Raw genomic sequence first — 56,758 nt, 5'->3', positions numbered from 1 at the left:
CGCGGTCGCCGACCGAGATCGAGTCCTGCAGAGCGGTCACCTTGGCCGCCTCCTTCTTCTGTCGGCGGATCCCCAGGAACATGGGGACGAGCAGCGCCAGAATCAGGAGCGGGAAGAGAAAATCCATCTGAAAGTCAACCTCGAGGTATGTCGCACGGTCCGAAGCACTGGTCCCGGTTGGACCGATGCAATACACCAGTGTGCCATCACCGGCCCGGACACCGGTTCGCTCGGCACGAGGCGGGCGTTTCTCCGGGGGTCGATCAGGGGTCTTGCGGATCGAACAGGGAGGCCTGCGGTTCGTTGACGCGGACCTCGATTCCGCCGGTCACAGCGTCCGGCGGCGGGGTCAGGCCCAGTTGCGTCCACGCGGCGGCCGTGGCGACACGGCCGCGGGGTGTCCGGGCGATCATTCCGGCACGGACGAGGAAGGGCTCACACACCTCCTCGACGGTGGCGGGTTCCTCACCCACCGCGACGGCCAGGGTGGACACTCCGACCGGGCCGCCGCCGAAGCTGCGCACGAGGGCGCTGAGGACGGACCGGTCGAGGCGGTCGAGTCCCAGCTGGTCGACGTCGTAGACGGCGAGAGCGGCGTGGGCGATGTCGCGGGTGACGACACCGTCAGCCCGGACCTCGGCGTAATCGCGGACACGGCGCAGGAGACGGTTCGCGATGCGGGGCGTGCCCCGGGACCTGCTCGCGATCTCGGCGCCGGCCTCCTCGCCGAGTTGCACGCCGAGAATGCCCGCCGACCGCATGAGGATCTGCTGCAGTTCCGCGGGTTCGTAGAAGTCCATGTGGGCGGTGAACCCGAACCGGTCGCGCAGCGGCCCGGTGAGCGCCCCCGAGCGAGTGGTGGCCCCTACCAGGGTGAACGGTGCGACCTCCAGGGGAATGGACGTGGCGCCGGGACCCTTGCCGACCACGACGTCGACCCGGAAGTCCTCCATCGCGAGATAGAGCATCTCTTCGGCCGGCCGGGCGATGCGGTGGATCTCGTCGATGAACAGCACGTCGCCCTCGACGAGGTTGCTCAGCATGGCGGCCAGGTCGCCGGCCCGTTCCAGCGCCGGACCCGACGTCAGCCTCAGCGAGGAGCCCAGTTCGCCGGCGATGATCATCGCCATGCTGGTCTTCCCCAGCCCGGGCGGGCCCGAGAGGAGGATGTGGTCGGGGGTGCCGCCGCGCATCTTCGCGCCGGTCAGGACGAGCTGCAACTGCTCCCGGACCCGCGGTTGCCCGATGAAGTCGTGGAGGTTCTTCGGGCGCAGGCTGGCCTCGATGTCGCCGTCGCCGGCGACGAGATCGGCCGAGACCGGGGACTCCTCGTCGTAGTCGCCCCCGGGTTCGGGATTCATCTGGTCTTCCCGAGCAGGGAGAGGGCGGAGCGCAGCGCCGTAGAGGTGGTCGACTCGGGCGCCTCGGCGAGGACGGAGTCGGTGGCCTGCTCGGCCTGCTTGGCCGGGAATCCGAGGCCGACGAGGGCTTCGACGATCTGGTCGCGGACCGATCCGCCGCCGCCCGCACCGATCGGCACCGCCCCGGACGTGGACGCGACGGCGTCGACCTTGTCGCGCAGTTCGACGACCATCCGCTCCGCCCCGCGCTTGCCGATGCCCGGCACCCGCGTGAGTGCCGTGACGTTGCCCTCGGCCAGGGCCGCCCGCAGCGCGTCGGGTTCGAGGACGGCGAGGGTGGCCATCGCCAGCCGGGGGCCGACTCCCGACACCGTCTGGAGCAGCCCGAACAACTCCTTGGACTCCGAGTCGGGGAACCCGTACAGCGTCATCGAGTCCTCGCGGACGATCATCGCCGTGACCAGCCGGGCCTCGGATCCCCGTTGCAGTCCGCCGAGGGTGGCCGGCGTCGCGTTCACGCGGTAGCCCACTCCGGCGGATTCGATCACCGCATGGTCGAGGGCGATCTCGAGCACCTCGCCGCGGACGGACGCGATCATCGTGTACCTGCCTTCTTCACTTCGGCCAGTCGGGCCTGGTAGCGACGTTTCTGTTCGGCGGCCGCGGCTTCGGCGCGGGCCATGCGTTCGATCATCGGCGCCCGCCAGCAATGGCAGATCGCCAGTGCCAGCGCGTCCGCCGCGTCGGCCGGTTTGGGTGCGGCCGCAAGTTTGAGGATGCGCGTCACCATTGCCGTCACCTGAGCTTTGTCTGCCGAGCCACTCCCGGTGACGGCGGCCTTGACCTCACTGGGGGTATGGAAACACACGGGGATGCCGCGGCGCGCGGCGGCGAGGGCGACGACGCCACCCGCCTGCGCGGTGCCCATCGCGGTGCGCACGTTGTGCTGGGAGAACACCCGCTCGATCGCCACGACCTCGGGCCTGTGCAGATCGATCCACGATTCGGCCGCTTCGGAGATCCGCAGCAGCCTGGACGACAACTCGAGGTCTGCCGGGGTCCGGACCACGTCGACGGCGATCGGGGTGACGGTGCGGCCGCTGCCGCCGTCCACCACTCCGAATCCGCACCGGGTCAGACCGGGATCCACACCCAGCACACGCACGCAAAGCCACCTCTCCCACGCCGAACAGCTGTTCGATAGCTTAGCCGTGGGGTCGGACGAGTCGGCGCATCAACACGCAGGACGAGCCGGGGCGGGCGAGCACCGCTCCCCCGCCCCGTGCCGTGCGTCGTGCGATCAGTCGTCGAGCTCCGCCAGTACCTCGTCGGACAGGTCGACGTTGGTGTAGACGTTCTGCACGTCGTCGGACTCCTCGAGCGCGTCGACGAGCTTGAACACCTTGCGGGCTCCGTCGGCGTCGACCGGAACCTCGACGGACGCACGGAAGTCGGCCTCGGCGGAGTCGTAGTCGATTCCCGCCTCCTGCAGTGCGCTGCGGACGGCGACGAGGTCGGTGGGCTCGCTCACGATCTCGAAGGTGTCGCCGAGGTCGGTGACCTCTTCGGCACCCGCATCGAGGACCGCCATCAGCACGTCGTCCTCGCTCTGGTCACCCTTCTCGAGGGTGACGACACCCTTGCGCGTGAACAGGTAGGACACGGAACCCGGGTCGGCCATGTTGCCGCCGTTGCGGGTCATCGCGGTGCGCACCTCGCCGGCCGCACGGTTGCGGTTGTCGGTCAGGCACTCGATGAGGACGGCGACACCGTTGGGTCCGTAACCCTCGTACATGATGGTCTGCCAGTCGGCGCCACCCGCTTCTTCACCGGCGCCGCGCTTGCGGGCGCGCTCGATGTTGTCGTTGGGGACCGACGTCTTCTTGGCCTTCTGGATGGCGTCGTACAGGGTGGGGTTTCCCGCAGGATCGCCACCGCCGGTACGGGCCGCCACCTCGATGTTCTTGATCAGCTTCGCGAAGGCTTTGCCACGCTTGGCATCGATCACAGCCTTCTTGTGCTTGGTGGTGGCCCATTTGGAGTGGCCGCTCATGCGATTCAAGCCCCTTTCCTGCTGCCTTTGGCACGCCGAATGCGCGGTTTCAGCTTTGACGATGTTACCCGCAGCCCGGCCGCCCCTGCGCGTTCCCGGGGTAACAACTCGCATAAGTCGCCATTGTTTGCATAGAATGCAAACATGTTGATGCGGGTCGACCACAGCTCCACCACCCCACTGGGTGAACAGATCGCGGCCAACGTGCGCGGCGCGTTCCTGCGCGGCGAGATCGGCGCGGGCGATCGGCTCCCCTCCGCCCGGGCGCTGGCCGAATCCATCGACGTCAACCTCCACACCGTGCTGCGCGCGTACGCCGCGCTGCGCGACGAGGGCCTGATCGACCTCCGCCGGGGCCGGGGCGCGGTCATCCGCGCCGACACGGACCCGGTACACACCGGATTGACCGAAGCCGCAAAGGCTTTCGTGTCCGAGGCACGACGCCTCGGACTCGACACCGAACAGATGCTCGACGTGATCAAGGAGACCACCAGACAATGACGACCTCCCGAACGCGCCTCCTCGCCGCGACCTCCGCTGTGCCCCTCCTCGCGGTCGTGATCGCGAGACTCGCCTGGAGCGGGCAACTGCCGCCGGTGGTGGCCAGCCACTGGTCCGGCACCGAACCCGACCGATTCAGCGACACGACCACCTACTTCTGGATCGCTCTGGCCGTCTGCGCGGCCGCCGCCGTGAGCGCGGGCGTCGTGGCGGCGCCGGTCCGCACCGACGCCGCGCTCTGGCTTCCCGCCACCGTTCTCGTCGGGTGGACGGTGGCCACGGCCTGGATCGTCAGCGTCGCCGCCACGATCGAGGCGGGCTCGCCGGAAGCGGCGACGCTGGGGTGGTGGATCGTCGTTCCCCTCTTGGGAATCGTGTGGGCCATCGCCACGTTCGCCCTGCTCCCCCGGACGCCGCACTCCCCGGAGAACGGTGCGGCGCCGACGCTGCCCGTCCCCCTGGCGCCCGGCGAGCGCGCATCGTGGACCGGTTGTGCCCGCGGGCGGTGGGCGGGCGTGCTCGCTCTCGCCATGACCCTGGCCGCCGTCGTCTCCGCGCTGGTGGGAGCGCTCTGGCTGGCCGTCCTCTTCGTCGTCCTGGCGGTCGCCGGCGGCGGCTTCGCCTCCGTGACCGTGCAGATCGACCGCACAGGACTGACCCTGTCGTCGTGGAACATCCGCTGGCGGAAGATCCCGCTCGACTCCATCGACGAGGCTCGGGTCACCGAGATCCGGCCCACGGAATGGGGCGGCTGGGGCTACCGCTTCACGCCGCGCGGGACCGCGGTCGTGATCCGCGCCGGCGAGGGCATCGTGCTGAACCGCACCGGCGGCCGCCCGTTCGCGGTCACCGTGGACGGCGCCGCACAGGGTGCGGCGCTCCTCAACACACTCGCCGCGCCCCGTCCGGCGAGCTAGACCCCGCGGACGATGTCGACGAACAGCTCGTGCACCCGCCGGTCGCCCGTCACCTCCGGGTGGAACGACGTCGCCACCACGGCGCCCTGCCGGACGGCCACGATCCGTCCGGCGGCCGCGCCACCCGACTCGGGCACGCGGGCAAGGACCTGGACGTCGTCGCCGACGCGCTCCACCCACGGAGCCCGGATGAACACGGCCCGCATCGGGTCGCCGACGATGCCCTCGAATTCGAGGTCGGACTCGAAGGAGTCGACCTGACGACCGAAGGCGTTGCGGCGCACCGTCATGTCGATCGCACCGAGGTGCTGCGCGTCAGGTCTCGTGTCGAGGATCTCGCTCGCGAGGAGGATCATCCCGGCGCAGGACCCGTAGGCGGGCAACCCGTCGCGCAGGCGCGCCTTCAGGGGTTCGAGCAGTTCGAAGATCTGCAGCAGCTTGCTCATCGTCGTCGACTCGCCGCCCGGGATGACGAGGCCGTCGATCTTCTCGAGCTCCTCCGGGCGACGGATGCCGACGGCGTCCGCACCCGAATCGTTCAGTGCGGCGAGGTGTTCACGGACGTCGCCCTGCAGGGCGAGTACTCCGACGAGGGGACGGGTCATGCCATGTTTCCTGTCTCGATGTCGCGCTTGTCCTGATCGCGCTGGATACGGGTCAACCCCTCCTGGACGACGGCGGCGACCATGGTGCCGTTCCGGTCGAACATGCGGCCCTGGGTGAGGGCGCGGCCGAAGCCGGCGGAGGGTGAGGTCTGGTCGTAGAGCAGCCACTCGTCGGCGCGGAACGGGCGCATGAACCACATGGCGTGATCGAGCGACGCCGTCTGCGTGACCACTCCGGGGTGCGGGACCTTCGACGCACCGAGGAGCGTCATGTCACTGAGGTAGGCGAGGGTGCAGATGTGGAAGACCTGATCGTCCGGCAGCTTGCTGCGGTACCGCATCCACACCCGTTGCTGCGCGGCGATTCCGGGAGTCTTCCCGGTGGAGCCGGCCGGAACGATACGGACGTCCCATTCCTTCCACTCCCGGTAGAGATCGGTGGCGGCGAACTCCTCGAGGGTCTGTGCGTCGACCAGTTCCTCGGGCGCGGGGACGGACGGCATCGTGTCCTGATGCTCGATGCCCTCGTCCTCGGTGTGGAACGACGCCGACATGGTGAAGATCGCCTTGCCGTCCTGGATTCCGGTGACGCGCCTCGTGCAGAAGGATCTGCCGTCCCGGATCCGGTCGACCAGGTAGACGGTGGGTTTCGCCGGATTTCCGGGGCGCAGGAAGTACCCGTGCAGGGAGTGGACCTTGAACGCCTCGTCGACGGTACGGACCGCGGACACCAGTGACTGACCCGCGACCTGCCCGCCGAACGTCCTCTTCAGAACAGACGGATGAACCGCGCCGCGGAAGATGTCCTTCTCCAGCGCTTCGAGTTCGAGAACGTCCTCGATGCTCGCCATGAGCCCTCCTTCTGTGCCTGGTCAAGGTTATCCGCCCGGTTCGGGCTCGAGGCACCATGGGTGCCATGACGATGTTCACACCGACGAGCCCTGACGGTCTCGTCGCCCTCGTCTCCGAACGCTGCCTCGCCGTTCACGGCACCGCCGTCGTCGCGATCGACGCTCCCGACGGCGCGCACCCCCTGCCCCTCGCGGACGCGGTGTGCGCCTCGCTGCGGGAGCGGGGCCGCCCGTGTGACGTCGTGTCGCTCCACGACTACGTCCGGCCCGCCTCCCTGCGGTTCGAGCACGGGCGCGACGACGAACTCAGCTACCGCACCCTCTGGTTCGACTACGACGCCCTGAACCGGGAGGTGGTGCGGTCGGTCCGCACCGACCGCCGGTGGTTGCCGCGCCTGTGGGACGAGGCCGAGGATCGCTCCGCCCGCTGCGCCCGCGTTCCCGCGGCCGACGGTCAGGTGCTTCTCGTCGCGGGCCCGATGCTGCTGGGCCGGGATCTCGACTTCGACGTCACCGTGCAACTCCATCTGGGCGAAGGCGCCCTGATTCGCCGAACCCCGGCCGATCAACAATGGACCGTCCCCGCACTGCTGCGCCGTGCTGCCGACGTCACGGACGAACCCGACCTGCTGGTGCGGTACGACCATCCGCCGAGGCCCGCAGTCCGGGCGGGCCGCTGAGGCCGCTCACGTCGTGCGCAGGAACCGGGTCAGCCCTTCCTGCACGACGGCCGCGACCAGGTTTCCCTTCCGGTCGAAGATCCGGCCCTGCGCGAGCGCCCGTCCGAATCCGGCGGACGGTGACGTCTGGTCGTACAGCAGCCACTCGTCGGCCCGGAACGGGCGCAGGAACCACAGCGCGTGATCGAGTGAGGCACCGTTGATCTCGATACCGGGGTGCGGGGTCATGGCGGAACCGATCAGCGTCATGTCGCTCATGTAGGCCAGTGCGCAGACGTGGAAGACCGGGTCGTCGGGCAGCGTCTTGCGGGACCGGAACCACGCCTGCTGCTGAGCGGCCGCACCGCGCCGACGGTCGACCTCGCCGTGGCCGACCATCCGGATGTCCCAGTCGGACCACTCCTGGGCGAGCCAGGCGATCTCCGGGTCGTCGGAGTCACTGGCGAACGGCAGCGTATCGGGCGGCGGGACCACGGGCATCTCGTCCTGGTGCTCGATGCCCTCGTCCTCGACCTGGAACGACGCCGACATCGTGAAGATCGCCTGACCGTCCTGGACGGCACTGACCCGCCGGGTGACGAACGACCGACCGTCCCGGATGCGGTCCACCAGGTACACGATCGGCATCGTGGGGTTTCCGGGACGCAGGAAGTAGCCGTGCAGCGAATGCACCATGAAGCGGGGGTCTACGGTGCGGACCGCCGCCACCAGCGCCTGACCGGCCACCTGCCCACCGAACGTCCGGGGAAGCATGGTTTCGGTCGCTATGCCTCGGAAGATGTTCTCCTCGAGGCGTTCCACTTCCAGGATCTCTTCGATCGTCGCCATCCACGGCCCCTTCCGATGCTCGTCCGCTGACACTCTCACACGGGTCCCGGGCACCGGGCACCGCACCGCACGAGGCCCGGGTCGGGGCCTCGTGCGGTGCGAACGGAAGTAGTGCGGCGCCGGGAGCGCCGCGATCGATCACCGATCGATCGCGGAGATCACCAGCCGCGTTCGGCGAGCCGGTGCGGGACGGGGATGTCGTCGACGTTGATCCCGACCATCGCCTCACCCAGCCCACGGGAGACCTTCGCCAGCACGTCCGGGTCGTCGAAGAACGTGGTCGCCTTCACGATCGCCGCGGCCCGCTCCGCCGGGTTGCCCGACTTGAAGATCCCCGACCCGACGAACACACCCTCCGCACCGAGCTGCATCATCATCGCCGCATCCGCCGGGGTGGCGATACCACCGGCGGTGAACATCGTGACCGGCAACTTCCCGGCCTTGGCGACCTCGACGACCAGATCGTACGGGGCCTGCAACTCCTTCGCCGCCACATACAGCTCGTCCTCACTCAGCGAGGTCAGCCGGCGGATCTCCCCACCGATCGTCCGCATGTGCGTGGTCGCGTTCGACACGTCACCGGTACCGGCCTCACCCTTGGACCGGATCATCGCCGCACCCTCGGTGATCCGCCGCAGCGCCTCACCCAGATTGGTGGCACCACACACGAACGGGACGGTGAACTGCCACTTGTCGATGTGATTGGCGTAGTCGGCCGGGGTCAGCACCTCCGACTCGTCGACGTAGTCGACCCCCAGGGACTGCAGGATCTGCGCCTCCACGAAGTGCCCGATCCGGGCCTTGGCCATCACCGGGATCGACACCGCGGAGATGATGCCGTCGATCATGTCCGGATCACTCATCCGGGACACCCCACCCTGCGCCCGGATGTCCGCGGGCACCCGCTCGAGCGCCATCACCGCGACCGCACCGGCGTCCTCGGCGATCTTCGCCTGATCGGGGGTGACGACGTCCATGATGACCCCGCCCTTCAACATCTCGGCCATGCCACGCTTGACGCGTGCCGTACCGGTGGTGGGGGTGGTGTCGGGGGTGCTCACAGCGAACTCCTGGGTTGTGGCGTGGATTGACTTCGATAGCGGCATGCGTGAGCGACGACGTTCACGCTGCAGTACCCGATTCTAGGACGAGGGGCGGTCCACTTCCGTAGCCAGTCCGCGATTGCTGGCTTTCTCCGGACGCCCGGCGCGGCTCAGGTGATCGCGCGCACCTCGGGTTCGTCCGGGGCCGAGGCCACCGCGCCTGCCTCGTCGAGGAGATCCGCGAGGTCGTGCGGGTACACGGCTTCGCCTGCTGCCGCCAGTTCACGAACCGTGTCCGCGGTGCACCACCGGTGGCCGGTGATGGTGCGGTTCTCGAGTTCGGTGAAGCCCCCGTGGTGCGGCTCGAATCCGTCGGTGCGCAGCGCGAAGAACAGTTCCTCGGAGCGGATCAGCTGCCCGTTCCAGGAGAAGATGGCAACCCGCCGCCACATGGGTCCGCGCAGCGATTCGGGCGACGCGGTGTGCCCCGTCTCCTCGGCGATCTCCCGGACCGCGGCGGCCCGCAGGTTCTCCCCCTTCTCGACGGCGCCACCGATCGTGAACCAGTAGTAGATGTCGGGGACGGTGGGGTCGTGACCCCGGAGCAGCAGGACCCGGCCCTCACCGTCGAGCAGCACCACCCGGGCGGATGTCCGGACGGAGTCGAGGGACAGACCCTCGGTGAACGCAGCGGCGGACGAGCGTTCGGTGATCTCGAAGTACGTCGGCAGCGAGGCCGTGCCCCCGAGGTGCAGCCATCGGACCGGACGCCGGGTGCGGAGTGCGAGGGTGTCGCGGACGGCGTCGTTGTGGAATCGGCGGGCGATCAGCACCCGCGCCTCGGCATCGGCGAGTTCCGCCACCAACTGGGGGCGCAGGGTCTCCGGGTCGAGGGCCGAGAGCGCACTGGACAGCGCGTTCTCGGCGATCTCCCGGTCGGCCCGGTCCGACCGTTCGGCCCGGGCCGCCAGCGCGGCCAGCGACCTGCCTTCGGGTGGGTCCATCGCCGCGGCCGCCGCCCGCACGACCACCGCCCGGCGGGCGAGGGCCGCGTCGAGGGCCTGCCAGGACAGGTCGGAGCGGACGTGCAGGCGGTCGAGGCGGTTGGCCGTTCCGTACGCCCACAGGCCGATCGCCAGGACAACGGCTGCGACCAGGGCGAGGACCAGGATCGTGAGGGCGGAGAATGTCATGATCCGACCTCCCGGACGCCGTCGCGGCCGACGGTGACCGTCTCGTAGACCCGCAGGATCTGTTCGGCCACCACCGGCCAGTCGTATTCGGTGACCACCGTTCGGCCGACATCGGTGAGTGCGGCGCTGCGCTCGGGGTCGCCGAGCACCGAGTCGATCCCGGCGGCGAGCGCCGCCGCATCCCCGACCGGCACCAGCACGCCTGCCTGCCCGTCCCGCAGGACCCGGCGGAACGCGTCCAGTTCGCTCGCCACGACGGCGGCTCCCGCGGCCATCGCCTCCACCAGCACGATGCCGAAGCTCTCACCACCGAGGTTGGGTGCGCAGTACACGTCGGCGCTCCGCAGTGCCGACGCCTTGTCGGCATCGTCGACCTGGCCGAGCAGACGCAGGTGCCCGAAGACCGGGCCGGCCTCGCGGCGCAGTTTGTCCTCGTCGCCGCGGCCGACCACCAGCACCTCGAGGCCGGGATACTTCTCCACCAGGGCGGGAAGCGCCTTGAGAAGCACCGCCATGCCCTTGCGGGGCTCGTCGTAGCGGCCGAGGAAGAGGATGGTCTTTCCGGGACGCGGGTAGCCGGGCAGCGGCTCGGCGTTCGCGAACGCCTGGACGTCGACCCCGTTGGGGATCTCGACCGCATCGGAGCCCAGTGATTCCACCTGCCAGCGTCGCGCGAGTTCCGACACCGCGATGCGGCCGCTGATCTTCTCCAGGTAGGGCTGGAGTACACCCTGAAATGTGCTCAGCACCAACGACTTCGTGGTCGACGTGTGGAAGGTGGCCACGATGGGCCCCTCGGCCACGCGCATGGCGAGCATCGACAGGCTCGGCGCGTTCGGCTCGTGGATGTGCAGGACGTCGAAGTTGTTGTCCGAGATCCAGCGCCGCACGCGGGCGCTCGCGGCGGGGCCGAAACTCAGCCGGGCCACCGAGCCGTTGTAGGGAATGGCGAGGGCGCGTCCCGCGGAGACGACGAAGTCGGGCAGGTCGACGTCGTCGGACGCCGGCGCGAGGACGCTCACCTTGTGCCCGCGCTCGATCAGAACCTCCGCGAGGTCGACGACGTGAGCCTGCACTCCGCCCGGGACGTCGAACGAGTACGGGCAGACCATTCCGATCTTCACGAGTTCTCCATGCGGGAGAGCCTCGACTGGGACAGGTCGGAGAGCCACAGCGGCTGAAGCATGTGCCAGTCCTCGGGATGTGCCGCGATGTTGGCTTCGAACCGGTCCGCCAGGGCCTGAGTCGCCGCGGCAACCCCCGCGGTGGTGTCGATCGGCGGGTCGATGCGGAAACCCCACCCGCCGTCTGTGAACCAGCAGTGCACCGGCAGGAGCGGCGCGCCGGTGTCGATCGCCAGCTTCGCGGGGCCGGCGGGCATGCGCGTCGGTTCCCCGAAGAACGTCACCGGGACGCCCTTCTTCGCCAGGTCGCGTTCACCGAGGAGGCACACGATTCCGTTGCCGCGCAGTCGCGCCGACAGTTCCACGAACGGGGGGTTCTCTCCCCCGCTGAGCGGGAAGATCTCGAAGCCGAGCCCTTCGCGGTAGCCGACGAACCGCCGGTACAGCGACTCCGGCTTCAATCGCTCGGCGACCGTGGACAGCCCGCCCCAGTGCTGGGCGCACCACACACCCGCCATGTCCCAGTTGCCGCTGTGCGGCAGTGCCATGACCGCGCCCCGGCCGGCTTCTTTCGCGGCGTCGAGGTGCTTCTGGCCTTCGATCAGCTCGTCGAGGGCGGCGCCCGTCTTCACGAGGTCCATCGACGGCAGCCGGAAAGCCTCCCGCCAGTAGCGCGCGTAGGACCGCATCGACGCCTGCATCAGGATGTCCGGCACCTCGGCCGCGGGTACACCGAGCACGCGGGCGAGATTGCGGCGCAACTGTTCCGGGCCGCCGTTCCGGACGGCGAAATCGGCTCCCCTGTCGAACAGGGCGACCGCGGCCTTCTCCGGCAGCGCACGGACCAGCCGCCAGCCGGTCGCGTACCCCAGGTCGCTGATGCGTTCCGACAGGCCGCTCACTGCGCGCTCGCCTGTCCGTCTTCCGGCGTCGTGTCCGCAGGCGGGAGGGGCAGCACGTCCCGGGCGCCCGGCGACCGGCGAACGGCCAGCACCCGCTGGAACACCGTGATGACGCTGCCCGCCGACAGCAACCACATCGCGACGTGAATGGCCCATGGAACTCCGAGCCCGGTCACGCCGGCACCGACCAGCACGATGACCAGCCGATCGGGTCGTTCGATGAGTCCACCGTCGGCGGACAGTCCACTGGCCTCGGCGCGCGCCTTGGCGTACGAGATCACCTGCGAGGTGACGAGGCACAGCAGAGTCGCGATCAGCAGCGGCTTGCTGTTCTCGTGATAGACCGCCCACCAGGCGAGACCGGCGAAGATCGCACCGTCGGCCACCCGGTCGCAGGTGGCGTCGAGAACGGCACCGTACCGGGTTCCGCCGCCGCGGGCGCGGGCCATGGCACCGTCGAGCATGTCGAACATGACGAACAGCCAGATGAACATCGCTCCCCAGAACAGATGTCCGCTGGGAAACAGTGTGACCGCGCCGGCCACGGTCGCCACGGTGCCGATGACGGTGACGGAATCGGGGGTGAGCCCGGTCTTGACCAGAGCCTTCCCCAATGGTGCCGTCACCTTGGACACGGATGCCCGTCCCAAGAAGCTCAGCACCTCTCCACCCCGTTCTTCACTTCCTGCCAGGAACCCCGCACGCGTGAGCCAGCGACTCCCGCGTCATTCATCTATCGCGTCATTCATTCCAGGCCTTCGCCAGCAGCCCCCGGGTCTCGCGCAGCAACTGCGGCATGACCTTGACCCCGGCGAGGACCGTGATGAAGTTCGCGTCCCCGCCCCAGCGCGGAACGATGTGCTGATGCAGGTGCTCGGCGAGCGAACCGCCTGCCGCCGCACCGAGATTGAGACCGACGTTGAAACCGTCCGGCCGCGACACCCGCTTGATCACGCGCAGAGCCTGCTGCGTGAACGACATCAACTCGGCGCTTTCCTCCTCCGTCAGGTCTTCGAGCGCCGCGACCTTGCGGTAGGGAACGACCATCAGGTGCCCCGGGTTGTACGGGTACAGGTTGAGCACCGCGTAGACGTGCTCACCCCGGGCGACGATCAACCCGTCCTCGTCGTCCATCTTCGGGATGTCGATGAACGGCTCGTTCGGGGTGTCCCGCGACTTCGGCGCCTCGGCGATGTACGACATGCGGTGCGGCGACCAGATCCGCTGGAGGTGATCGGGTTCGCCGGGGCCGCGGTCCACGAGGCGGCCGGGGCCGCCGAGCATCTCGTCGGCCGTCACGTCGTCACCTCCGGTCATGTGCGTCACCCTTCCTTACCGGGTTGCAGCAGTTCCGCCGTCGGCGAGGCATTCTCGCGGCGACCGATCCACTCGGTGACGATGCGCACGGCGTCGTCCACGGGCACCCCGTTGACCTGGGTGCCGTCCCGGAATCGGAAGCTGACGGCGCCCGCCTCGACGTCGCGCGCACCCGCCAGCAACATGAACGGCACCTTCTGTGCCGTGTTGTTGAAGATCTTCTTCTGCATGCGGTCGTCGCTCGCGTCGACCTCGGCGCGGACACCGGCCGCCTTCAGCCGCTTCACCACGTCGAAGAGGTGGTCGGCGAACGTCTCGGCGACCGGGATGCCGACCACCTGGACGGGCGCCAGCCACGCCGGGAACGCACCCGCGTAGTGCTCGGTGAGCACACCGAAGAACCGTTCGATGGAACCGAACAGGGCCCGGTGGATCATGACCGGACGCTGCTTGGTGCCGTCGTTGGCCGTGTACTCGAGGTCGAAACGCTCCGGCAGGTTGAAGTCGAGCTGAATGGTCGACATCTGCCAGGTGCGGCCCAGGGCGTCCTGCACCTGCACCGAGATCTTCGGTCCGTAGAACGCGGCGCCGCCCGGATCGGGAACGAGGTTCAGCCCCGACGACTCCGCGACCTCGGCGAGAGTCGCCGTCGCTTCGTCCCACACGGCGTCGTCGCCGACGAACTTGTCCGGGTTCTTGGTGGACAGCTCGAGGTAGAAGTCGTCGAGTCCGTAGTCCTTCAGCAGGCCGAGCACGAACTGCAGGGTGGTCGCCAGTTCGTCACGCATCTGCTCACGGGTGCAGTAGATGTGCGCGTCGTCCTGGGTCATGCCGCGCACGCGGGTGAGTCCGTGGACGACACCCGACTTCTCGTACCGGTACACGGAACCGAACTCGAAGAGCCGCAACGGCAGCTCGCGGTACGACCGGCCGCGGGAGCGGAAGATCAGGTTGTGCATCGGGCAGTTCATCGGCTTGAGGTAGTAGTCCTGGCCCGGCTTGCGCACGGTGCCGTCCTCGTTCAGCTCCTCGTCGATGTGCATCGCCGGGAACATGCCGTCGCGGTACCAGTCCAGGTGACCCGACACCTCGTAGAGGTGCCCCTTGGTGATGTGGGGGGTGTTGACGAACTCGTACCCCTCCTCGACGTGCCGCTTGCGGGAGTAGTCCTCCATCTCGGTGCGGATGATTCCGCCCCGCGGATGGAACACGGGCAGTCCGGAGCCGAGTTCGTCGGGGAAGCTGAACAGGTCGAGTTCGGACCCCAGCTTGCGGTGGTCGCGACGTTCCGCCTCGGCGAGCAGTTCCAGGTGGTGGTCCTGCGCCTCCGCCGACTCCCACGCGGTGCCGTAGATGCGCTGGAGATCGGCGTTGTCCTGATTACCGCGCCAGTACGCCGCCGAGCTGCGGGTGAGCTTGAACGCCGGGATGTGCTTGGTGGTGGGGATGTGCGGGCCGCGGCACAGGTCTCCCCACACCTTCTCGCCGGTCCGCGGGTCCAGGTTGTCGTAGATGGTCAGCTCGTTGCCGCCCACCTCCATGATCTCCGGATCGTCGATTCCCGACTTGTCGTCGATGAGTTCGAGCTTGAAGGGCTCCTTCGCCAGCTCGGCGCGCGCGTCCTCGAGCGACTCGACGACGCGGCGGGAGAACCGCTGCGACCCCTTGATGATCTTCTTCATCCGCTTCTCGAGGCTCGCGAGGTCCTCGGGGGTGAACGGGCGATCGACGGCGAAGTCGTAGTAGAAGCCGTCCTTGATCGGCGGGCCGATGCCCAGCTTCGCCTCGGGGAATTCCTGCTGGACGGCCTGCGCGAGCACGTGGGCGGCGGAGTGACGGATGACGCTGCGCCCGTCGTCGGTGTTCGACGCGACCGGCTCGACCTCGACGTCGGTGTCGGGCACCCAGGACAGGTCCTTGAGCTGGCCCTCGGCGTCACGGACCACGACGACGACGTCCGGACCCTTGCTCGGGTAGCCGGCCTCCCGAACCGCTGTACCGGCCGTAGTCCCCGCGGGTACCCGGACGAGGGCGGCTGGGGCGGCGGATGCGGGGGTGCTCACGGCGATGTTCTCCTAGGTGAGGTGTGCGGTGCAGACATGGTGAATGTGCCAGCCCATGTTATCGGCCCAGCAGTCACACCCAACCATGCGTCCGGCTAGAGCGGGCTCTCCAGCCACGGGTAGTCGAGGCCGATCCACGTTCCGACGAGACCGAACGTCCCGAGCAACCACAGCGTGGCGAGGACGACGACACATGTCAGCAGCGCGCCCGCCCCCTTGACCACCAGCGACTGCCGCGAGAACCAGTGCATGAACTTGTCGTAGCGCTGCCGCGCGTAGTGCAGCAGCCGGTGGGCCCACGCGAACTCGGATGCGAGGATCCCGAGTCCCGCGAACACGATCAGCCAGCCGGGGCCCGGATAGGGAATCGCGACGATGCCGGCGGCCAGCACCAGAGCGCCGATCACCCCCACCGCGATGCGGTACGCCAGGTTGAGGCTCGGCCGCGCGGCGATGTGCGCGCGCCACCGATGCCACCGGCTCTCCGCTTCCTGGAACGGGGACAGATCCGAGTCGTCCACGTCCACGCTCTCGGGCGCGGGTCCCGGCCGAGCTTCTCCGCTAGTCACCGCTCCAGCCTACCGACCGCGACCTGCGGCGGCGCGTCGTCGCACCGCCGCACCGCCCGCGGGTCATCCCTTCACACAGACGACCTGCCGCAGGTGGGCAACGACCTCGACGAGGTCGGCCTGCGCTTCGATCACCTGCTCGATGTCCTTGTAGGCGCCGGGGATCTCGTCGATCACGCCCGCGTCCTTACGCGATTCGACTCCGGACGTCTGCCGCACGAGGTCGTCGACGGTGAAGCGCTTCTTCGCCTTCGTGCGGCTCATCGTCCGTCCCGCCCCGTGCGATGCCGAATTGAAGGACAACTCGGAGCCCAGGCCACGCACCACGTAGGAACCGGTGCCCATGGATCCGGGGATGAGTCCGAGATCACCCCGGCCGGCCCGGATCGCGCCCTTGCGGGTGACGAGCATCGGCTCGCCGTCGATGATCTCCTCCGACACATAGTTGTGGTGGCAGGAGATCGGCTCGTCGAATCGGACCGGCCTGCCGGGCAGGGCCTGCCGGAATGCCTGCATCACCAACGTGAGCATGACGGCACGGTTACGGGCCGCGTACTCCTGCGCCCACGTCAGGTCGTGGCGGTACGCGTCCATCTCCTCGCTGCCTGCGAGGAACACCGCGAGATCGCGATCGACCAGCCGCTGGTTGTGCGGCAACGCCCGCGCCACCGCGATGTGCCGCTCCGCCAGCTCCTTGCCGATGTTGCGCGACCCGGAGTGGAGCATCAGCCAGACCTCGTCGGCGTCCGACAGGCACACCTCGATGAAGTGGTTGCCGCCGCCGAGCGTCCCGATCTGCTTCATCGCCTTGGATTCGCGGGACTGGACACCCGAATGCAGGTCACCGAATTCCTGCCAGAAGCGGTGCCAACCCTCCTTCACTCCCCCGGCGTCCGTGACGTCCAGTGCGCCGACGTTCACCGAACGCTCGTGCATGGCGAACCCGACCGGCACCGCACGCTCGATGCGCGAGCGCATCGAGCGCAGGCTGTCGGGCAGATCGCTCGCGGTCACATCCGTCCGGACCGCCGTCATCCCGCACCCGATGTCGACGCCGACCGCCGCCGGGGCGACCGCCGCCCGCATCGCGATGACGGAACCGACCGTCGCCCCCTTGCCGACATGGACGTCGGGCATGACCCGCACACCGTGCACCCACTGCAGGTCGGCCATGTTCCGCAGCTGCTGCAACGCTGCCTGCTCGATGGTCCACTCTTCCGCCCACATCAAGGTGGGCGCGGTGGTGCCTTCCAGCCTCACGGGGAACATGGGACTCAGTCCTTCGATCGCGGATCACCCGGGGAATTTCGGCCGCCTGAGTTCATTGTCCGCCGCGCCGCAGGGCCGGAACAAACGTTATTCGGGTGCGCACACGAAAAAGAAGAGGGCGTTTCCGATTTCGGAAACGCCCTCTTCTTCTCTGTGGTCCCGGCTGGGATCGAACCAGCGACCTCCCCGGTGTGAACGGGACGCTCTTCCACTGAGCCACGGGACCGAAGCGCGCCAAACACTCGCGCTCGAACGAGTTGGAACATTAACACGACCGAGCGGCCGAACGAAAATCACGTCGTTGGGATTCGTGTCGACCCCTGCCCGCGGCACGTCCGCGACCCGGCGTCGTTCATGCGTAGTTCGCCGTCTGACGCCTTGACCTGCAGATTTGTAACTATCGCGGATGGTCGGCTAATGTTCTCAACCGCACCACGGAGAACATTCTCCGCGAGTTACACGGTGCATGCGGACGTGGCGCAGCTGGTAGCGCACAACCTTGCCAAGGTTGGGGTCGCGGGTTCGAATCCCGTCGTCCGCTCGAGAGGTTGGACTCAACCTTCACGGTGGAGTGGCCGAGTGGTGAGGCAACGGCCTGCAAAGCCGTGCACACGGGTTCGATTCCCGTCTCCACCTCGCGCGATTAGCTCAGCGGGAGAGCGCTTCCCTGACACGGAAGAGGTCACTGGTTCAATCCCAGTATCGCGCACCGAGATAGATGATAGATGCACGACTGTTTTACTTGCTCGACCAGTGACGGCCCCCAGCCCGGGGGCTTTCACGAATGCGGACGTGGCGCAGCTGGTAGCGCACAACCTTGCCAAGGTTGGGGTCGCGGGTTCGAATCCCGTCGTCCGCTCTCTTTTCTCCATCCCGCGCGATTAGCTCAGCGGGAGAGCGCTTCCCTGACACGGAAGAGGTCACTGGTTCAATCCCAGTATCGCGCACCAGTTCACTTTCAACCGAACAGTTCACGACACTTCAGCCCCGGTCCCTCGACCGGGGCTGAACTGTTGTCCGGGTGTCAGGCGGGCTGGAGCCGGTTGGCGCCGGAGATCATCGCGCGCAGAGTCGATTCCGTGTGGGATTCACCGATTCCCATCGCCCAGCGCCGGATGCCGTCGCGCTCGCAGAGCAGAAATGTCGCGGTGCGGTGCCCGATCTCGTGCTGATGAAAAGACAGGATCTCCATCGCACACCCCGCGTCGTACAGCATCGAGGTCATGGCGGCCACCGGGCCGGGCGCGCTCGCAGCGGTCTTGCAGATCGATTCGCCGATACCGAGTGTCGCTTCGAAATCCCACATCCCGGGGCCGGTCTTCGTTTCCGACCAACTGCCCAGACGGAACGGTCCGGTGGACGGCGCGTAGACGGCCTCGAACGCGGACCACGCCATTCCGGCGGATTCGGTGCGGAGTTCCCGTGGCAGCGACTTTCCGTGGCGCGCGGCGAACGGATCGGCGGCCGGTGTCGACGAGGGGAAGGATGAAGCGAAAGAAGTGTTGGTACTCATTCTCGTGGTCTTCCTGAAAGAAGGGAGGACCAACGCGTAGCTCAACGACCCGCAGCGAGGGGTCGGTCCGTATCAGACCCCGCTACGGCGGAGAACTACGAGAATGCGCTGCATGATGACACTGTAAGCGACAACCGTCCGCAGAGGCAACAGGCCGCGTTGACTCATCCAAAATGCCCGCGTAAGCCCCTTCGTTGCCTCACGTGAGAACGCCCGCGTAGCGGCGTGTCGATCACGTCGGTGTGGTGGTCGAGGGTAGGGCCGGAGGATGGGACTGACCATGGCTGAACGCAGAGCCGTCACCACGGCGATCGCGACCCGCTACAAGCGCGCCGACAAGCCGGGCAAAGCGAAGATCCTAGACGAACTGTGCGCCACGACCGGCTGGCATCGCGACCACGCCCGCAAGGCATTGCGGGCAGCGTTGATTCCGAAGGTGGTCCGTCCCCGAACCGGGCGCCCACCGACGTACGGGCCGAACGTTGTTGCAGCGTTGATCTTCTGCTGGGCGGTGCTGGGGATGCCTGCCGGGAAGCGGCTTGCGCCGGCACTGCCAGACCTCGTGCCCATTCTGCGTGCGTTCGGTGAACTCGACATCGACGACGCTACCGCACTGTTGCTGGTCGGCATGTCTGCAGCCACCATCGACCGACGGCTGGCGCCCGAACGCAAGAACCATGAACTCAAGGGCCGATCACATACCAAGCCCGGTTCCCTGCTCAAGTCCCAGATCCCGATCCGCACCTGGGCGCAGTGGGATGATGCGGCGCCGGGGTTCGTCGAGATCGACCTGGTCGGCCACGAGGGCGGCAACGCCGTCGGTGAGCACGCTTACACGCTGACGGTCACCGACATCGCCACCGGTTGGACCGAGAACCGCAGTGTGCGCAACAAGGCCCGCAAATGGGTCATCGCCGCACTCGACGAGATCGCTGCCATCATGCCGTTCCCACTCCTCGGCGTCGACTCCGACAACGGCAGCGAGTTCATCAACCACCACCTGCTCGACTGGTGCAACAGACAGCAGATCACCTTCACCCGCTCGCGTCCCGGAAACTCCAACGACGGGGCACACGTCGAGCAGAAGAACTGGGCCGTAGTACGCACCATCGTCGGCTATCTCCGCTATGACACCTCTGCAGAGTTGTTGCTGCTCAATCAGATCTGGGTTCTGCAGTCGCAGCTAACGAACTACTTCTACCCACAGCAGAAATTGGTGTCGAAAGAACGTGACGGCGCGAAGGTGACCAAGAAGTACGACATCGCCACCACTCCGCATCGGCGTGCAGACCAGCACGAGGCCGTCACCGGAGAGGACAAGGCCATCCTCGCCGACACGTACTCGACCATCAACCCCGCCGCCGTCCAGCGTCAGATCCAGGCATTGACCACCGAGCTCATCGCCCTCGCCACCGCCAAGAACACACCCACGAGGAGAGCCCCTCTCACGCGGGCACTTCTCGATGAGTCAACGAATCAGACTTCGCGGGCATCTTGACATGAGGCAACAGGCAGGCCCCGGTTCACGGTGTCGCGCCGACCACCGGTGACGGGCGGGTGACGAAATCGTTACCACTGCATCTGGAACGTGAGGAATTCCTCATGTATCGTCGAACTTGCCATCCACCCCCCCGATGGCAATGAGCCCCAGCCATGACCCCCCATCCAAGGCTGGGGCTCAGTCTTGTTCCGGGCCCCTCACGCACCCCCACTTTCGGACATTTCGCCCGCCGCCTCGGAGAACGCTGCACATCCCCGCAAAGTATTGGACACTCGCCCAATCGATCGGATGTCCTCTACCGAAGGCCGACTCCCATGACGGATTCACCACGCGCAGACGTGCCCGCGGACCACCGCCCGGCACGGATCGCCGCGGCGGGCGCATTCGGCCTGCAGGGTTTTCTCCTCGCGGCCGTCCTCACACAACTGCCGCAGTACCAGGACCGATTCGGGTTCGACGACACGGTCATCGTGGTCGCGGTCGTGACGGTGTCCCTCATCGCCGGGGCGGGAAGCGTCCTCGCCGAGCACCTGGCCCGCCGATTCTCCAGCAGATCGGCGCTGCAGCTCGGGCTCGCGACCATCGCGGTCGCCGGTGGCGCCCTCGGTTTCAGCCCGAACACCGCGGCGTTCTTCGTCTGCCTGTCCGTGTACGGCGCCGGGCTGGGCATCGTCGACGCCGCCGCCAACATGCAGGCGGTGTCGATCCAGCACGCGTACGGCCGTTTCATCCTGTCGTCGTTCCATGCGGTGTGGAGCGTCGGCGCGATTGCGGGTGCACTCTTCGTCGCCGCCACCTCCGCCCTCGACGTCAGCGTGGCCGGCGCGCAACTGGTGGCGGCGCTCGTCGTGGCCGTCGGTCTCGCCGTCTGCGGCCCCCGGCTCCTCGCCCGTCAGGAGCCGGTGAGCAGCGCCCCGCCTGCGACCGGCCCTGTGTCCGTGCCGGTTCCGATTCGGCCGCTGCTCGCGCTCGGCACCGCGATGGCGTTGTTCTACGCCATCGATTTCGGTGTCGGCAACTGGTCCGCCCTGTACGTCCGGAACGTTCTGCTCGCGGACGCCGGCACGGCCGCCCTGGCGCTGGCCGCATACCAGTGCGCGGCTCTGGTGTCGCGTCTGACCGGCGACTTCTGGGTGGCGAAGTACGGCGAGATCGCCGTCGTCCGTGCGGGTTCGGCGGTCGGTGTCGCCGGATTGACGGTCGTCGTGCTGGCCCCGTCCCCGGCCGTCGCGATCGCCGGATTCCTCGTCGTTGGCCTCGGCGTGCCGGTCGTCGCTCCCCTGTGTTTCAGCGCCGCCGGCCGGCTGGCACCCACCGGCCAGGTGGACGACGTCGTGGCGCGGATCAACCTGTTCAATTACGTGGGCACGCTCGTGGGCGGGGCGATCGTCGGCGGCGTCGCCGCCGCGACCAGCCTGCGGATCGGGTTCGTGGTCCCGCTCCTGTTCGCGGTGGGGCTCGTCCTGCTCGCCCCCGCATTCGCCCCGGACCGGGACCGCGACAGGCAATCCGCGTGGACCCCGGATCGCGACTGACGGCAGATGTTCTACTTAGGACATGCCGACTCGGGGATGGTTCGTGATCACCGCGGCGATCGTCTACGTCGCGGTTCCGGTCTCGGCACGGTCCGCTCGTGGCGGCTCGCACACCCCAGGACGAACGAGTCGATCAAGACCGTTGCGGCAATCACCCTGCTGCGGGACAGTACGGGAATGACACTTCGGGAAGCGAAGGACGCGGTGGATCAGCTGTGACTGTCGAGATAGACCCGGCGGGGATCTGGGATTCCGAGGCGATCGCCGACGTCGCCGCGGCAACGTTCCCTCTTGCGTGCCCGCCCGGCGCGACGCAGGACGACATCGCCGCCTTCATCGACGACGTGCTGTCGGCCGAACGGTTCTCGGAGTACCTCACCGACCCGAACCGCACCGTCCTGAAGGTCACCCACGGCGGGGCGATCGTCGGCTACGCGATGCTGATCGACGGTGAACCCGCAGACCCGGATGTCGGCAGGGCCGTGACGCTTCGGCCGACCACCGAGATCAGCAAGCTGTACGTGCTACCCGGTAATCACGGGACCGGGGTCGCGTCCGCGCTGATGGACGCCATCGTCGAACGCGCCGTCGCCGCCGGGTGCGCCGGGCTGTGGCTCGGCGTCAACCAGGAGAATGTGCGCGCCCAGCGCTTCTACGCGAAGCACGGATTCACGCAGGTCGGAACGAAAACCTTTCTCGTCGGCACCCAACTGCACCACGATTTCGTGATGCAGCGGGCGCTGTGACGAGCTGGGTCAGCTCGCGGCGACCTCGAAGCGCGACAGCGCGAGCAGGCGCGACGTGGCACGCAGGTACTTCTTCCGGTACCCACCGGCCAGCATCTCCGGAGTGAAGATCGCGTCGAGCTTGGCCCCGGCCACGGTGACCGGGATGCTCGCGTCGTACAGGCGGTCGGCGAGGACCACCAGGCGCAGCGCGACCGACTGGTCCTCGGCAGGGTGCACGCCGTCCAGGAAGACGGCCGGGATGCCCTCGACCAGCTTGTTGTAGCGGGACGGGTGCAGCGTGCTGAGGTGCTTGCACAGCGCGTCGAAGTCGTCGAGCGTGGCGCCGGGGATGCTGTCGGCGCGCTCGGCGAGCTCCGCCGAGGAGATCGGGTCCGGGGCCGGCGGCAGGTCGCGGTGCCGGTAGTCGGGGCCGTCGACGCGGATCGTCTCGAAGATCGAGCCGAGCTTCTTGATCTCGCGCAGGAAGTCCTGTGCAGCGAATCGTCCTTCACCGAGCTGGCCGGGCAGGGTGTTCGACGTCGCCACGATGGACACGCCGCGCGCCGACAGTTCCGACAGCAGGCGGGACACCAGCATGGTGTCGCCCGGGTCGTCGAGTTCGAATTCGTCGATGCAGAGAACGCTGTGGTCGGACAGCTGCTCGACGGCCTTGTTGAAACCGAGGGCACCGACGACGTGCGTCAGCTCCACGAACGTGCCGAACGCCTTGGGCGACGGGACGCTGTGGAAGATCGAGGCCAGAAGGTGGGTCTTGCCGACGCCGAAGCCGCCGTCGAGGTAGAGACCGGCGCCGGTGGCCTGCGTCTTCTTCCCGAACAGGCCGCGTCGTCCGCCGCTGCGGATCTTTACGACCTTCTTCGCGAACTCCTCGGCCGTCCGGACCGCGGCGGCCTGGCTGGGTTCTGCGGGATCGGGGATGTACGACGCGAAGCTCACCTCGTCGAACATGGCCGGGGGCACCATCTGAGCTACCAACTGATCAGCCGGTACCACGGGGCTGCGATCGACAAGACGTGCATGCATACAAGCAGGGTATCCACGTGTTGTGATCACCAACATGCACCGTGTACATATTGCGACATTTTTCACACCGGACAGCCCGCCTGCCCGCGAGGAGTCCAGTGAATCGACCGCGAACGCGCTGCGCGACCTGTACGCGTACCCGGCGGAGACCCCGCGGCCGTGGGTCCGGGTCAACTTCGTGAGCAGCATCGACGGCGCCGTCTCCGTCGACGGGGTCAGCGGGGCGCTCGGCACACCTGCGGACAGGCTGGTCTTCGAGACCCTGCGGGAGTTGGCCGACGTCGTGCTGGTCGGGGCCGGAACCGTCCGGGCGGAGAACTACGGCGGGGCGCGCATCGACACCGAGGGCAGGCGACGGCGGGTGGCGTCGGGGATGCCGGAGGTCCCGCCGATCGCCGTCGTGTCGGCGCGCGCCCACCTCGACCCGCGGTCACGCCTGTTCACCGACACGGAGGTGGCCCCGATCGTCGTCACGTGCACAGACGCCGACCCGGCGCGGGTCCGTGCTCTCACGGACGCGGGTGCGCGAATCGTGACGGCCGGCGACGGGCAGGTCACCGGCGACGGGCTGATCGCCGCCCTCGAGCATCTCGGACTGCGCCGTGTGCTCTGCGAGGGTGGCCCGAGCCTGTTCGGGCAGCTGACCGCGGACGACGCCGTCGACGAGGTGTGCCTGACCACGGCACCCGTCCTCGTCGGCGGAACCGCGGGTCGCGTCGCCACCGCGCCTGGGGCCCGGATCACCGCGATGACTCCCGCGCACATCCTCACCGACACCGACGGCACCGTCCTCACCAGATGGGTGCGGCTGCCCCGGCCGTAGGGGAACCTGGCAGGGTGGTCGCCATGCGCAGATCGGTGTTGCTCGCAATGGTTCTCGTGGTGTGCAGCGCGTGCGGAGCCGGACCGTCCAACCGGCCGCACGTGGCGGTCGAACGCGAGGGCGGCGGCAGCGAACCCACCGCGACCGAGACCGAGAACGCCGACGCTCCCCCACCCGTGTTGCAGACCCCGAAGAACGATCTGGCGTGGACCGACTGCACGCAGAGCACCCTCGGCGCCCTGGGCCCGGGAACGACGCCGCCCGCCGGGTTGATCTTCGAATGCGGCTCGTACGAGTCAGCCGTCGACGAGAGCGGCACCCTGCCCGGCTCCTTCACGATGGGTGCGATGCGGGCACGCCTCGCCGACACCCCCGAGAACGCGGCCCCGCTGGTGCTCACGTCGGGATCGGACCGGTCGTCGACCGCAACGCTCGCCGCGCTGAGCACCGGCGGTCTCACGTCCCTGCTGTCGACGCGACCGGTGGTCGCGGTGGACCGCCGCGGCATCGCCTCCTCGCAGGAGATCGAATGCCTCACCCCGGAGCTCCGCAGCAGCCTCGCGAATCTCGGGCAGTTCGATCCGGGGACGGGCGACCAGGTCGACAAGGTCACCGCGCTGGGCCGCGACGCCACCATCGCGTGCACCGACTACCTGCAGCCACAGGAACTCGCGTTCGACAGCACCCACGCCGCCGACGACATCGAGGAGCTGCGCCGCACCTGGGACGTCGATGCACTCGGGATCCTCGCCACCGGCAACGGCAGTGCGGTCGCGCTCAGCTACGCCGCCAAGTACCCCGATCGGGTCGGCCGGCTCGTCCTCGACTCCCCCGCCGTCACCACGGTGGATGCCGCGACCGCCACCGAACAGCAGGTCGCGGGTCAGGAGGCGGCGTTCGACGCGTTCGCCCGCCAGTGCACCGCCCTGAACTGCTCCCTCGGCGCCGATCCCCGCGCCGCGATGACCGACGCCGTCACCCGCGCCGCGAACGGCCAGATCCCGCGGGTCTCCGCGAACGCCCTCCTCACCGCGGTGTCCGGGTCGCTCGCCGCGGCGGGCGGCGACCAGCAGGGCCGCGTCCGCGCCCTGTCCGATGCGGTGTCCGCCGCCCTCGCCGGAAACACGGCGCCGATCCTGGCGGCGATCGCGCAGGCCGAGGCGGCCTACGAGGGCGACGGCCAGTTCATCACCCGCTGCACCGACGGCCAGCAGTGGCCCGCACCCGACCGCGTTCGCGAACTGCAGGAGCTGTGGGGCGAGCGGTTCCCGCTGTTCGGACCGAACGCCGCCGTCGGACTGCTGGCGTGCACCTCCTGGCCCGCGACCGCGCCGCCCGCCCTGCCCGGCGAGCTGACACTCCCGGTCCTGGTGCTGAGCGGCACCGCCGACCCGGTCGTCGGGAACGCCGGGGTGGGGACGGTGACGGGTGCCGTGTCGAGCGCAGGCGCCGCGACGGCGACCCTGACGTGGCACGGCAGCGGCCACCCCGCCACCCATTCGGACTGCGCGCAGAAGTCGATCGTCACCTACGTCACGGACGGCGCGCTGCCCCCGGACGGCAGCGCCTGCCCCGCCTAGCCGACGTGTTCCGCCCGACACCCACAGGGGGTGCGTGACCGCACGTCAGAGCTTCTCGGTGTACCGTGCCGTGGTGTTCCTTCGACAACTCGAACCGCGCACCGGGCGGACTGCCAACGAGGTAATCAACTTCGCGCTGTGGCCGATCGCCGTCATGACAGTGCTGCATCGAGTGGTCGTCAAGGCGGTCAACGGGTACATCACCGACGACTTCCGGCCGGTCTACAACGCGGCGCTGGCCTTCCTCAACGGCCGCCCCGTCTACGCCGCCAACTTCAACTGGGTCGATCCGCATTACCTGTATCCGCCGTCCGGCACCCTGCTGATGGCGCCGATCGCGGTGATCGACCCCGAGAAGTCCCGGTGGTTGTTCATCATCGCCAACGCGATCGCCATCGTGATCGCGTTGTACCTGCTCCTGCGGCTGTTCGGTCTGGGATTGAACTCCATCGCGGCCCCGATCCTGCTGCTCGCCACGTTCTCCTCCGAGACCGTCACCAACACCCTCGTCTTCACCAACATCAACGGTCTGGTCCTGCTCGGCGAGATCGCGTTCCTCGTGTTGCTGATGAAGCGCAAGGACATGTGGTCCGGTGTCGCCATCGGGCTGACGTTCGCGGTCAAACCGATCCTCGCCCCACTCCTGCTGCTGCCTCTGGTGCGCGGACAGTGGAAGGTGTTCGTCACCGCGATCGGCATTCCCCTGATCCTCACCGCCGTGGCGTGGCCGCTGTCCGCGGACCCGATGGACTTCGTGCGCCACACGGTGCCGTACCTGATGGAATCGCGCGACTACTTCAACAGCGCGATCGTCGGCAACGGCAAGTACTACGGCCTCCCCACCGCCCTGATCTGGGCCCTGCGCGGCGTCTTCACCGCCATCGTGCTCAGCTCCCTGTGGCTGCTCTACCGCTACTACCGCCACGACGAGCTGTTCTTCGTCGTCACCACGTCCGGGGTTCTGCTGACGGCGTCGTGGCTGCTCGGCTCGCTGGGCCAGATGTACTACTCGATGATGCTGTTCCCGCTCCTGATGTCCGTGGTACTGAAGAATTCGGTGATGCGGAACTGGCCGGCGTGGCTGGCCGTGTACGGGTTCATGAGTTACGACAGCTGGCTGTCGAGCCGGTTCATCGAGGCCGGCCGGACCGCCGAGTACATGAAGACCACGCTGGGATGGAGCCTGATGCTGCTCGTGGTCTTCGGCGTGCTGACCGTCCGCTACGTCTCGGCGCGGCGCGAGGGGCGACTCGACCGGGGCATCGACCCGGCGTTCCTCCTCGAACCGCACGAGAAGGCCCCCGACATCTCGCCGCGGGAACCGGAACCGGACGAGCAGCCGCAGGTCGAGTCGGCCACCGCCAAGACCTAGGCCCCCGTCCCGCGCGGGCGTCGCGGCCGGAATCGGCGAAACGTATTAGCGTGGAGCCATGAGTTCGCAGCAGCAGGATCCCACGCAATCCGCCCCGAAGGTTGCTCTCTCCGACAGCGAGTGGCGCGAGAAACTGACTCCCGAGGAGTACGCCGTGCTGCGCCAGGCCGGTACCGAACGCCCCTTCGTCGGCGAGTACACCGACACGAAGACCGAAGGCGTCTACCACTGCCGGGCCTGTGGCGCCGAGCTGTTCCGCAGCACGGAGAAGTTCGAATCGCACTGCGGGTGGCCGTCGTTCTTCGATCCAGCCGACTCGGACGCCGTCATCCTCCGCGAGGACACGTCGCTGGGGATGCGCCGCGTCGAGGTGGTGTGCGGGACGTGCCACAGCCACCTGGGCCACGTCTTCGAGGGCGAGGGCTACCCCACCCCCACCGATCAGCGGTACTGCATCAATTCGATCTCGCTGACCCTGGAACCGACCGGCGAATGATCGTCGGTGGATCGAACGCCCGGATAGGCGGAAGCGCACCCTCGTAGCGTTCGATCTCGACGAGCACGTGCTGGCCCGTGCAGCCGTGGGCCAGTGAGGACGTGCCCACGTCCGGGGTCAGCACGTTGGGGTTCCCGTGCACGCAGAGGGAATCCGGGTCGGTCGCGTCGAGCGGGTCGTACCAGGCTCCCGTCGACAGCTGGACCACACCGCGCCGGACGCCCTCGTCCACCACCACACCGGCGAGGCAGGCGCCGCGGTCGTTGAACACGCGGACGACGTCGCCGGCGGTGAGTCCGCGGTCGGCGGCGTCGTCCGGATGGATTCGGAGCGGTTCGCGGCCCCGGATCTTCGATTTCTGGCTGGTGCCGCCGTGGTCGAGTTGGCTGTGCAGGCGGGTGCGCGGCTGGTTGGCGATCAGGTGCAGCGGGAACTGCCGTGCCCGCCGGCCGCCCAGCCATTCCTCGGGCTCGTACCAGCGGGGGTGTCCGGCACAGTCGTCGTAGCCGAATCCGTCGATGTCGGCGGAGAAGATCTCGATCCGCCCGCTCGGGGTGGCGAGGGGGAATTTCACCGGATCGGTCCGGAAGTCGCCGAACAGGATCAGGTCGTCCTCGGTCCGCATCCGCACGTGGCCCTGCGTCCAGAAGTCGTCGAAACTCGGGGCGGGACCGCCGTCCGCGCGGACGAAGTCTCGCCACTGCCCGTACAGGTGCTCGAGCCACTGCCCGGACGAGCGGCCCTCGGTGAACTTCTCCCCGACACCCAGTTTCCGGGCGACGGCGGCGAACGTGTCGTAGTCGTCCCGCGCGTCGGCGTAGGGCCCGACGGCGGCGTGCATGGCGACGAGCAGCGGGTCGTTGCGGGTGCAGCTGAGGTCGGCCCGCTCGAGCGACGTGGTGGATGGGACGACGATGTCCGCGTGCCGGGCCATCGGCGTCCAGTAGGGGTCGTGGACGACGATCGTGTCGGGCCGGGCCAGCGCCCGGCGCAGACGGGGAATGTCCTGATGGTGGTGGAACGGGTTGCCGCCCGCCCAATACAGCATCTTGATGTCCGGGTACGTCAGCCGCTGACCGTCGTAGTCGAACGGTGCGCCCGGGTTCAGGAGCATGTCCGAGATCGCGGCCACGGGGATGAAGTCGCGGACGGGGTTCAGCCCCTGGGGAAGCGTGGGCAGCGGGTACGGGACGGGGGCCAGCCCGGGTTCGTTCATGGAACCGTAGCCGTGGCCGAAACCGCCACCGGGTAGGCCGATCTGGCCCAGCATCGCGGCGAGAGTGACCCCCATCCACGGGGCCTGCTCACCGTGCCGCACCCTCTGCAGCGACCAGGTGACGGTCACCATCGTCCTGCCCGCCGCCATCCGCCGGGCGAGGGCGACGAGGTCCGCTGCGGCGATACCCGAGATCTGCTCGGCCCACGAGGGCGACTTCGGGACGCCGTCGGAGCGGCCGAGGAGGTAGTCCTCGAAGCGGTCGTAGCCGACGCAGTGGCTGCCCAGGAATGCCGTGTCGTGCAGGTCTTCCGTCGCGAGGACGTATGCCAGGGCGAGCATGATCGCGACATCGGTGCCGGGCACCGGGGCGTGTCGTTCGGCGGCGCCGTGCACGTCGTCGTGCAGCGGACTGAACGACACGATGGATCCGCCGCGGCGCCGGAAGGCGTCGAGTGCGTCGCGGGTGGGGTGGTCGCTGGTCCCGCCGTGATTGACGCCGGTGTTCTTGAGGGGGACGCCGCCGAAGCACACCATGAGATCGGTGTGCTCGGCGATGATCTTCCAGGACGTGGAGCGGGCGAACATCTTCCAGTGTGTGCCCACCACCCGGGGCATGATGACGCCCGTCGCGCCGAGCGAGTAGCTGTGCACCGAACGGGTATAGCCACCGAGCGTGTTCAGGAACCGGTGGACCTGGCTCTGGGCGTGATGGAACCGTCCGGCGCTGGCCCAGCCGTACGAACCGCCGTAGATCGCGCTGTTGCCGTGCGTGTCGACGACCCTGCGCAGTTCGTTCGCCAGCCGCTGGGTCAGCTCCTCCCAGTCGACCGACACGAACTCGTCGGACCCTCGGGAACTGCTGGGTCCCGGGCCGTTCTCGAGCCACCCGCGGCGCACCACCGGGCCGGTGATCCGCGCCTTGCTGCGGACCGACCCGGCGATGTTGCCCAGCACCGGTGACGGATTCGCGTCACCGGTGTACGGGTGGGCGGCGACGACGTCGCCGTCGGCGACCTCGGCCTCGAACATGCCCCAGTGCGACATGTGCTGGTAGCGGGGCGCGGTGCGCGCTCCGTCGGCGTCATTCATCGGTGCTGTGTCAGATCACGGCAGAGCGGTGATGAGCTTCTCCACATCCACCCGCGGGCCGGTGAAGAAGGGCACCTCCTCGCGGACGTGCAGACGGGCCTCGGTGGCGCGCAGATCGCGCATCAGGTCGACGATGCGGTACAGCTCGGGCGCCTCGAACGCGAGAATCCACTCGTAGTCGCCGAGCGCGAACGAGGGCACGGTGTTGGCGCGGACGTCCTTGTACGTGCGGGCCGCCATACCGTGGTCGGCGAGCATCTTGCGCCGCTCCTCGTCGGGCAGCAGGTACCACTCGTAGGAGCGGACGAACGGGTACACGCAGATGTAGTTGCCCGGGTCCTCACCGGCCAGGAACGCCGGAATGTGGCTCTTGTTGAATTCGGCGGGACGGTGGCACGCGACGTTGCTCCACACAGGCTTGCTCGCGCGGCCCAGTGCGGTGGTGCGGCGGAAGTCGGCGTAGGTGGCCTGGAGGGCTTCGATGCTCGCCGAGTGCGTCCAGATCATGAAGTCGGCGTCGGCTCGCAGACCGGCCACGTCGTAGAGCCCGCGCACCACGACGCCCTTGTCGGCCTGACCTTCGAAGAAGATCCGCGCCTCCTTGATCACAGCTTCCCGGTCGTCCCCGAGTACACCGGGTTCCACCTGGAACACCGAGAACATGAGGTAGCGGATTTCAGAGTTCAATGCGTCGAAGTCGAGGCGTGCCATGGGTCTATCGTGCCACTCGCCCGGCGAGCCGTGCAGCCGCCGTCGTCGCAGCGGCCACACACGCGGGAACACCGACCCCGTGGAGGAGTGCCCCGGACACCTCGAGACCGTCCAGACCTGCGACTTCCTGCTCGATCACCGCCACCCGGTCGAGATGGCCGGGACCGTACTGCGGCAGGCCGCCGTGCCAGCGCTGGACGTGTACCGCGACGGGCTCCGCGGTCACCGCCGTGACGGTCGCGAGATCCTGCCGGGCGGCGGCGATCAACTCGTCGTCGGGTGCGTCGACGACGGCGGCGTCGCCGAACCGTCCGAACGAGGCCCGGACGAGAGTCACCTCCCGCTCGGCGAGGTGCGGCCACTTGCGGCTCGACAGGGTGAACGCTTTCGCGCCGAGCGCGGCGTCGGTGGCGACGAGGATCCCGGAGTTCTGCGGGAGGTCGACCCGGATCGGCAGCGCCAGCGCGACGACCGCCGAGGAGGCCAGTGGAATGTCCGCGGCGGCCGCCGACGCGCGGGGGGCGATGCCGGCGAGCAGGTCGGCGAGTTGCGGGGCGGGCACGGCGAGGACGACCCCGTCGACGCGGCCCACAGGTTCTGCCGACCAGCCGTCGCCGTCCCGGCCGAGTGTCCGGATCCGCTCGTGCACGATCTCCGCCGACGCGGCCTCCGTCAGGGCGCGCAGCAGGACGCCGTAGCCGTCGCGCAGCGCCCCGAACACGGGCCCGGGGGTCGGGGCAGGGAGGGCGTCCGCCACGGCCGCGGACAGGCTCGTGGCGCCGCGGTCGAGCGCCGCCGCGAGAGTGGGCAGGGCGGCGCGCACGCCGATGGTGTCCGCGAGACCCGAATAGACCCCTCCGAGAAGCGGATCCACCGACCGCTGGACCACCTGCGCGCCGAACCGGTCGCCGACCAGTGCACCGACGGCGATGTCCGCGCCCGGTGTCCAGTCGAAGGGCACCGTCCGCTCCCCCGCCATGCGCGCGAGCGTCCGGTCGTCGACAAGACCGCGCAGGCTGTTTCCGTCCGCCGGGATCCCCATGAGGGTGTCGGTCGGCAGCGGGTGCAGCGCGTCCTCGGACCAGATGAGCGGCCGCAGTCCCGCCGGATACACCAGCTGGTCGGAGAGGCCGAGTTCGCCGAGCAGGGCCGGGAGTTCCGGTCGCCGCGCGATGAAGGCTTCCGCCCCGACGTCGACGGGTTCCCCCGCCAGGTCCACCGTGCGCAGCTTGCCGCCGAGCCGCTCCGCGCCGTCGGCGAGGACGATCCGGGCATCGGCGCCGAGCCGTTGCCGCAGCCGGTACGCGGCGACGAGCCCGGAGATGCCGCCGCCGACGACGAGAACGTTCGGCGACGACCCGGTCACAGGGAGTGCACCAGCTCGACCAGCGCGGTCAGCGCGCCCGGGTCGGTGTCGGGCAGCACGCCGTGCCCGAGGTTGAAGATGTGTCCCGTGGCGCCGGCGGCGAGGGCGGCGTCCGCTTCCGCGGTGATGCGGCGGACCTGCTTCTCGACGGCCGCCGGTCCCGCGAACAGCACCGCGGGGTCGAGGTTGCCCTGGAGCGCCTTGCCCGGGCCGACCCTGCGCGCCGCCACGTCCAGGGGGATGCGCCAGTCGACACCCACCACGTCGGCGCCCGCTTCGCCCATCGCGCCGAGCAGTTCACCGGTTCCGACACCGAAATGGATGCGCGGCACCTTCGCGCTCTCCACCTCCGCGAACACCCGCTCGGAGTGGGGCAGCACGAATTCCCGGTACTCGGCGAGGGACAGCGCGCCGGCCCACGAGTCGAACAGCTGGATCGCGTCGACGCCGGCGCGCAGCTGGGTCTGCAGGAAGGTGATGGTGGTGTCGGCGAGGGTGCCGAGCAGCGCGTGCCACGTCCGGGGGTCGGAGTGCATCAGCGCCTTCGTGCGCTCGTGATTGCGGCTCGGACCGCCCTCGACCAGGTACGAGGCGAGGGTGAACGGGGCTCCGGCGAAGCCGATCAGCGGCGTCGAGCCGAGTTCCGCGGTGAGCAGCTGCACGGCCTGCGCGACGGCGCCGACCTCTTCCGGCACGAGGCGCGGCAGGGCGGCGACGTCGGCGATCGACCGGACCGGGTTCGCGACGACGGGACCGGTGCCGGCGACGATGTCGAGATCGATCCCGGCGGCCTTGAGCGGCACCACGATGTCGGAGAACAGGATCGCGGCGTCGACGCCGTGCCTGCGCACCGGCTGCATGGTGATCTCGCAGACGAGTGCCGGATCGAAGCACGACTCGAGCATCCCGATCCCCGATCGGATCTCGCGGTACTCGGGAAGCGAGCGGCCCGCCTGCCGCATGAACCACACCGGGCGACGGCCGGGGGTACGGCCTTCCGCGGCCGCCAGGAGGGGCGCGTCGGGGAGCACCCGCCTCGCGGCGTACGTCGCCCGTTCGCTCATGCCTGCATTGGTGCTTTCCAACCCGCTCATCGGTCCTCGCGCTCTCTGCCTGCTCGAATTTCGGCAGCTCTCATGCTGCCATGCCGGGACTCCGCCGCCGATCGGCCCTGCTCGGCGCGCCTCCGACGAGATGTGTGGGTCCGGGTCTAACGTCCCGAGCTGTGACGACTTCGGGATCGCCCGCCGAACCGGCCGAGTTCCGCGCCGCGGTCGAAGCGATGAATTCCGCGCAGGTTCGCGCGGACATCGAGCTGGGCCCAATCCGGCCCCCGCAACGGCTCGCGCCGTACAGCTACGCCGTCGGCGCAGAGGTCGTGCACGAGGACACCGGGGTCGTCGCCGAACAGAGCGAGGGTGACGCGTTCGGCAGGCTGATCCTCCTGTTCGACCCCGAGGGTGACGAGGCCTGGAACGGCACGATGCGGCTGGTCGCCTACATTCAGGCCGATCTCGACGCCGCCGTGGCGTCCGACCCGCTGCTTCCCGAAGTGGCGTGGAGTTGGCTCGTCGACGCACTCGAGTCGCGCCACGAACCTCTCAACGCGCTCGGCGGGACGGTGACGGCGACGACGTCGGTGCGCTACGGCGACATCGCCGGTCCCCCGCATGCGCATCAGCTGGAACTGCGCGCGTCGTGGACGGCGACATCGGTCGAACTGGCGACGCACGTCGAGGCGTTCTGCGAGGTTCTGGCGTATGCGGCCGGTCTGCCGCCCGCCGGGGTGTCGCAGCTGCGGACGCTGGGCGGCAAATAGTCAGGCCGATTCCGTGCCCGCCGCGGGCACGTCGGTGGTGGCGCTGCGCGACCATTCCAGGAATCGCCCGACCGCCTGCGTGACGGAGATGCTGCGGATCGAGGGGAACACGTCGAACGCGTGCTGCGCGCCCTTCAGTTCGGCGTAGACGACGGGGTTGTCGGACACCTGCCGGAGTTCGTCGACGAAGATCCGCGCCTCGGCGACGGGGATCAGCGAATCGCTCGTGCCGTGGATCACGAAGAACGGCGGTGCGTCCGCCCGGAGGTGCGCGAGCGGGGACGCGGCCCGGTAGTCGTCGGGGAACGTGGCGTGCTTGCCGAGCACCATCGGCATCAGTCCGGAGTGCACGCGCTGGAGGACGGCCTTGATTCCGGTATCGCCGGCGATGTCGTAGACCCCGTAGTACGGCACACACGCCTGAACCGATGTGTCGACGTCCTCGAAGCCCGGCTGCAGGTGACTGTCGTTCGCGGTGAGTGCCACCATGGCGGCGAGGTGGCCACCCGCGGAACCACCTGTGACGGCGATGAAGTCGGGGTTGCCGCCGTATTCCTCGACGTGCTCCCGGAGCCAGGCCAGCGCCTGCTTGATCGCGATCAGGTGTTCGGGCCATTTCGCCTTCGGCGACAGCGGGTAGTTGACGGCCGCGCACACCCACCCCCGCGAGGCCATCTCGAGCATGAGCGGCAGACCCTGTTGATCCTTGTTCCCGATCACCCATCCCCCGCCGTGGATCTGCAGGAGGACCGGGCTCTTCGACGGCAGATCCTGCCGGTGATAGATGTCGAGGCGGGCCCGCCGCCCGCCCGGCCCGTACGCGAGGTTGCGGACCCGGGTGACCGCCTTGTTGCGCATCCAGAACGGGTTGAGGAGTTGGCGCCACACCGGTCGCCCGGGGTGTTCGATGGCTGCGTCGCGGTCGGTGTAGTTCTCGCCGAGCGTGTCGACGAGAGCGGATTCGGCTTCCGCTCCGGCGCCCCGGCCGGTGGCGATCACGGCGGCGAGCCCGGCGGCGGATGCGGCGGCCAGCGCGAGGCCGACACGGTCGCTTCGGGTTCGTGTTCCGTGACGCGCGGCGTGCTGGGCGGCGTCGGCCGCGGTCACGGCGAGCAGGTGCGGCGCGAGTTCGGTGGTGAGCCACCCCGAGAAGAACGCGACCACCGACGTGGGCGCACCGGGCAGGGGACGCAGGGCGTTGGCGGCGAGTGCGGCGCCGACGGCCTGCCGGAGAACGAAGCCTCGGGTCATACCCCCAACCGTAGAACATGTTCTAATCGATCGGTCGCCCACCCCAGCCGGCGGACGCCGGATCGAGAACGAGACGGAGCCGCCAATCGTAGGTCAGGCCACGGCGTCGACCTCGCACTTTCACGATTCAATGGACCACAATCTAGAACGTGTTCTAGTATCGGGTGCATGCAGCGACTCAGCGGTCTCGACGCGTCCTTCCTCTACCTCGAAACGTCGACGCAACTCCTCCACGTCTGCGGAGTCATCATCCTCGACGCGTCGACGGTTCCGGGCGGCTACACGTTCGCCCAGCTCAAGGCGGAACTCGGCGCGCGCACCGAGGCGATTCCCTCGTTCCGGCGCAAGCTGCAGGACTCGAAGTTCAACCTCGACCACCCCGTGTGGGTCGAGGACACCGACTTCGACATCGACCGGCACTGCCATCGCGTCGCGCTCCCCGCGCCCGGCGGCCGCGACGAGCTGGCCGAGCTGTGCGGTGACATCGCAGGCATTCCCCTCGACCGCGCCCGGCCGCTGTGGGAGATGTGGGTGATCGAGGGTCTCGAGGACGGCTCCGTCGCCGTCATGTCGAAGATGCACCACGCCGGGGTTGATGGCATCACCGGCGCCAACATGATGGCCCAGCTGTGCGGCCTCGAACCGGACGCACCACGCCCCGGCCCCGACGACTCCGCCGAGAGCGCGGGGCAGGCCAGCACACTCGACATCGCCGTCGGCGGGCTGCTCGCCGTCGCGTCCCGGCCCGCGAAACTGCTGAGGATCGTCCCGCAGAGCCTGACACTGCTGCCCCGCTGGATCGGCCGGGCCCGCCGCGGCGCCGCCATGCCCGCGCCGTTCACCGCGCCGCGCACGTCCCTGAACGGCACGTTGACCAGTCACCGCAATCTCGCGTTCACCCAGCTCGACCTCGAGAAGGTCAAGACGGTCAAGGACGCGTTCGACGTCAAGGTCAACGACGTGGTGCTCGCACTGTGCTCGGGCGCACTGCGCAAGTACCTGCAGAACCGCCGGGAGCTGCCCGACAAGTCGCTGGTCGCCATCGTCCCGGTCTCGGTCCACGGAAAGTCGGACCGGCCGGGCACCAACCAGGTGTCCGGCATGTTCACTCAACTCGGCACCCAGATCGAGGATCCGGCCGAACGCCTGCTCGCGATCGGCGAGCACAACTCGACATCGAAGGAACACAACGAGACCCTCGGCGCGAGCCTGCTGCAGGACTGGTCCCAGTTCGCCGGGCAGGCCGTGTTCGGCACCGCCATGCGCCTCTACTCGACCCTCGGCCTGGCGGAACGGCATCCGGTGGTCCACAACCTGGTGATCTCCAACGTGCCCGGGCCGTCGGTCCCGCTGTATTTTCTGGGTGCGCTGATCAAGGCGATGTATCCGCTGGGCCCGATCTTCCACGGCGCCGGGCTCAACGTCACGGTGATGTCGCTGAACGGTCAGCTCGACGTCGGCCTGATGAGCTGCCCGGAACTCGCACCCCACCTCTGGGACCTCGTCGACGCGTTTCCCGCGGCGTTGGACGAGCTCGTCGAGGCAGCGGGGAACCGGTCGTGAACCCGCCGGTGCGCTGCGGGAATCCCGAAGCGACGTAGAGTCAGCTGTCATGTCCGAAGTCACCGACGACGCCTCGTCACCCGGCCCCGCCGAAGAGCCCGGCCGGCAGATCGTTCCCCTGCTCGCACCCCGGGACGGCGTGCCCGACGTCGTGACCACGGCGGAGGGTGTCGCGAAGGCCGCGGCCGCGCTGAGCGAGGGCACCGGGCCGCTGGCCGTCGACGCCGAGCGGGCGTCCGGCTTCCGCTATTCGGCGCGGGCGTATCTCGTGCAGTTGCGCCGGGAGGGTGCGGGGACGGTGCTCCTCGACCCGATCCCCACCGCCGCCGATCTCGCCCCGCTGGCGGAGGTGATCAACCCGCTGGAGTGGATCCTGCACTCCGCGGACCAGGATCTGCCGGGGCTCGCGGAGATCGGTCTGGCTCCGGCGACACTGTTCGACACCGAACTTGCGGGGCGCCTCGCCGGGTTCGAACGGGTCGGTCTCGCCGCGATCGTCGAGCGGACGCTGGGCCTCGAACTGCGGAAGGGTCACGGCGCCGCCGACTGGTCGAAGCGGCCGCTGCCCGATTCCTGGTTGAACTATGCGGCCCTCGACGTCGAGGTTCTCGTCGAGTTGCGGAACGTGATGGCCGCGGAACTCGACGGGCAGGGCAAGAGCGAGTGGGCTGCACAGGAATTCGAGCACATCCGGCTCGCGGGGCCCCCGAAGCCCAAGGCCGACCGCTGGCGGCGGACGTCGCACATCACGTCGCTGAAGACGCAGCGGCAACTCGCCGCCGCCCGCTCGCTGTGGCAGGCCCGCGAGGACCTCGCCCGCAAACGCGACGTCTCCCCCAGCCGGGTCCTGCCGGATGCGGCGATCATCGACGCTGCGACGAAGGACCCGCGGAGCATCGAGGCACTCCGGGCGCTGCCCGTCTTCGGCGGTCCCCGTCAGCGGCGGCACTCCCGGATCTGGCTGCAGGCGCTCGAGGATGCCCGGGCGCTGCCGGACACCGAACTGCCACCGAAGACCCCGCCGTTCACGGGACCGCCGCCGGCGAGCCGGTGGGCGCGGCACGACCCCGACGCCGCCGAGCGGCTGACGGCGGCCCGCGCCGCGCTGGCCGCTCTCGGCGAGGAGGTGTCGGTGCCGGTGGAGAACCTGGTGACCCCGGAACTCGTCCGCAGGTTGTGCTGGGACTGGTCGGCCCCCGAGGGCGGCGACGTCGAGTCGGCGATCGACCGGGTGCTCGCCGCGGGCGGTGCCCGCCCCTGGCAGCGGATGCTGACGGTGCCCGTGCTGGCGAGCGCGCTGCTCTCCGCCGCCGAGCAGAAGGGTTCCGGCGACTGATCGACTGCACCGACGCGCGCGGTGAGCGCGTGAATTCCCGATGAGGTACCCATTAAGTTACCCGCGAGTAACGGTAGGGGTACGCTGGTCTGGAGGCCGGACGCCTGGCCGTGATCCGGAACCAAACTGCTCCATCAGGAGGAATTCGCGTGGCTCCATCCACCACAACCCAACGCAACGTCGTGTTCGTCGACGGCATCCGCACTCCGTTCGGCAAGGCCGGCCCCAAGGGCATCTACGCGGAGACCCGCGCGGACGACCTCGTCGTCAAGACCATCCGCGAGCTGCTTCGCCGTAATCCGCAGCTCGACCCCGCGCGTATCGACGAGGTCGCCATCGCCGCGACCACGCAGACGGGCGATCAGGGTCTCACCATCGGCCGCACCTCCGCGATCCTGGCCGGGCTCCCCGAGACCGTCCCCGGTTTCGCGATCGACCGCATGTGCGCCGGCGCCATGACGTCCGTCACCACCACCGCGTCGGGCATCGGCTTCGGCCAGTACGACGTGGTGATCGCGGGCGGCGTCGAGCACATGGGCCGCCACCCGATGGGCGAGGGCGCAGACCCGAACCCCCGGTTCCTCGCCGACCGCCTCGTCGACCCCAGCGCGCTCGTCATGGGCAACACGGCCGAGAACCTGCACGACCGGTTCCCGACCATCACCAAGGACCGCACCGACGCGTACGCCGTCGCGAGCCAGAACAAGTACGAGGCCGCCCGCAAGGCCGGCTTCATCGCCGACACCCTCGTGCCCGTCGCCACCCGCTCCGCCGCGGGCTGGGGCCTGGCCACCGAGGACGAGCCGCCGCGTCCGGGCACCACGCTCGAGGACCTCGCCAAGCTGAAGACGCCGTTCCGTCCCGCGGGCCGCATCACCGCGGGCAACGCGGCCGGTCTGAACGACGGCGCGACCGCCGCCCTCCTCGCCGGTGAGGACACCGCGCTCGAACTCGGACTGCCGATCGGCATGCGCATGGTCGGATTCGCGTTCCAGGGCGTCGACCCCGCCGTCATGGGCATCGGCCCGGTGCCGGCCACCGAGAAGCTGCTGGCCCGTACCGGCCTGAAGATCGAGGACATCGGCCTGTTCGAGATCAACGAGGCCTTCGCCGTTCAGGTCCTCGCGTTCCTCGAGCACTACGGCATCGCCGACGACGATCCGCGAGTCAACCAGTGGGGCGGCGCCATCGCGTGCGGCCACCCCCTCGCGTCCTCCGGTGTCCGCCTGATGACCCAGCTGTCCCGCCAATTCGCCCAGCGCCCCGACGTCCGCTACGGCCTGACCACGATGTGCATCGGTCTGGGCATGGGCGGAACCGTGATCTGGGAGAACCCGAACTTCGATGGAGTCAAGTAGATGACCGACATTGCAACGGCATTCGCCGACGAGGTCGTGACCAACGCGTACACCAAGATCGTCGCCGTACCCGGCATCGAGGGCCCGGTCGCGCTGATCACCCTCGACAACGGTTTCGACCACACCAAGCCGTCGTCGTTCGGCCCGGGCGGCCTGAAGGCCCTCGACGCCGCACTGGACGAGGCGTTCGCCGCCCACCCCGTCGCGATCGCGATCACCGGTAAGCCCTTCATCTTCGCCGCAGGCGCGGACCTCAAGGGTGTTCCGAGCATCACGAACCGTGACCAGGCGCTCGAACTCGGCCGGCTCGGGCACAAGGTGTTCCGCCGGCTGCGCGAATCGTCGGTGCCGACGTTCGCGTTCGTCAACGGCGTCGCACTCGGCGGCGGGCTCGAGGTCGCGCTGCACAGCCACTACCGCACCGCATCCGAGAGCGCGGGCGCACTGGGTCTGCCCGAGACGTTCCTCGGACTGGTTCCGGGCTGGGGCGGAACGCAGTTGCTGCCCAACCTCATCGGCCCCTCGAACGCCGTCACCGTCGTGCTCGAGAACGCGCTGAACCAGAACAAGACGCTCAACCCGAAGAAGGCCCTCGAACTCGGCGTGGTCGACGCGGTGTTCGGTTCGGCCGACTTCCTCGAGCAGTCGTTCGCCTGGGCCGCGCAGGTCCTGGCCGGCGAGATCACCCCGGCGCGTCCCGAGATCGACCGGGGCAAGGGCTGGGACGACGCGATCGCCCGCGCGAAGGCGATCGTCGAGGGCAAGACCAAGAACAACGCCCCCGGACCGGTCAAGGCCGTCGAGCTCCTCGAGCTGGCCCGGACCACCGATCTCACCGATCCCGCGTCGCTCGACAAGGGCTTCGCCGCCGAGGACGAGGCGCTCGCCGACCTGCTGCTCGCCGACGAGCTCCGCGCGGGCCTGTACGCGTTCGACCTGGTCAACAAGCGTGCCAAGCGTCCCGCAGGCGCACCGGACAAGTCCCTCGCCCGCAAGGTCACCGGCGTCGGCATCGTCGGTGCCGGTCTGATGGCCAGCCAGCTCGCGATGCTGTTCGTCCGCCAGCTCAAGGTGCCGGTCATCCTCACCGACATCGACCAGGAACGCATTGACAAGGGTGTGGGCTACGTCCACGGCGAGATCGACAAGCTGCAGGGCAAGGGCCGGTTGTCCCCGGACGCGGCGAACCGTCTCAAGGGTCTCGTGTCCGGCTCGCTGGACAAGGCCGCGTTCGCGAAGACCGACTTCGTGATCGAGGCCGTGTTCGAGAACCTCGATTTGAAGAAGAAGATCTTCGCGGAACTCGAGGAGCACATCGCCCCGGAGACGATCCTGGCGACCAACACGTCCTCGCTGTCGATCACCAAGATGGCCGCGGACCTGAAGCACCCAGAGCGGGTGGTCGGCTTCCACTTCTTCAACCCGGTCGCCGTGCTGCCGCTGCTCGAGGTCATCAAGGGCGAGAAGACCGACGACGCCACCCTGGCAACGGCATTCGCCACCGCCAAGGCGCTCAAGAAGTCGGCCGTCGGCTCCGCCGACCTGCCCGGGTTCGTCTTCAACCGGCTCCTGATCCGCACCCTCGGTGAGGTCATGAACGCGGTTGACGAGGGCACCCCGTTCGAGGTGGCCGACAACGCCATCGCCGAACTCGGCATGCCGATGACCCCCTTCACCCTGCTGGCCCTCGTCGGGCCTGCGGTCGCGCTGCACACCGGCGAGACCCTCGCCGAGGCGTACCCCGAGCGCTTCCACAACTCCCCCGGACTCGAGGCGCTGGTCGAGGCCAAGAAGTCGGCGGTGTGGAGTTACGGTGCCGACGGCAAGCAGGTCGTCGACCCCGAGGTCGCCGAACTGTGGAAGCAGGGCGACAAAGCGTCCACGTCCGAAGAGGTTCTGGAGCGCACGCGTCGCGCGTTCGCCGAAGAGATCCAGATCATGCTCGACGAGGGTGTCGTCGCCGCGGCCGAGGACATCGACCTCTGCCTGATCCTGGGCGGCGGATTCGGCTTCTGGAACGGTGGCATCACGCCGTACCTGGACCGCACCGGCACGTCCGAGGCCGTCAACGGCAAGCGGTTCCTGGCGCCGGGCGTCGCGAGCGTCTGACCCGGAGGTGAGTGGCAATGTGTGCCCCGGCACACATTGCCACTCACCTGTTCAGGGGGCGGCGACGAGCGCCTGGCGGGCGTACGCCCGCACGTCGGCGTCCGTGTCCTCGAGGGCCGTGGTCAGCGCGCCGACGGCGGCGCGGTCGCCGGACCACCGGCCGAGCGCGAGGACGGCGGCTTTGCGCACGTCGAGGTGCGCATCCGTCAGGGCGTCCGCCAGCGCGGGCACCGCGAGTTCGGGGTCCGCTCCGGCGAGTGCCCGTGCGGCTCCCTGCCGGATCTGCCAGGCCGACTCCCGTAGCGCCGCCGTCGCAACGGTCACGTCGTCACCGTCGCAGCCCAGACTCGCGAACGCCGTGAGCGCGGCAGCGCGCACCAGCGGGTCGCGGTCGCCGGCCAGTGCGCGCACGGTGTCGACACCACCGATCCCGATGGTGGCCAGGCCGTGCGCGACGGTGATCCGCACTTCGCGGTTCTCGTCGTGTGCCCCCGCTGCCACCGATTCCCACCGGTCCAGCGAGACCAGCGCCCGCACCGCTTCGATCCGGACGTGGTGATCGCCGTCGGACAGCGCCGTCAGGAACTGCTCCGCCGAACCGGCGTGCAGCGCGCGTAATACGTCGACCACGGCGGCCCGGACCACGGCGTCACCCGACCCCAGGTGGTCGGCCAGTCCGTCCGCGGACGGCAGCACCTCGACGAGTTCGCGCAGGCCGTCGGCGGCAGCGCGGCGCACCGTCACCGCACCGTCACCGAGGGCGTCGACGAGTGCCGCCCCGAATCCGTCGGGGGTTCCTTCCGTCAGCACCGAGAGGGCCGTGACGCGGACCTGCGGGTCGGCGTCGGCCAGATACGGTGCGAGTTCGGCGACACTCGGCGCGTCGAGTCCGAGGACCGCGACGATGGCCGGTGACGACGGCTCCTGCCGGACCGGCGACGCGATGCGCGAGCGCTCCTCCACCGGGGCACGCCCCCCGACCAGCGGCGGCTGCGCGACGGGTACGACCGTCCGGTCCACCGGCGGAAGGGAATCGAGTCCGGGCACCGGCACGAAGTACGGCTCCACGGGGCGCTTGAGGAATTCCATGTCGCCGTTCTCGCCGCGCCGCAGATTCAGGTGGTATCCCCATTCGTCGTCCCGCTGCTCCGGGAGATCCGCCCGTTCGTGGTAGAGCCCCCATCGACTTTCGGTCCTGGTGAGGGAGCTGCGGGACGCCATTTCCGCGCAGTCCCGGATGAACGTGACCTCCGCGCAGCGCATCAGCTCGTGCGGGGTGGTCGCGCCCATCCCGGCGATCTCCCCCGCCATCCGGTCGAACGTCTCGACGGCGATCGACAGCTTCGTCGCCGTCTTCGGCGGCGCGACATAGTCGTTGACGAAGCGGCGCAGCTTGTACTCGACCTGCGGCTGCGGCGGCCCGTCCGGGTTGCGCAGCGGCCGGTAGATCAGCTCGTGCGCGGCGGCCAGTTGCTCCGCGGGCAGCGCGGTCGGCGCCTCGACGCCGGGCAGGGTGCCGGTTGCGTGCGCTCCGGCGAGGTCGCCGTAGACGAAGGCGCCGATCATGTAGTTGTGGGGGACGCACGCGAGGTCGCCTGCCGCGTACAGGCCGGGGACGGTGGTCGCGCCGTGCTCGTCCACCCACACCCCGGACGCGGAATGTCCGCTGCACAAGCCGATCTCGGAGATGTGCATCTCGATGTCGTGGCTGCGGTAGTCGTGGCCGCGGTTCGCGTGGAACGTGCCGCGGGTGGGGCGTTCGGTGGTGTGCAGGATCGATTCGAGCGTGTCGAGGGTTTCCTCCGGGAGGTGGCTGACCTTCAGATAGATGGGACCGCGGGCGGATTCGATCTCGCTCTTGACCTCGCTCATCATCTGCCCCGACCAGTAGTCGGAGTCGACGAACCGCTCCCCCTCGGCGTTCACCTGGTAGCCGCCGAACGGGTTCGCGACGTACGCGCACGCCGGACCGTTGTAGTCCTTGATCAGCGGGTTGATCTGGAAGCATTCGATGCCGCTCAGTTCGGCTCCCGCGTGATAGGCCATCGAGTAACCGTCACCGGCGTTGGTCGGGTTCTCGTACGTGCCGTAGAGGTACCCCGACGCAGGGAGCCCGAGCCGGCCACACGGACCGGTCGCGAGGATCACCGCCTTCGCCCCGACCGCGACGAACTCGCCGGTGCGGGTGTTCAGTGCCGCGGCCCCGACGGCACGGCCGTTCTCCGTCAGCACCCGGACGGGCATCAGGCGGTTCTCGATGCGGATCTTCTCCCGCATCTTCCGCTGCCGCAGCACCCGGTAGAGGGCCTTCTTCACGTCCTTGCCCTCGGGCATCGGCAGCACGTACGAGCCGGAGCGGTGCACCCGGCGTACCGCGTACTCGCCGTACTCGTCCTTCTCGAACTTCACGCCGTACTTCTCGAGGCGCTGCACCATCGCGAATCCGCGGGTCGCCGTCTGGTACACGGTCCGCTGGTTGACGATTCCGTCGTTGGCTCTGGTGATCTCGGCGACGTAGTCCTCGGGTTCGGCCTTGCCGGGGATGACGGCGTTGTTGACGCCGTCCATTCCCATTGCGAGCGCGCCGGAATGGCGCACGTGTGCCTTCTCGAGCAGGAGCACGTTCGCGCCGTTCTCGGCGGCGGTCAGCGCCGCCATCGTGCCGGCGGTGCCGCCACCGATCACGAGCACGTCGCAATCGAGACGGACGGTGTCGGCGAGGTCGGGGATGTCCATCAGGTCTCCGAAGTGTGGTTCAGTGCGGCGAGCACGTCGGCGCGCGCGGCACGGGTGTCGGGGTGGTCGAGGTGGTCGCGGTCCCGGGGGTGCGGGATGTCGACGAGCGCCCGCAGCGGCTCACCGGCCCGGCCGAGCACCGCGACGCGGTCGCCGAGCAGCACCGCCTCATCCACGTCGTGGGTCACGAACACCACGGTCGTCGGGTGGGTGCTCCACGTGTCGACGAGCAGTCGCTGCATGACGCCGCGGGTCTGGGTGTCGAGGGCGCCGAACGGCTCGTCCATCATCACGGCCCGCGGCGCCCCGGCGAGGCCGCGCGCCAACTGCACTCGCTGGCGCATGCCGCCGGACAGGTTCTTGGGCAGGAAGTCGCCGAACCCGGTCAGACCCACCTCCGCGATCCAGCGATCGGCGGTCTCACGGCGTCCCTTGCGGGGTTCGCCGCGGAGTGCGAGGGCCAACTCGATGTTCGAGCGCACCGTGCGCCACGGGAGTAGCGCGTTGTCCTGGAAGACGACGGCCCGGTCCCGGGACGTCGACTCCACCGCCGCGCCGTCGGCGACGACGCGGCCCGAATCGGGCGGCAGCAGACCGGCCAGTGCGCGCAGCACGGTGGACTTGCCGCACCCCGAAGGTCCGGTGAGCACGAGGATCTCGCCGGGAACCACGGTCAGCGACAGCGAACGGATGACGGGGTTCCCCGTGTAGGACAGGGTGACGTCGTCGAGGACCAGCGCCATGCCGGCGGCCACGGACGCTGCTGCGGTGGCGGTCATGCGCGCTCCCCTCGTGGCAGCCAGCGGGTGACGCGCCTGCCGAGCAGTTCGACTGCGCCGGAGGTCGCGAATCCGAGGATGCCGATGGTGATCATGCCGACGAAGACGCCGGGATAGTCGACGATCGTGTACGCCTGCCAGGTGCGGTACCCGACTCCGAGCCTGCCGGAGATCATCTCGGCGGAGATCACACAGATCCACGCCACCCCGATCCCGACGGACAGTCCACCGAAGACGCCCGGCAGGATTCCGGGCAGCACGACTCGGGACAGCACGTCCCAGCGTCCGCCCCCGAGCGTGCGCACGGAGTCCTCCCACAATGTCGGGAGGGCCCGGACGGCGTGCCGGGTGCTCACCATGATCGGGAAGAACGCGGCGACGAACGTGATGAACACGATGCCGGCCTCGTCGCTGGGGAACAGCAAGATCGCGACGGGCACCACCGCGATGGCAGGGATCGGACGTGCGAGCTCCGTCAGCGGACCGAGGACGTCGGCGAACAGTTCCGATCTGCCGAGGGCGATTCCGGTGGCCACACCGACCACCGTCGCGAGTCCGAATCCGCTGAGGATGCGAATCAGCGACTGCCCGAGGTCGAGGTAGAACAGGTCGCTCTGCAGCTGGGTACCGAACGCGGACACGACGTCGGTGACGGTGGGGAGCGTGTCGAACCGCAACCACACCCGCACGTCGTTGGCGGTCAGCACCTGCCATGCGACGATCGCCACGATCACGGACGTGATCCGCACGAGGCGTGACCGCCACGGCGAGGTTCGTCGGCGCGTCGATGCCGGATCGTGTTCTTCGGCAGCGACTTCGGTGTCGACCAGGACCGTCGGCTGGTGCAGTGTGGTCACTGCCGCACCTCCTCGACCGCGCGGTCGTACGTGATCACGGCGCCCGTGGGGTGTGCGCGCAGGTACCGGTCTGCCGCGGCACCGGTGGTGAAGGGCAGGAAGTTGTCGCCGTCGCGCACCCACACCGATTTGTCGGCGAACCACCGGGTGCCCAGTTCGGCGTCGGGGACGTACGCGGCGCGGACGGTGCGGCCCTCGGCCCGGGCCTGTTTCACCGCCCGGAGCAGGCACGTCGGGTTCGCGGCCGGTTGCGTCTCGGTGGCGCCGTCGAACCAGACCTCCCCGGCCAGCGCCGGATCGCCCGGGGCGGTGGCGCACACGGGATCGGTGCCGGTGACCGACGTCGGGTTGGCCGTGGACGCAAGCGCGGCGTCGTAGTCCTGCCCGTCGGCCTCGAACGCGGACCGGAGCGGAGCGTCGTTCACGAAGCCGTCGACGTCGAGGTCGGCGAAGTCGCCGATCGACTTCAGGTACGGCACATCGTTCTTCAGCGCACCGATCAGGCCCGGCTTGAGCGTGGTGTCGAACGAGGTGCCGCCCGGACCGTTGTACAGGTACACGACCTCCTGGGGCAGGCCGCTCGCGTCGGCCACGATCCGCGACGCCTCGAGCGGTTGCGTCTGGACGAACCGCGTGGCGTCGAGCTGTGCCCGGAGGAACGCGTCGAGAACCTCGGGGTGTTCGTCCGCGTACGCCTCACGGGCCACCACACCGTGCAGGGTCGGGGTTCGGAGTTCGGCGCCGTCGTACAGCAGCTTGGCCTTGTCCTGGAAAACGAGAAGCCCTGGCCAGGCGACGAACTGCGACAGCGCCGCCACCTGACCGGATTCCAGGGCCGAGGATCCGACCTGCGGCTGCTGATTGAGCACCTCGACGCCGGTGCCCGGGTCGATTCCGGCGCGGTCGAGGGCCTGGACGAGGGTGCCGTGGCCTGCGGAGCCGACGCTCGCGGACACCTTCGTGCCGGCCAGGTCGCCGAGTGTGGTGGCCGGTGAATTCGGCGGCACCACCACCATGTTCAGTGCGCCGTTCGGGTTGTAGCCGGTGACCGAGACGATCTCCGTCTTCGAGCGCGGGTTCGCCTGGGTGCGGGAGCCGTTGATCAGCATCGGGTAGTCGCCCATCGATCCGATGTCGATCTTCTCGGCCACCATCTGGGCGGTGATCGGCGCACCGGTGTCGTAGTCCTGCCACTCGACGGCGTACTTCGTCCCGGTCTGCTCCGTCACGTCCTGCAGGCGTTGTTCGAGGTATCCCTGTGCGCGCAGCAGCGTTCCGGCGGTGACGGTGTTGATCGTCTTGGACTGGTACCCGATCACGAGCGTGACCGCGTCACCGTTGTCGGCCGACGGTTCGAGGGAGCAACTCGTGGCCACGAGGGTCAGTGCCGCGGCGGCGATCGCGAGCGTGGAAGAGCGTCGCTTCATCTGGGTGGTCTTTCGCTCAGCGGAGGAGGTACGGCATGTTCACGGTGACCGCGCCGGTCGGGCAGCGGGCCGCGCAGGGACCGCAGTACCAGCATTCGTCGACGTGCATGAAGGCCTTGCCGTTCTCCGGGTTGATGGCCAGCGAATCAAGCGGGCAGATCTCGACGCACAGGGTGCAGCCCTCGATGCACAGCGACTCGTCGATGGTGACGGGTACGTCTGCTCGTTGATTGACCAAGGTCATGAGGTGAGCTCCCAGTTCGTGATGTCGGGTCGGCGGACGAGGCTGCTGCGCATGGTGATTCGGTCACCGCGCATGCGGATGTATTCGAGGTCGACGGGACGTCCGTCGACGAGCCGGGTGAGGCGTTCGAGCAACAGGAGCGCCGCACCCTCGGGCGTCTGGAGGTTCGCGGCGGAATGGGCGTCGGCGTTCACGGATTCGATCGCCAGATCGGCGGAGCCGAGGGGCTGACCGCAGACTTCCTCGATCAGCGCGAACACGTCGTTGGTTTCGAGGTCGTGACCGAGGATTTCGGCTCCGATGTCGGGGACGAGGTAGGTGAGGTCCAGGCTGAGCGGCAGGTCGCCGAGGTACCGCACCCGTTCGATGTAGACGGCGGGTTCGCCCGGCTCCAGCTGCAGGCGGCGGGCGACGGCAGGTGGCGGGCTGATCTCCAGGGCGGCGCGGACGTCGTTGCGGACGTCGCCGTGCCCCTTCAGAGTCTCCTTCAGCCCGAGGAGGGCGTCGAGACCGTGGTCGTACTTGCGCTGCGCCACGTGGGTTCCCACCCGCGGGGCCCGGTCGATGAGCCCCTCCTGCTTGAGCAGTGCCAGTCCGTCGCGTACCGCATTGCGCGACACACCGAACTCGGCGGCCAGCTCCGATTCCGACGGCAATCCGCGCTCGGCGAAGGAGTCCGCATGGATCTGCTGCCGGAGCAGGTCGGCGAATCTGCGCGCATGGTCCGCGCGGGAACTGCGCGACGCCGTCGGGAGGGGAGTCGGATTCACCACCATGGTTTCCTTCGTCGATAGTGCGTGTGAGCTGGACGAAGACAAACGCTAACGGCAGTCGGCGGGGCCCGGAGTCGCCGCGAACCGCCGCTCGGGGCGCCCCCGCGAATCGGCCGGGCCCGCGCCGGGCCCGAGCCGCCTCACCAGCCAAAACCCGGCAACGACCCGGAAATGCGCCAGGCCGGGCCGGGCCGGGAAGTTTCAATCAGGGTGATTCGAAGTCGCGACGTCCGCCCGGGGAGCACTCCAGTCTAGGTTAGGCTTACCTTCTGTTTTCGTCCCGAAGGAGTCGTTGCCGTGTTCGCACCCACCGCCAGACGTCAGATCGCAGTCGCACTCGCCGTGGCAAGTTCGTCCCTCTTCCTCGCCGCGTGCTCGTCCGGCGACAACGGAGGAACCACGGAAGCGTCCGGTGAAGGGTTTCCGGTCACCATCGAGAACACGTTCGGATCGACCACCCTCGACGCGGCACCCGAACGTATCGTCACGCTCGGATGGAACGCCCAGGACGTCGTCTACGCGCTCGGCGAGACACCGGTCGGCATGCCGAAGTACACGTACGGCGCCGAGGCGAACGGTGTGATGCCCTGGCTGCAGGACCGATTCGATCCGTCCCGGACCACGTTGCTCGACACGGCCACGTCCACCCCCATCGAGGGCGTCGCCTCGCTGGCCCCCGATGTCGTGCTCGCCCCGTACGAAGGTTTCGACCAGGCGACGTACGAGAAGCTGTCGGGAATCGCCCCCACGGTGGCGTACCCGGACAAGGCGTGGCAGACCACGTGGCAGGACCAGACCACGCTGGTCGGACAGGCACTCGGCAAGAGCGCCGAGGCGGAGCAGCTGGTGGCCGGGCTCGACGACACCCTCGCTCAGACCGCCGCCGCGCACCCCGAGTTCGCCGGCAAGACGATCTCGGTGATCAACTTCGACACCGACGCCGCAACGGTCAACGTCTACATGCCCTCCGATCCCCGCGTCCAGGTGCTGACCCAGCTCGGGTTCACCGTGTCTCCCGGTGTGCAGAAGCTGGCCGCTGCCAATGATCCGGACAAGTTCTTCGCCGACATCTCCGTGGAGAACATCTCCGATGTCGACGCCGACGTCGTGGTCGCGTTCGTCCCGGAGAACACGACCGTGGCCGCGAACCCGGCCTACGCGAATCTCGGTGCCATCGGGCGTGGAACCGCGGTCGCGCTGTCGGACACGAAGATCATCTCGGGGCTCAGCCAGACCAGCGTTCTCGCGACCCCGTGGGTTCTGGACAAGCTGACACCTCAGCTGAGCGAGGCCGCCACGAAAGCGGGTGCCTGAACTCCCGCCTGACAGGCGGTGTCGGGCGTAGCGTGATTCGAGACACAAATTTCCGCTGTGCCCGCATCAGGAACGCTCGCCGAAAGCAGGTATGCGATGACGCAGATGTCCGAAAGACACACCGCGAAGGTCATCGGCGTCACCGTCGCCGCCGCGGTCGGTGGATTTCTCTTCGGTTTCGACAGCTCGGTCATCAACGGTGCCGTCGACTCCATCCAGGGCCACTTCGAACTCGGATCGTTCTTCACGGGCTTCGCCGTGGCGATCGCACTGCTCGGATGTGCTGTGGGCGCATGGTTTGCGGGTCGCCTCGCGGACCGCTGGGGCCGCAAGAAAGTGATGCTGCTCGGTTCGGTGCTGTTCGTCGTGTCCTCGCTCGGAGCGGGTCTCGCGTTCAGCGTCCCCGACCTGATGCTGTGGCGCGTCCTCGGCGGTCTCGGCATCGGTATCGCGTCGGTCATTGCGCCCACGTACATCTCGGAGATCGCGCCGGCCCGCTACCGCGGCGCGTTGGCGTCGCTGCAGCAGTTGGCCATTACTCTCGGCATCTTCGCCGCGCTGCTGTCGGACGCGGTGCTGCAGAACGCCGCGGGCGGCGCCTCCAACGAGTTGTGGCTGAACCTCGAGGCCTGGCGCTGGATGTTCATCGTCGGTGTGGTCCCCGCGGTCGTGTACGGCATTCTCGCCCTGCTCATTCCCGAGTCACCCCGCTACCTGGTCGGCAAGCACCTCGATCAGGAAGCGGCCGACATCCTCGCGAACATCACCGGCGAAGTCGACCCGCACGAGCGTGTCTCCGAGATCCGGCTGACCCTCCGCCACGAATCGACGGCGTCGTTCGACGACATTCGCGGCCCGAAGTTCGGGCTGCAGCCCATCGTCTGGGTCGGCATCTTCATGGCCATCTTCCAGCAGTTCGTGGGTATCAACGCGATCTTCTACTACTCCACCACGCTCTGGAAGTCGGTGGGCTTCACCGAGAACGAGTCGTTCACCACGTCGGTGATCACGTCGATCATCAACGTGGGCATGACGTTCGTCGCCATCCTGTTCGTCGACCGGATCGGCAGGCGCATCCTGCTCATGGTCGGCTCGCTCGGCATGTTCGTGAGCCTGCTCATGGCCGCAATCGCCTTCTCCCAGGCGACGGGCAGCGGCGACGACGTCGTGCTCCCCAGCCCGTGGGGGGCGGTCGCCCTGATCGGCGCCAACCTGTTCGTGATCTTCTTCGCCTCCACCTGGGGCCCGGTCATGTGGGTGATGCTGGGCGAGATGTTCCCCAACAACATGCGCGCCTACGCACTCGGCATCAGCACGGCGGCGAACTGGATCGCGAACTTCACGGTCACGCTGGCATTCCCGCCGCTCACCCGCTCGGTGGGGCTGTGGTTCCTGTACGGGCTGTTCGCGTTCTTCGCGTTGCTGTCGTTCTTCTTCGTCCGGTCGAAGGTCCGGGAGACGAAGGGGATGGAGCTCGAGGAGATGCACACCTGACCCAGGCACATACGGATCCGGCCGAATCACACTGTGATTCGGCCGGATTTCTGTGCAACGGCTCAGCCCTGCTGCTTCTCCGCGCGCTGCGCATCGAGGTCGGCGACGACGCCGTTCTGCTGCTCGGGGCGCAGGTTCCCGAGGCCGGCGAACCATCCGGTGATCTGCCGGGCGACGTCCTGCGCGGTGAGGCCCAGCTCGGCGTGGATCTGCGCGCGCGACGCGTGGTCGAGGAACTGTTGCGGAACACCGAGATCACGACAGGGGACGTCGACCCCCGCCGCCCGCAGCGCGGCGGACACGGTGGAACCGACACCGCCGTGCAGTCCGCTGTCCTCGACGGTGACGACCATCGTGTAGTCCTCGGCGAGCTTCACCAGCGACTCCGGGACCGGCAGGACCCACCGCGGGTCGACGACAGTCGCCGAGATGCCCTGCTGTTCCAGGCGTTCCGCCGCGGCGAGCGCGAGACCGGCGAACGCGCCGACCGACACGACGAGCACGTCGTTCCGCCCGGAGGGGGCACGAAGGATGTCGACGACGCCGTCGAGGCGGCTCACCGCGGGTACGTCGTCGCCGACGGTGCCCTTCGGGAACCGGAGCGCGGTCGGACCGTCGTCGACGGCCAGCGCCTCGTCCAGTTCCTCCCGCAGGGTGGCGGTGTCGCGGGGAGCCGCGACCTTCATTCCGGGGACGATGCCGAGCAGCGACATGTCCCACATGCCGTTGTGGCTGGCGCCGTCGTTGCCGGTGATACCCGCGCGGTCGAGAACGAGGGTGACGGGAAGCTTCAGCAACGCCACGTCCATCAGCAGCTGATCGAACGCGCGGTTGAGGAACGTCGAGTAGACCGCGACCACCGGGTGCAGGCCGCCCAGGGCGAGGCCGGCCGCCGACGTGACGGCGTGCTGCTCGGCGATCCCGACGTCGAACATCCGGTCGGGGTATTTCTCGCCGAACGCGGCGAGACCGGTGGGGCCCGCCATCGCCGCGGTGATCGCCACGATGTCCTGCCGGTGACTCGCCTGATCGATCAGCTCGGCCGAGAACACCGACGTCCAGTCGGCGGACGCCGACCCGGTCGCCTTACCGGTGAGCGGGTCGATCACGCCGGTCGAGTGCATCTGATCGGCGACGTGGTTCTCGGCGGGCGCGTAACCCATGCCCTTGCGGGTGACGGCGTGGACGATGACCGGGCCACCGAACGCCTTCGCGCGGCGCAGCGCGGATTCGAGCGCGGCCTCGTCGTGTCCGTCGACCGGTCCGAGGTACTTGATGCCCAGGTCCGTGAACATCACCTGCGGGGCGACGGCGTCCTTGAGGCCCGCTTTCATGCCGTGGAGGACCGAGTAGGCGGTGCGACCCACCCAGGGAAGTTTCTTCACCATCCGGCGGCCGCTGTCGAGGATGCGTTCGTATCCCGGCTGGAGGCGGAGGGCGGCGAGGTGGTCGGCGAGACCACCGATGGTCGGTGCGTAGGAACGGCCGTTGTCGTTGACGACGATGACCACCGAGCGGTCCTTGCCTGCCGCGATGTTGTTCAGGGCCTCCCAGCACATGCCGCCGGTCAGCGCACCGTCACCCACGACGGCGACGACGTGGCGGTCCTGACCGGTCAGTTCGAAGGCCTTCGCGAGGCCGTCCGCGTACGACAGCGACGCCGATGCGTGCGAGGACTCGACCCAGTCGTGATCGCTCTCCGCCCGGCACGGGTACCCGGACAGGCCACCCTGCTTGCGGAGCGAGTCGAAATCGTCCTTGCGACCGGTGAGGATCTTGTGGACGTACGCCTGGTGGCCCGTGTCGAAGATGATCGGGTCGGCGGGCGACTCGAAGATGCGGTGCAACGCGAGGGTCAGTTCGACGACGCCCAGGTTGGGGCCGAGATGACCACCGGTCGCCGCGACCTTCTGCACGAGGAACTCACGAATCTCCGCGCCGAGCTGCTTCATCTCCGCCGAATTCAGCTGACGAAGATCGTCAGGCGTCTGGATACGGGCAAGAACACCCAACGAGATCGCTCCCTCCGTGATGCACGCGGCCTTGCGTGCCTCTGCCGTGGCTTCGTGTCACGTCACAGTGGAACCAGTCTACGGAGCCGCCGGAGTGCGGGACACACGGTAGGGGCCGGTGCGGCCCGGTATCGCGGGCTCGTCCTCGGGCATCCCGGCCACGACCGTGACCGGCTTCACACAATTGTGCCGCCGGACGGGCCCCGCGGAACACCCGACAGCGTCGTGAACAGCCTCTAGGGTCGACTCATGAGCACCGTCGTGGACGCGCTGATCGGGAAAGTCTTCGCCGCGACCCGGGGGAACCGCAGCGGCGAGCTCGCCGACTACATTCCCGAACTCGCCGCCGTCGCCCCCGACTCGTTCGGAATCTGCATCGCCACCGTGGACGGCTACGTGTACGAGGTCGGCGACACCCGCCTGCCCTTCACCATCCAGTCCATCTCGAAACCGTTCACGTACGCCCTGGCGCTGGCCGACCGCGGGTCCGACGCGGTCGCCGAGAAGATCGACGTCGAACCGTCCGGGGAACCGTTCAACGAGATCAGCCTCGACCCGCGGACGGAGCGACCACGCAATCCGATGATCAACGCCGGGGCGATCACCGCCGCGTCGCTGGTGGCCGGCCCGGACCTGGACTCGAGGTTCGAACGGATCCGGGCCGCGTACTCCCGGTACGCCGGACGGGACCTGACGTTCAACCGGTCGGTGTACGAGTCCGAGTCACGGACCGGGCACCGCAACCGGGCGATCGGCCACATGCTGCGCTCGTTCGACATCATCACCGGCGACCCCGACGAGGCGGTCGATCTCTACTTCCGCCAGTGCTCCATCGACGTGACGTGCCGGGACCTGAGCCTGATGGCCGCGACGATGGCGAACAACGGCGTCAACCCCGTCACCCGGGACACCGTTCTCGAACCGGCCCTCGTCGAGCGCGTCCTGAGCGTGATGTCGACGTGCGGCATGTACGACGCCGCAGGCAAGTGGGTGTACGAGGTGGGGTTGCCGGCCAAGAGCGGCGTCGGCGGCGGCATCGTCGCGGTCCTGCCGGGCCAGATCGGCATCGCCGTCTACTCGCCGCGCCTCGACGCGCACGGGAACAGCGTGCGCGGGGTGGAGGCGTGCCGGGCCCTGTCGAACGACCTGGAGCTGCACTTCCTGCACGTCACCCGCGCCGCCCGGTCGGCGATCCGTGCCACGTACTCCGTCGTCGACAGTCCGTCGCGGATGCGGCGCACTCCCGCCGAGCGGGCCGCCCTCGACGACGTCGGCAAGCGCAGCCGGATCTACGAGTTGCACGGGGACCTGCTCTTCGCCGGCGCGGAGTCCGCGGTGCGCGAGATCGGCGGGGTCGAGAACGAGCTCGAGGTCGTGGTGGTCGACGTGCGGCGGGTGGACGACGTCGGCAGCATCGCGCGCCGCATGCTCGAGAGTCTGCGCGACGAACTCACCCGTCGCGGCTGCGCGGTCGCCCTCGTCGATCCCGCGGCCCTGCTCGGCTACACGCATTCGGATCTCACCGGTGCGGGCGGCCGGGTGTTCGCCGACCTCGAAGCCGCATTGCAGTGGTCCGAGGACACCCTCCTCGATCGGCACTGCGCCGCCCTTCGCCAGCCGGCGACCATCGACGTCGCGCACCATCCGGTGCTGGCCGGGCTGCGACCGGAACAGTTGCGGCGACTCACCCGCGACCTCGACATCCGCACGTTCGCTCGCGACGAGCAGATCATCCAGCGAGGCGACCGGGCGTGCGGGCTGTTCCTGATCCTCTCGGGCCGGGTCAGCATGAGGGTCACCGATTCCGGGGGCGCCGTGTACCGGATCATGACCCTGTCGACGGGCATGACCTTCGGCGAGATGACTATGCTGCTGGACCTACGCTTTCTCAATGACGTGTGCGCCGACTCCGAGGTCACCGTCGCCGTTCTCCCCGCGGATCGGTATGCCGACATGGCCGCGACGGAGCCCGGACTCAAACTCGCCCTTCTCGAACGACTGGCTGCCGGCGCCTATGAGCAACTCGACGTGATTCTGCGGTCGCTGCTTCGGCCCTGATCGAGGATCGCCCACGGGAAAATCCGATTGCCCGAACCGGAAAAATCGGACAGGCTGGGGCTCGGAATCGACGACGCTCGAATCGAAAGCAGGGTGCAATGCTCACAGCGACAAAGCTGGCCATCGAGACGACGGGACTCGTCAAGACGTTCGGATCCACCCACGCTGTCGACGGCCTGGATCTGGCCGTCCCCCTCGGCGGCGTGTACGGCGTCCTCGGACCGAACGGCGCGGGCAAGACCACCGCGATCCGGATGCTGGCCACGCTCCTGCCCCTCGACGGTGGAACGGCCACCGTGCTGGGCCACGACGTCGCGAGCGAGCCGGACGCCGTGCGCAGCAAGGTCTCCCTCACCGGACAGTTCGCCTCGCTCGACGAGGATCTGACGGGCAGCGAGAACCTGCTGCTGCTCGGCCGGTTGTACGGGTACTCCCGCGCGGCGGCCCGCACCCGGTCCGAACAGTTGCTGACCGCGTTCGGGCTCGACGAGGCGGGCAACCGGCAGGTGAAGAACTACTCCGGTGGTATGCGCCGCAGGCTCGACATCGCGGCCAGCATCATCGTCACTCCCGAGATGATCTTTCTCGACGAGCCCACCACCGGTCTCGACCCGCGCAGCCGCAATCAGGTGTGGGAGATCGTCCGCGCGCTGGTGGCCGGCGGAACGACGGTGCTGCTGACCACGCAGTACCTCGACGAGGCCGATCAACTCGCCGACCGGGTGGCCGTCATCGACCACGGCAAGGTCATCGCGGAGGGCACCACCGGCGAACTGAAGGCCTCCGTCGGATCCGGGGCCCTGCACGTGCGGGTCACCGACATCGCCACCCGTCCCGCCGCGGCGGCGCTGCTGCGGGACGTGCTCGAGGTGCCGATCGTCGAAGAAGCCGACCCGGCCGCCCTGACCGCCCGTATCGACGACCCGGCCCGGGTCGCGCGGGCGCTGCCCGCACTCGACGACGCCGGAATCGCCGTCAGCACATTCGCGTTGGGGCAACCGAGCCTCGACGAAGTCTTCCTCTCCCTCACCGGCCGACCCACCGAGGAGCATGCGTCATGACCTCCACCACCGACCGGACCACCGACACCGCCACCGCGGTCGCCGACGTCCTGAAGATGCCCGGCCCGAGGCCCGCGAGACCCACCGCGTGGTCCACCTCGCTCTCGTTCGGCTGGCGAGCTCTGCTCAAGATCAAGCACGTCCCCGAGCAACTGTTCGACGTGACGATGTTCCCGATCATGTTCACGTTGATGTTCACGTACCTCTTCGGGGGTGCGCTGGCCGGTTCGACCAGCGCCTACGTCCAGTTCCTGCTGCCGGGCATCCTGGTGCAGACGGTCGTCATGATCACCATGTACACCGGCCTGACGCTC

General features: G+C 68.7%; 51 protein-coding genes and 6 tRNA genes (2 of these 57 running past the window's edge). 25 read left to right on the top strand and 32 right to left on the bottom strand.

The features are described from left to right. The 5 genes from yajC to ACLIVD_RS16130 form a co-directional block, all read right to left on the bottom strand. Nucleotides 1-127, bottom strand: the beginning of a protein-coding gene (gene yajC, locus ACLIVD_RS16150) for a preprotein translocase subunit YajC (protein ID WP_477954383.1). 251 nt of this gene lie to the left of the window's left edge; only the first 127 of its 378 coding nucleotides appear in the window; it begins with the start codon at nt 125-127; its stop codon lies off the left edge, out of view. Nucleotides 128-263: 136 nt separating this feature from the next. Next, nucleotides 264-1,361 carry a Holliday junction branch migration DNA helicase RuvB gene (gene ruvB, locus ACLIVD_RS16145; protein WP_280783825.1) on the bottom strand — a complete coding sequence of 366 codons (1,098 nt, stop codon included), beginning with the start codon at nt 1,359-1,361 and terminating at the stop codon, nt 264-266. Continuing rightward, nucleotides 1,358-1,960 (bottom strand): Holliday junction branch migration protein RuvA, encoded by a 603-nt coding sequence (ruvA, locus tag ACLIVD_RS16140; protein WP_280783826.1) that lies wholly within the window; start codon nt 1,958-1,960, stop codon nt 1,358-1,360. Before ruvA ends, ruvB begins: the two co-directional genes overlap by 4 nt. Beyond that, the gene (gene ruvC, locus ACLIVD_RS16135; RefSeq protein WP_037239920.1) at nt 1,957-2,526 is read right to left on the bottom strand and encodes a crossover junction endodeoxyribonuclease RuvC; all 570 of its coding nucleotides are present in this window, start codon (nt 2,524-2,526) and stop codon (nt 1,957-1,959) included. The genes ruvA and ruvC overlap by 4 nt, the downstream gene beginning before the upstream one ends. Nucleotides 2,527-2,661: 135 nt before the next feature. Beyond that, complete coding sequence (locus ACLIVD_RS16130) at nt 2,662-3,414, bottom strand: YebC/PmpR family DNA-binding transcriptional regulator (protein ID WP_011598635.1); 753 nt, start codon at nt 3,412-3,414, stop codon at nt 2,662-2,664. Nucleotides 3,415-3,558: 144 nt separating this feature from the next. Between ACLIVD_RS16130 and ACLIVD_RS16125 the strand changes: the two genes are divergently transcribed. Then, nucleotides 3,559-3,915: a GntR family transcriptional regulator gene (locus tag ACLIVD_RS16125; RefSeq protein ID WP_491932682.1), complete on the top strand. Its 357-nt coding sequence runs from the start codon at nt 3,559-3,561 to the stop codon at nt 3,913-3,915. After that, nucleotides 3,912-4,832, top strand: coding sequence for a hypothetical protein (locus ACLIVD_RS16120; protein WP_491932681.1), 921 nt, complete (start codon nt 3,912-3,914; stop codon nt 4,830-4,832). Before ACLIVD_RS16125 ends, ACLIVD_RS16120 begins: the two co-directional genes overlap by 4 nt. Here ACLIVD_RS16120 and pdxT read toward each other — a convergent pair. Both pdxT and ACLIVD_RS16110 read right to left on the bottom strand, forming a co-directional pair. Beyond that, on the bottom strand, nt 4,829-5,437 hold the full coding sequence (gene pdxT, locus ACLIVD_RS16115) for a pyridoxal 5'-phosphate synthase glutaminase subunit PdxT (protein WP_009480131.1): 609 nt from the start codon (nt 5,435-5,437) through the stop codon (nt 4,829-4,831). The genes ACLIVD_RS16120 and pdxT overlap by 4 nt on opposite strands. Further along, complete coding sequence (locus tag ACLIVD_RS16110; RefSeq protein WP_009480130.1) at nt 5,434-6,288, bottom strand: acyl-CoA thioesterase; 855 nt, start codon at nt 6,286-6,288, stop codon at nt 5,434-5,436. The genes pdxT and ACLIVD_RS16110 overlap by 4 nt, the downstream gene beginning before the upstream one ends. A gap of 56 nt (nt 6,289-6,344) precedes the next feature. Here ACLIVD_RS16110 and ACLIVD_RS16105 point away from each other — a divergent pair, with 56 nt between their 5' ends. Further along, the gene (locus ACLIVD_RS16105; protein WP_491932679.1) at nt 6,345-6,968 is read left to right on the top strand and encodes a nucleoside/nucleotide kinase family protein; all 624 of its coding nucleotides are present in this window, start codon (nt 6,345-6,347) and stop codon (nt 6,966-6,968) included. Nucleotides 6,969-6,974: 6 nt separating this feature from the next. Here ACLIVD_RS16105 and ACLIVD_RS16100 read toward each other — a convergent pair whose 3' ends face one another. The 11 genes from ACLIVD_RS16100 to ACLIVD_RS16050 all read right to left on the bottom strand — a co-directional run bounded on the left by ACLIVD_RS16100 (nt 6,975) and on the right by ACLIVD_RS16050 (nt 17,502). Further along, nucleotides 6,975-7,796 (bottom strand): acyl-CoA thioesterase, encoded by an 822-nt coding sequence (locus ACLIVD_RS16100; protein WP_283354362.1) that lies wholly within the window; start codon nt 7,794-7,796, stop codon nt 6,975-6,977. A gap of 158 nt (nt 7,797-7,954) precedes the next feature. Next, nucleotides 7,955-8,857, bottom strand: a complete 903-nt coding sequence (gene pdxS, locus ACLIVD_RS16095) for a pyridoxal 5'-phosphate synthase lyase subunit PdxS (RefSeq protein ID WP_011598631.1) — start codon at nt 8,855-8,857, stop codon at nt 7,955-7,957. 152 nt (nt 8,858-9,009) lie between these two features. Beyond that, nucleotides 9,010-10,032: an NUDIX hydrolase gene (locus ACLIVD_RS16090; protein WP_491932678.1), complete on the bottom strand. Its 1,023-nt coding sequence runs from the start codon at nt 10,030-10,032 to the stop codon at nt 9,010-9,012. Continuing rightward, on the bottom strand, nt 10,029-11,156 hold the full coding sequence (locus tag ACLIVD_RS16085; protein ID WP_283354364.1) for a glycosyltransferase family 4 protein: 1,128 nt from the start codon (nt 11,154-11,156) through the stop codon (nt 10,029-10,031). Before ACLIVD_RS16085 ends, ACLIVD_RS16090 begins: the two co-directional genes overlap by 4 nt. Beyond that, entirely contained in the window at nt 11,153-12,058 is a 906-nt protein-coding gene (locus ACLIVD_RS16080; protein ID WP_491932677.1) for a phosphatidylinositol mannoside acyltransferase, read from the bottom strand. The genes ACLIVD_RS16085 and ACLIVD_RS16080 overlap by 4 nt, the downstream gene beginning before the upstream one ends. Beyond that, a complete protein-coding gene (gene pgsA / locus ACLIVD_RS16075) occupies nt 12,055-12,720 on the bottom strand; it encodes a phosphatidylinositol phosphate synthase (protein WP_491932676.1) in 666 nt (221 codons plus the stop codon). Before pgsA ends, ACLIVD_RS16080 begins: the two co-directional genes overlap by 4 nt. 79 nt (nt 12,721-12,799) lie before the next feature. After that, nucleotides 12,800-13,375, bottom strand: coding sequence for an ATP adenylyltransferase (locus ACLIVD_RS16070; RefSeq protein WP_005240964.1), 576 nt, complete (start codon nt 13,373-13,375; stop codon nt 12,800-12,802). A 5-nt stretch (nt 13,376-13,380) separates the two neighbouring features. After that, the gene (gene thrS, locus ACLIVD_RS16065) at nt 13,381-15,438 is read right to left on the bottom strand and encodes a threonine--tRNA ligase (RefSeq protein WP_317567466.1); all 2,058 of its coding nucleotides are present in this window, start codon (nt 15,436-15,438) and stop codon (nt 13,381-13,383) included. A 95-nt stretch (nt 15,439-15,533) separates the two neighbouring features. Further along, entirely contained in the window at nt 15,534-15,959 is a 426-nt protein-coding gene (locus ACLIVD_RS16060; protein WP_105414643.1) for a TIGR02611 family protein, read from the bottom strand. A gap of 111 nt (nt 15,960-16,070) precedes the next feature. After that, the gene (locus tag ACLIVD_RS16055; protein WP_491932675.1) at nt 16,071-17,276 is read right to left on the bottom strand and encodes an RtcB family protein; all 1,206 of its coding nucleotides are present in this window, start codon (nt 17,274-17,276) and stop codon (nt 16,071-16,073) included. 154 nt (nt 17,277-17,430) lie between these two features. Next, nucleotides 17,431-17,502 (bottom strand) — tRNA-Val (locus ACLIVD_RS16050). Between the two features lie 242 nt (nt 17,503-17,744). On the opposite strand from ACLIVD_RS16050, the gene ACLIVD_RS16045 reads away from it, so the two are divergent. The 5 genes from ACLIVD_RS16045 (at nt 17,745) to ACLIVD_RS16025 (ending at nt 18,226) form a co-directional block, all read left to right on the top strand. Next, a tRNA-Gly gene (locus tag ACLIVD_RS16045) sits at nt 17,745-17,817 on the top strand. Between the two features lie 24 nt (nt 17,818-17,841). After that, a tRNA-Cys gene (locus tag ACLIVD_RS16040) sits at nt 17,842-17,912 on the top strand. A gap of 1 nt (nt 17,913) precedes the next feature. Further along, nucleotides 17,914-17,985 (top strand) — tRNA-Val (locus ACLIVD_RS16035). Nucleotides 17,986-18,062: 77 nt separating this feature from the next. Next, a tRNA-Gly gene (locus tag ACLIVD_RS16030) sits at nt 18,063-18,135 on the top strand. Between the two features lie 16 nt (nt 18,136-18,151). Further along, nucleotides 18,152-18,226: transfer RNA gene (locus ACLIVD_RS16025), tRNA-Val, on the top strand. 74 nt (nt 18,227-18,300) lie between these two features. Here the strand turns inward: ACLIVD_RS16025 and ACLIVD_RS16020 are convergent. Beyond that, nucleotides 18,301-18,789: a 2-isopropylmalate synthase gene (locus tag ACLIVD_RS16020; protein ID WP_283331882.1), complete on the bottom strand. Its 489-nt coding sequence runs from the start codon at nt 18,787-18,789 to the stop codon at nt 18,301-18,303. A gap of 268 nt (nt 18,790-19,057) precedes the next feature. Between ACLIVD_RS16020 and ACLIVD_RS16015 the strand changes: the two genes are divergently transcribed. The 3 genes from ACLIVD_RS16015 to ACLIVD_RS16005 all read left to right on the top strand — a co-directional run bounded on the left by ACLIVD_RS16015 (nt 19,058) and on the right by ACLIVD_RS16005 (nt 22,571). Beyond that, the gene (locus ACLIVD_RS16015; protein WP_164060291.1) at nt 19,058-20,287 is read left to right on the top strand and encodes a DDE-type integrase/transposase/recombinase; all 1,230 of its coding nucleotides are present in this window, start codon (nt 19,058-19,060) and stop codon (nt 20,285-20,287) included. Between the two features lie 317 nt (nt 20,288-20,604). Beyond that, entirely contained in the window at nt 20,605-21,825 is a 1,221-nt protein-coding gene (locus tag ACLIVD_RS16010; protein ID WP_283331883.1) for an MFS transporter, read from the top strand. Nucleotides 21,826-22,040: 215 nt separating this feature from the next. Beyond that, entirely contained in the window at nt 22,041-22,571 is a 531-nt protein-coding gene (locus ACLIVD_RS16005; protein ID WP_005240947.1) for a GNAT family N-acetyltransferase, read from the top strand. A gap of 9 nt (nt 22,572-22,580) precedes the next feature. Here the strand turns inward: ACLIVD_RS16005 and zapE are convergent, their stop codons facing one another. Further along, a complete protein-coding gene (gene zapE, locus ACLIVD_RS16000; protein ID WP_283331884.1) occupies nt 22,581-23,597 on the bottom strand; it encodes a cell division protein ZapE in 1,017 nt (338 codons plus the stop codon). Nucleotides 23,598-23,631: 34 nt separating this feature from the next. On the opposite strand from zapE, the gene ACLIVD_RS15995 reads away from it, so the two are divergent. Genes ACLIVD_RS15995 through msrB form a run of 4 tightly spaced genes read left to right on the top strand, consistent with a single transcriptional unit; the run spans nt 23,632 to nt 27,868 of the window. Further along, on the top strand, nt 23,632-24,420 hold the full coding sequence (locus tag ACLIVD_RS15995) for a pyrimidine reductase family protein (RefSeq protein WP_283353162.1): 789 nt from the start codon (nt 23,632-23,634) through the stop codon (nt 24,418-24,420). A gap of 23 nt (nt 24,421-24,443) precedes the next feature. Beyond that, a complete protein-coding gene (locus ACLIVD_RS15990) occupies nt 24,444-26,000 on the top strand; it encodes an alpha/beta fold hydrolase (protein WP_491932674.1) in 1,557 nt (518 codons plus the stop codon). A gap of 34 nt (nt 26,001-26,034) precedes the next feature. Beyond that, nucleotides 26,035-27,372 carry a glycosyltransferase family 87 protein gene (locus ACLIVD_RS15985; protein WP_283353156.1) on the top strand — a complete coding sequence of 446 codons (1,338 nt, stop codon included), beginning with the start codon at nt 26,035-26,037 and terminating at the stop codon, nt 27,370-27,372. 58 nt (nt 27,373-27,430) lie between these two features. After that, nucleotides 27,431-27,868, top strand: coding sequence for a peptide-methionine (R)-S-oxide reductase MsrB (gene msrB / locus ACLIVD_RS15980; RefSeq protein WP_009480111.1), 438 nt, complete (start codon nt 27,431-27,433; stop codon nt 27,866-27,868). On the opposite strand, the gene ACLIVD_RS15975 is transcribed toward msrB, so the two are convergent. The 4 genes from ACLIVD_RS15975 to hemE are packed head-to-tail and all read right to left on the bottom strand — an operon-like array spanning nt 27,828 to nt 33,317. Continuing rightward, complete coding sequence (locus ACLIVD_RS15975; protein ID WP_491932673.1) at nt 27,828-30,176, bottom strand: molybdopterin guanine dinucleotide-containing S/N-oxide reductase; 2,349 nt, start codon at nt 30,174-30,176, stop codon at nt 27,828-27,830. The two genes, msrB and ACLIVD_RS15975, sit on opposite strands and share 41 nt — an antisense overlap. Before the next feature lie 15 nt (nt 30,177-30,191). Further along, on the bottom strand, nt 30,192-30,887 hold the full coding sequence (gene hemQ, locus ACLIVD_RS15970; RefSeq protein WP_105414618.1) for a hydrogen peroxide-dependent heme synthase: 696 nt from the start codon (nt 30,885-30,887) through the stop codon (nt 30,192-30,194). A 4-nt stretch (nt 30,888-30,891) separates the two neighbouring features. Further along, nucleotides 30,892-32,253 (bottom strand): protoporphyrinogen oxidase, encoded by a 1,362-nt coding sequence (locus ACLIVD_RS15965; RefSeq protein ID WP_491932672.1) that lies wholly within the window; start codon nt 32,251-32,253, stop codon nt 30,892-30,894. After that, a complete protein-coding gene (gene hemE, locus ACLIVD_RS15960; protein WP_005263993.1) occupies nt 32,250-33,317 on the bottom strand; it encodes a uroporphyrinogen decarboxylase in 1,068 nt (355 codons plus the stop codon). The genes ACLIVD_RS15965 and hemE overlap by 4 nt, the downstream gene beginning before the upstream one ends. A gap of 161 nt (nt 33,318-33,478) precedes the next feature. Here hemE and ACLIVD_RS15955 point away from each other — a divergent pair, with 161 nt between their 5' ends. After that, nucleotides 33,479-34,072, top strand: a complete 594-nt coding sequence (locus ACLIVD_RS15955; RefSeq protein WP_037240540.1) for a DUF3000 domain-containing protein — start codon at nt 33,479-33,481, stop codon at nt 34,070-34,072. Here ACLIVD_RS15955 and ACLIVD_RS15950 read toward each other — a convergent pair whose 3' ends face one another. After that, nucleotides 34,073-35,323: an alpha/beta hydrolase gene (locus tag ACLIVD_RS15950; protein ID WP_283331890.1), complete on the bottom strand. Its 1,251-nt coding sequence runs from the start codon at nt 35,321-35,323 to the stop codon at nt 34,073-34,075. A 168-nt stretch (nt 35,324-35,491) separates the two neighbouring features. Here ACLIVD_RS15950 and ACLIVD_RS15945 point away from each other — a divergent pair, with 168 nt between their 5' ends. From ACLIVD_RS15945 to ACLIVD_RS15930, 4 genes are all read left to right on the top strand, one after another. Further along, a complete protein-coding gene (locus tag ACLIVD_RS15945) occupies nt 35,492-36,886 on the top strand; it encodes a WS/DGAT/MGAT family O-acyltransferase (protein WP_283331891.1) in 1,395 nt (464 codons plus the stop codon). 49 nt (nt 36,887-36,935) lie between these two features. Continuing rightward, nucleotides 36,936-38,222, top strand: coding sequence for a ribonuclease D (locus ACLIVD_RS15940; RefSeq protein WP_283331892.1), 1,287 nt, complete (start codon nt 36,936-36,938; stop codon nt 38,220-38,222). 149 nt (nt 38,223-38,371) lie between these two features. Next, nucleotides 38,372-39,580, top strand: coding sequence for a thiolase family protein (locus tag ACLIVD_RS15935; protein WP_283331893.1), 1,209 nt, complete (start codon nt 38,372-38,374; stop codon nt 39,578-39,580). Then, nucleotides 39,581-41,689: a 3-hydroxyacyl-CoA dehydrogenase NAD-binding domain-containing protein gene (locus ACLIVD_RS15930; protein ID WP_011598614.1), complete on the top strand. Its 2,109-nt coding sequence runs from the start codon at nt 39,581-39,583 to the stop codon at nt 41,687-41,689. Nucleotides 41,690-41,740: 51 nt separating this feature from the next. Here the strand turns inward: ACLIVD_RS15930 and ACLIVD_RS15925 are convergent, their stop codons facing one another. Genes ACLIVD_RS15925 through ACLIVD_RS15900 form a run of 6 tightly spaced genes read right to left on the bottom strand, consistent with a single transcriptional unit; the run spans nt 41,741 to nt 48,508 of the window. Beyond that, a complete protein-coding gene (locus tag ACLIVD_RS15925) occupies nt 41,741-44,425 on the bottom strand; it encodes a fumarate reductase/succinate dehydrogenase flavoprotein subunit (RefSeq protein ID WP_283331894.1) in 2,685 nt (894 codons plus the stop codon). Then, the gene (locus ACLIVD_RS15920; protein ID WP_283331895.1) at nt 44,425-45,204 is read right to left on the bottom strand and encodes an ABC transporter ATP-binding protein; all 780 of its coding nucleotides are present in this window, start codon (nt 45,202-45,204) and stop codon (nt 44,425-44,427) included. Before ACLIVD_RS15920 ends, ACLIVD_RS15925 begins: the two co-directional genes overlap by 1 nt. After that, nucleotides 45,201-46,061 carry an ABC transporter permease gene (locus tag ACLIVD_RS15915; protein WP_280783328.1) on the bottom strand — a complete coding sequence of 287 codons (861 nt, stop codon included), beginning with the start codon at nt 46,059-46,061 and terminating at the stop codon, nt 45,201-45,203. The genes ACLIVD_RS15920 and ACLIVD_RS15915 overlap by 4 nt, the downstream gene beginning before the upstream one ends. Beyond that, the gene (locus ACLIVD_RS15910; protein WP_283331896.1) at nt 46,058-47,488 is read right to left on the bottom strand and encodes an ABC transporter substrate-binding protein; all 1,431 of its coding nucleotides are present in this window, start codon (nt 47,486-47,488) and stop codon (nt 46,058-46,060) included. Before ACLIVD_RS15910 ends, ACLIVD_RS15915 begins: the two co-directional genes overlap by 4 nt. 16 nt (nt 47,489-47,504) lie before the next feature. Next, nucleotides 47,505-47,732, bottom strand: a complete 228-nt coding sequence (locus ACLIVD_RS15905) for a 4Fe-4S dicluster domain-containing protein (RefSeq protein ID WP_005240903.1) — start codon at nt 47,730-47,732, stop codon at nt 47,505-47,507. Then, a complete protein-coding gene (locus ACLIVD_RS15900) occupies nt 47,729-48,508 on the bottom strand; it encodes a GntR family transcriptional regulator (protein WP_283331897.1) in 780 nt (259 codons plus the stop codon). Before ACLIVD_RS15900 ends, ACLIVD_RS15905 begins: the two co-directional genes overlap by 4 nt. Nucleotides 48,509-48,802: 294 nt before the next feature. On the opposite strand from ACLIVD_RS15900, the gene ACLIVD_RS15895 reads away from it, so the two are divergent. Then, nucleotides 48,803-49,819, top strand: a complete 1,017-nt coding sequence (locus ACLIVD_RS15895; protein ID WP_283331898.1) for an iron-siderophore ABC transporter substrate-binding protein — start codon at nt 48,803-48,805, stop codon at nt 49,817-49,819. A gap of 96 nt (nt 49,820-49,915) precedes the next feature. Further along, on the top strand, nt 49,916-51,313 hold the full coding sequence (locus ACLIVD_RS15890) for a sugar porter family MFS transporter (RefSeq protein ID WP_280783323.1): 1,398 nt from the start codon (nt 49,916-49,918) through the stop codon (nt 51,311-51,313). 62 nt (nt 51,314-51,375) lie between these two features. Here the strand turns inward: ACLIVD_RS15890 and dxs are convergent, their stop codons facing one another. Beyond that, complete coding sequence (dxs, locus tag ACLIVD_RS15885; protein ID WP_283331899.1) at nt 51,376-53,325, bottom strand: 1-deoxy-D-xylulose-5-phosphate synthase; 1,950 nt, start codon at nt 53,323-53,325, stop codon at nt 51,376-51,378. Nucleotides 53,326-53,574: 249 nt separating this feature from the next. On the opposite strand from dxs, the gene glsA reads away from it, so the two are divergent. From glsA to ACLIVD_RS15870, 3 genes are all read left to right on the top strand, one after another. Next, the gene (gene glsA, locus ACLIVD_RS15880; protein ID WP_283331900.1) at nt 53,575-55,383 is read left to right on the top strand and encodes a glutaminase A; all 1,809 of its coding nucleotides are present in this window, start codon (nt 53,575-53,577) and stop codon (nt 55,381-55,383) included. A gap of 98 nt (nt 55,384-55,481) precedes the next feature. After that, nucleotides 55,482-56,444: an ATP-binding cassette domain-containing protein gene (locus tag ACLIVD_RS15875; protein ID WP_283331901.1), complete on the top strand. Its 963-nt coding sequence runs from the start codon at nt 55,482-55,484 to the stop codon at nt 56,442-56,444. Next, nucleotides 56,441-56,758 carry the 5' portion of an ABC transporter permease gene (locus tag ACLIVD_RS15870; protein WP_280783319.1) on the top strand. Its footprint extends 522 nt past the window's final position, so only the first 318 of its 840 coding nucleotides appear in the window; it begins with the start codon at nt 56,441-56,443; its stop codon lies off the right edge, out of view. Before ACLIVD_RS15875 ends, ACLIVD_RS15870 begins: the two co-directional genes overlap by 4 nt.

This window comes from Rhodococcus sp. G6(2025) (assembly GCF_058628105.1).
Note: the sequence above shows the minus strand (reverse complement) of the source record. Positions and strands in the feature narration are given on the sequence as shown.

Excerpts from the sequence above, each read along its gene's own strand:
- ACLIVD_RS15925 (WP_283331894.1), bottom strand. The coding sequence starts at position 44,425 with ATGGACATCCCCGACCTCGCCGACACCGTCCGTCTCGATTGCGACGTG.
- ACLIVD_RS16015 (WP_164060291.1), top strand. The coding sequence starts at position 19,058 with ATGGGACTGACCATGGCTGAACGCAGAGCCGTCACCACGGCGATCGCG.
- ruvA (WP_280783826.1), bottom strand. The coding sequence starts at position 1,960 with ATGATCGCGTCCGTCCGCGGCGAGGTGCTCGAGATCGCCCTCGACCAT.
- ACLIVD_RS15945 (WP_283331891.1), top strand. The coding sequence starts at position 35,492 with ATGCAGCGACTCAGCGGTCTCGACGCGTCCTTCCTCTACCTCGAAACG.
- ACLIVD_RS16055 (WP_491932675.1), bottom strand. The coding sequence starts at position 17,276 with ATGTTCCCCGTGAGGCTGGAAGGCACCACCGCGCCCACCTTGATGTGG.
- ACLIVD_RS16020 (WP_283331882.1), bottom strand. The coding sequence starts at position 18,789 with ATGAGTACCAACACTTCTTTCGCTTCATCCTTCCCCTCGTCGACACCG.
- pdxT (WP_009480131.1), bottom strand. The coding sequence starts at position 5,437 with ATGACCCGTCCCCTCGTCGGAGTACTCGCCCTGCAGGGCGACGTCCGT.
- ACLIVD_RS15920 (WP_283331895.1), bottom strand. The coding sequence starts at position 45,204 with ATGACCGCCACCGCAGCAGCGTCCGTGGCCGCCGGCATGGCGCTGGTC.
- ruvB (WP_280783825.1), bottom strand. The coding sequence starts at position 1,361 with ATGAATCCCGAACCCGGGGGCGACTACGACGAGGAGTCCCCGGTCTCG.
- msrB (WP_009480111.1), top strand. The coding sequence starts at position 27,431 with ATGAGTTCGCAGCAGCAGGATCCCACGCAATCCGCCCCGAAGGTTGCT.
- ACLIVD_RS15900 (WP_283331897.1), bottom strand. The coding sequence starts at position 48,508 with ATGGTGGTGAATCCGACTCCCCTCCCGACGGCGTCGCGCAGTTCCCGC.
- ACLIVD_RS16010 (WP_283331883.1), top strand. The coding sequence starts at position 20,605 with ATGACGGATTCACCACGCGCAGACGTGCCCGCGGACCACCGCCCGGCA.
- ACLIVD_RS15940 (WP_283331892.1), top strand. The coding sequence starts at position 36,936 with ATGTCCGAAGTCACCGACGACGCCTCGTCACCCGGCCCCGCCGAAGAG.
- ACLIVD_RS16125 (WP_491932682.1), top strand. The coding sequence starts at position 3,559 with ATGTTGATGCGGGTCGACCACAGCTCCACCACCCCACTGGGTGAACAG.
- ACLIVD_RS16105 (WP_491932679.1), top strand. The coding sequence starts at position 6,345 with ATGGGTGCCATGACGATGTTCACACCGACGAGCCCTGACGGTCTCGTC.
- ACLIVD_RS15890 (WP_280783323.1), top strand. The coding sequence starts at position 49,916 with ATGACGCAGATGTCCGAAAGACACACCGCGAAGGTCATCGGCGTCACC.
- ACLIVD_RS15905 (WP_005240903.1), bottom strand. The coding sequence starts at position 47,732 with ATGACCTTGGTCAATCAACGAGCAGACGTACCCGTCACCATCGACGAG.
- ACLIVD_RS15990 (WP_491932674.1), top strand. The coding sequence starts at position 24,444 with ATGCGCAGATCGGTGTTGCTCGCAATGGTTCTCGTGGTGTGCAGCGCG.
- ACLIVD_RS15975 (WP_491932673.1), bottom strand. The coding sequence starts at position 30,176 with ATGAATGACGCCGACGGAGCGCGCACCGCGCCCCGCTACCAGCACATG.
- ACLIVD_RS16120 (WP_491932681.1), top strand. The coding sequence starts at position 3,912 with ATGACGACCTCCCGAACGCGCCTCCTCGCCGCGACCTCCGCTGTGCCC.
- ACLIVD_RS16070 (WP_005240964.1), bottom strand. The coding sequence starts at position 13,375 with ATGACCGGAGGTGACGACGTGACGGCCGACGAGATGCTCGGCGGCCCC.
- ACLIVD_RS15995 (WP_283353162.1), top strand. The coding sequence starts at position 23,632 with ATGCACCGTGTACATATTGCGACATTTTTCACACCGGACAGCCCGCCT.
- ACLIVD_RS16130 (WP_011598635.1), bottom strand. The coding sequence starts at position 3,414 with ATGAGCGGCCACTCCAAATGGGCCACCACCAAGCACAAGAAGGCTGTG.
- glsA (WP_283331900.1), top strand. The coding sequence starts at position 53,575 with ATGAGCACCGTCGTGGACGCGCTGATCGGGAAAGTCTTCGCCGCGACC.
- ACLIVD_RS15910 (WP_283331896.1), bottom strand. The coding sequence starts at position 47,488 with ATGAAGCGACGCTCTTCCACGCTCGCGATCGCCGCCGCGGCACTGACC.
- hemQ (WP_105414618.1), bottom strand. The coding sequence starts at position 30,887 with ATGGCACGCCTCGACTTCGACGCATTGAACTCTGAAATCCGCTACCTC.
- ACLIVD_RS16100 (WP_283354362.1), bottom strand. The coding sequence starts at position 7,796 with ATGGCGACGATCGAAGAGATCCTGGAAGTGGAACGCCTCGAGGAGAAC.
- zapE (WP_283331884.1), bottom strand. The coding sequence starts at position 23,597 with ATGCATGCACGTCTTGTCGATCGCAGCCCCGTGGTACCGGCTGATCAG.
- ACLIVD_RS16090 (WP_491932678.1), bottom strand. The coding sequence starts at position 10,032 with ATGACATTCTCCGCCCTCACGATCCTGGTCCTCGCCCTGGTCGCAGCC.
- ACLIVD_RS15875 (WP_283331901.1), top strand. The coding sequence starts at position 55,482 with ATGCTCACAGCGACAAAGCTGGCCATCGAGACGACGGGACTCGTCAAG.
- ACLIVD_RS15930 (WP_011598614.1), top strand. The coding sequence starts at position 39,581 with ATGACCGACATTGCAACGGCATTCGCCGACGAGGTCGTGACCAACGCG.
- ACLIVD_RS16110 (WP_009480130.1), bottom strand. The coding sequence starts at position 6,288 with ATGGCGAGCATCGAGGACGTTCTCGAACTCGAAGCGCTGGAGAAGGAC.
- hemE (WP_005263993.1), bottom strand. The coding sequence starts at position 33,317 with ATGAGCGAACGGGCGACGTACGCCGCGAGGCGGGTGCTCCCCGACGCG.
- ACLIVD_RS15950 (WP_283331890.1), bottom strand. The coding sequence starts at position 35,323 with ATGACCCGAGGCTTCGTTCTCCGGCAGGCCGTCGGCGCCGCACTCGCC.